This is a genomic window from Gilliamella sp. B2911 (assembly GCF_026536965.1).
In the GTDB taxonomy this organism is placed as follows: Bacteria; Pseudomonadota; Gammaproteobacteria; order Enterobacterales; family Orbaceae; genus Gilliamella; species Gilliamella apicola_E.
In genome coordinates, this window is record NZ_JAFNNA010000012.1 from 1 (window position 1) to 57,671 (window position 57,671).

General features: G+C 35.9%; 49 protein-coding genes (1 of these 49 running past the window's edge). 32 read left to right on the forward strand and 17 right to left on the reverse strand.

The annotated features are described in order from the left end of the window. Positions 1 to 197: 197 nt before the first annotated feature. From J3U27_RS09600 to J3U27_RS09625, 6 genes are all read left to right on the forward strand, one after another. Positions 198 to 1,526 carry a hypothetical protein gene (locus J3U27_RS09600; protein ID WP_267377344.1) on the forward strand — a complete coding sequence of 443 codons (1,329 nt, stop codon included), beginning with the start codon at positions 198 to 200 and terminating at the stop codon, positions 1,524 to 1,526. A gap of 813 nt (positions 1,527 to 2,339) precedes the next feature. Continuing rightward, entirely contained in the window at positions 2,340 to 3,665 is a 1,326-nt protein-coding gene (locus J3U27_RS09605) for a hypothetical protein (protein WP_267377345.1), read from the forward strand. A gap of 1,358 nt (positions 3,666 to 5,023) precedes the next feature. After that, the gene (locus J3U27_RS09610) at positions 5,024 to 6,355 is read left to right on the forward strand and encodes a hypothetical protein (protein ID WP_267377346.1); all 1,332 of its coding nucleotides are present in this window, start codon (positions 5,024 to 5,026) and stop codon (positions 6,353 to 6,355) included. 911 nt (positions 6,356 to 7,266) lie between these two features. Then, entirely contained in the window at positions 7,267 to 8,622 is a 1,356-nt protein-coding gene (locus J3U27_RS09615) for a hypothetical protein (RefSeq protein WP_267377347.1), read from the forward strand. A gap of 816 nt (positions 8,623 to 9,438) precedes the next feature. Then, on the forward strand, positions 9,439 to 10,773 hold the full coding sequence (locus tag J3U27_RS09620; RefSeq protein WP_267377348.1) for a hypothetical protein: 1,335 nt from the start codon (positions 9,439 to 9,441) through the stop codon (positions 10,771 to 10,773). A gap of 195 nt (positions 10,774 to 10,968) precedes the next feature. Continuing rightward, positions 10,969 to 11,469, forward strand: coding sequence for a hypothetical protein (locus tag J3U27_RS09625; protein ID WP_267377349.1), 501 nt, complete (start codon positions 10,969 to 10,971; stop codon positions 11,467 to 11,469). A 350-nt stretch (positions 11,470 to 11,819) separates the two neighbouring features. On the opposite strand, the gene J3U27_RS09630 is transcribed toward J3U27_RS09625, so the two are convergent. Further along, positions 11,820 to 12,674 (reverse strand): helix-turn-helix domain-containing protein, encoded by an 855-nt coding sequence (locus tag J3U27_RS09630; protein WP_267337517.1) that lies wholly within the window; start codon positions 12,672 to 12,674, stop codon positions 11,820 to 11,822. Positions 12,675 to 12,906: 232 nt separating this feature from the next. On the opposite strand from J3U27_RS09630, the gene fsa reads away from it, so the two are divergent. The 3 genes from fsa (at position 12,907) to J3U27_RS09645 (ending at position 15,077) form a co-directional block, all read left to right on the forward strand. After that, on the forward strand, positions 12,907 to 13,569 hold the full coding sequence (fsa, locus tag J3U27_RS09635) for a fructose-6-phosphate aldolase (RefSeq protein WP_065734577.1): 663 nt from the start codon (positions 12,907 to 12,909) through the stop codon (positions 13,567 to 13,569). Positions 13,570 to 13,704: 135 nt separating this feature from the next. Beyond that, positions 13,705 to 14,487 (forward strand): siderophore-interacting protein, encoded by a 783-nt coding sequence (locus J3U27_RS09640; RefSeq protein ID WP_267377350.1) that lies wholly within the window; start codon positions 13,705 to 13,707, stop codon positions 14,485 to 14,487. A gap of 2 nt (positions 14,488 to 14,489) precedes the next feature. Then, a complete protein-coding gene (locus J3U27_RS09645; protein WP_267377351.1) occupies positions 14,490 to 15,077 on the forward strand; it encodes an ACP phosphodiesterase in 588 nt (195 codons plus the stop codon). Positions 15,078 to 15,129: 52 nt separating this feature from the next. On the opposite strand, the gene J3U27_RS09650 is transcribed toward J3U27_RS09645, so the two are convergent. Continuing rightward, a complete protein-coding gene (locus tag J3U27_RS09650) occupies positions 15,130 to 17,163 on the reverse strand; it encodes a 3-hydroxybutyrate oligomer hydrolase family protein (protein ID WP_267377352.1) in 2,034 nt (677 codons plus the stop codon). A 67-nt stretch (positions 17,164 to 17,230) separates the two neighbouring features. After that, a complete protein-coding gene (gene ilvY, locus J3U27_RS09655) occupies positions 17,231 to 18,130 on the reverse strand; it encodes an HTH-type transcriptional activator IlvY (RefSeq protein ID WP_065734573.1) in 900 nt (299 codons plus the stop codon). A 193-nt stretch (positions 18,131 to 18,323) separates the two neighbouring features. Here ilvY and prfC point away from each other — a divergent pair, with 193 nt between their 5' ends. Beyond that, complete coding sequence (gene prfC, locus J3U27_RS09660; RefSeq protein ID WP_065561949.1) at positions 18,324 to 19,916, forward strand: peptide chain release factor 3; 1,593 nt, start codon at positions 18,324 to 18,326, stop codon at positions 19,914 to 19,916. Positions 19,917 to 19,948: 32 nt separating this feature from the next. Here the strand turns inward: prfC and J3U27_RS09665 are convergent, their stop codons facing one another. The 4 genes from J3U27_RS09665 to J3U27_RS09680 are packed head-to-tail and all read right to left on the reverse strand — an operon-like array spanning position 19,949 to position 24,562. Further along, positions 19,949 to 21,013, reverse strand: coding sequence for a hypothetical protein (locus J3U27_RS09665; protein ID WP_267377353.1), 1,065 nt, complete (start codon positions 21,011 to 21,013; stop codon positions 19,949 to 19,951). 37 nt (positions 21,014 to 21,050) lie between these two features. After that, the gene (locus tag J3U27_RS09670; protein WP_220224913.1) at positions 21,051 to 22,466 is read right to left on the reverse strand and encodes a glycosyltransferase family 2 protein; all 1,416 of its coding nucleotides are present in this window, start codon (positions 22,464 to 22,466) and stop codon (positions 21,051 to 21,053) included. Between the two features lie 33 nt (positions 22,467 to 22,499). After that, positions 22,500 to 23,384 (reverse strand): hypothetical protein, encoded by an 885-nt coding sequence (locus tag J3U27_RS09675; protein WP_267338354.1) that lies wholly within the window; start codon positions 23,382 to 23,384, stop codon positions 22,500 to 22,502. Then, the gene (locus tag J3U27_RS09680) at positions 23,372 to 24,562 is read right to left on the reverse strand and encodes a YaiO family outer membrane beta-barrel protein (protein WP_267337522.1); all 1,191 of its coding nucleotides are present in this window, start codon (positions 24,560 to 24,562) and stop codon (positions 23,372 to 23,374) included. Before J3U27_RS09680 ends, J3U27_RS09675 begins: the two co-directional genes overlap by 13 nt. Before the next feature lie 294 nt (positions 24,563 to 24,856). Here J3U27_RS09680 and ptrA point away from each other — a divergent pair, with 294 nt between their 5' ends. From ptrA to J3U27_RS09735, 11 genes are all read left to right on the forward strand, one after another. Further along, the gene (gene ptrA / locus J3U27_RS09685) at positions 24,857 to 27,736 is read left to right on the forward strand and encodes a pitrilysin (RefSeq protein ID WP_267377354.1); all 2,880 of its coding nucleotides are present in this window, start codon (positions 24,857 to 24,859) and stop codon (positions 27,734 to 27,736) included. A 100-nt stretch (positions 27,737 to 27,836) separates the two neighbouring features. Beyond that, on the forward strand, positions 27,837 to 28,709 hold the full coding sequence (locus tag J3U27_RS09690; protein WP_065734569.1) for a helix-turn-helix domain-containing protein: 873 nt from the start codon (positions 27,837 to 27,839) through the stop codon (positions 28,707 to 28,709). 30 nt (positions 28,710 to 28,739) lie between these two features. Next, entirely contained in the window at positions 28,740 to 30,020 is a 1,281-nt protein-coding gene (aroA, locus tag J3U27_RS09695; protein WP_267337525.1) for a 3-phosphoshikimate 1-carboxyvinyltransferase, read from the forward strand. 1 nt (position 30,021) lies between these two features. Next, positions 30,022 to 30,702, forward strand: coding sequence for a (d)CMP kinase (gene cmk, locus J3U27_RS09700; RefSeq protein WP_065734567.1), 681 nt, complete (start codon positions 30,022 to 30,024; stop codon positions 30,700 to 30,702). A 120-nt stretch (positions 30,703 to 30,822) separates the two neighbouring features. Then, positions 30,823 to 32,505, forward strand: a complete 1,683-nt coding sequence (gene rpsA / locus J3U27_RS09705; RefSeq protein ID WP_065561941.1) for a 30S ribosomal protein S1 — start codon at positions 30,823 to 30,825, stop codon at positions 32,503 to 32,505. Between the two features lie 99 nt (positions 32,506 to 32,604). Then, positions 32,605 to 32,895 (forward strand): integration host factor subunit beta, encoded by a 291-nt coding sequence (gene ihfB, locus J3U27_RS09710; RefSeq protein ID WP_065561940.1) that lies wholly within the window; start codon positions 32,605 to 32,607, stop codon positions 32,893 to 32,895. A 199-nt stretch (positions 32,896 to 33,094) separates the two neighbouring features. Beyond that, a complete protein-coding gene (locus J3U27_RS09715; protein WP_267377356.1) occupies positions 33,095 to 35,392 on the forward strand; it encodes a DNA internalization-related competence protein ComEC/Rec2 in 2,298 nt (765 codons plus the stop codon). Between the two features lie 67 nt (positions 35,393 to 35,459). Then, a complete protein-coding gene (gene lpxK, locus J3U27_RS09720) occupies positions 35,460 to 36,473 on the forward strand; it encodes a tetraacyldisaccharide 4'-kinase (RefSeq protein ID WP_267377357.1) in 1,014 nt (337 codons plus the stop codon). Then, entirely contained in the window at positions 36,470 to 36,649 is a 180-nt protein-coding gene (locus tag J3U27_RS09725) for a Trm112 family protein (RefSeq protein WP_220224904.1), read from the forward strand. Before lpxK ends, J3U27_RS09725 begins: the two co-directional genes overlap by 4 nt. Positions 36,650 to 36,669: 20 nt before the next feature. Continuing rightward, positions 36,670 to 37,434 carry a 3-deoxy-manno-octulosonate cytidylyltransferase gene (kdsB, locus tag J3U27_RS09730; RefSeq protein ID WP_065734564.1) on the forward strand — a complete coding sequence of 255 codons (765 nt, stop codon included), beginning with the start codon at positions 36,670 to 36,672 and terminating at the stop codon, positions 37,432 to 37,434. Further along, on the forward strand, positions 37,435 to 38,124 hold the full coding sequence (locus J3U27_RS09735) for a DUF2461 domain-containing protein (RefSeq protein WP_416379955.1): 690 nt from the start codon (positions 37,435 to 37,437) through the stop codon (positions 38,122 to 38,124). It abuts the gene before it with no gap. A gap of 25 nt (positions 38,125 to 38,149) precedes the next feature. Here J3U27_RS09735 and J3U27_RS09740 read toward each other — a convergent pair whose 3' ends face one another. Then, on the reverse strand, positions 38,150 to 38,746 hold the full coding sequence (locus J3U27_RS09740) for a MarC family NAAT transporter (RefSeq protein ID WP_416380562.1): 597 nt from the start codon (positions 38,744 to 38,746) through the stop codon (positions 38,150 to 38,152). 157 nt (positions 38,747 to 38,903) lie between these two features. Beyond that, positions 38,904 to 39,791, reverse strand: a complete 888-nt coding sequence (locus J3U27_RS09745) for a DMT family transporter (protein WP_267377359.1) — start codon at positions 39,789 to 39,791, stop codon at positions 38,904 to 38,906. Between the two features lie 124 nt (positions 39,792 to 39,915). Here J3U27_RS09745 and J3U27_RS09750 point away from each other — a divergent pair, with 124 nt between their 5' ends. Beyond that, positions 39,916 to 40,701 (forward strand): helix-turn-helix domain-containing protein, encoded by a 786-nt coding sequence (locus J3U27_RS09750; RefSeq protein ID WP_267377360.1) that lies wholly within the window; start codon positions 39,916 to 39,918, stop codon positions 40,699 to 40,701. Between the two features lie 100 nt (positions 40,702 to 40,801). Here J3U27_RS09750 and ssb read toward each other — a convergent pair whose 3' ends face one another. Further along, complete coding sequence (gene ssb, locus J3U27_RS09755) at positions 40,802 to 41,323, reverse strand: single-stranded DNA-binding protein (RefSeq protein ID WP_065734560.1); 522 nt, start codon at positions 41,321 to 41,323, stop codon at positions 40,802 to 40,804. A gap of 206 nt (positions 41,324 to 41,529) precedes the next feature. On the opposite strand from ssb, the gene corA reads away from it, so the two are divergent. The 4 genes from corA (at position 41,530) to J3U27_RS09775 (ending at position 44,308) form a co-directional block, all read left to right on the forward strand. Further along, positions 41,530 to 42,471, forward strand: a complete 942-nt coding sequence (corA, locus tag J3U27_RS09760; RefSeq protein WP_065734620.1) for a magnesium/cobalt transporter CorA — start codon at positions 41,530 to 41,532, stop codon at positions 42,469 to 42,471. Between the two features lie 187 nt (positions 42,472 to 42,658). Next, positions 42,659 to 43,618, forward strand: a complete 960-nt coding sequence (locus J3U27_RS09765) for a glucokinase (RefSeq protein WP_267377361.1) — start codon at positions 42,659 to 42,661, stop codon at positions 43,616 to 43,618. Between the two features lie 22 nt (positions 43,619 to 43,640). Then, positions 43,641 to 43,889, forward strand: coding sequence for a YcgL domain-containing protein (locus J3U27_RS09770; RefSeq protein WP_081299438.1), 249 nt, complete (start codon positions 43,641 to 43,643; stop codon positions 43,887 to 43,889). Beyond that, entirely contained in the window at positions 43,886 to 44,308 is a 423-nt protein-coding gene (locus J3U27_RS09775; RefSeq protein ID WP_065561932.1) for a YcgN family cysteine cluster protein, read from the forward strand. The genes J3U27_RS09770 and J3U27_RS09775 overlap by 4 nt, the downstream gene beginning before the upstream one ends. Before the next feature lie 27 nt (positions 44,309 to 44,335). Here J3U27_RS09775 and J3U27_RS09780 read toward each other — a convergent pair whose 3' ends face one another. Both J3U27_RS09780 and J3U27_RS09785 read right to left on the reverse strand, forming a co-directional pair. Then, positions 44,336 to 44,893 carry a YggT family protein gene (locus J3U27_RS09780; RefSeq protein WP_065734558.1) on the reverse strand — a complete coding sequence of 186 codons (558 nt, stop codon included), beginning with the start codon at positions 44,891 to 44,893 and terminating at the stop codon, positions 44,336 to 44,338. Positions 44,894 to 44,929: 36 nt separating this feature from the next. After that, positions 44,930 to 45,631 (reverse strand): YggS family pyridoxal phosphate-dependent enzyme, encoded by a 702-nt coding sequence (locus J3U27_RS09785; protein WP_267377362.1) that lies wholly within the window; start codon positions 45,629 to 45,631, stop codon positions 44,930 to 44,932. 36 nt (positions 45,632 to 45,667) lie between these two features. On the opposite strand from J3U27_RS09785, the gene J3U27_RS09790 reads away from it, so the two are divergent. From J3U27_RS09790 to J3U27_RS09805, 4 genes are all read left to right on the forward strand, one after another. Beyond that, positions 45,668 to 46,606, forward strand: a complete 939-nt coding sequence (locus tag J3U27_RS09790) for a type IV pilus twitching motility protein PilT (protein WP_267377376.1) — start codon at positions 45,668 to 45,670, stop codon at positions 46,604 to 46,606. Positions 46,607 to 46,714: 108 nt separating this feature from the next. Continuing rightward, positions 46,715 to 47,524, forward strand: a complete 810-nt coding sequence (proC, locus tag J3U27_RS09795; RefSeq protein WP_267377363.1) for a pyrroline-5-carboxylate reductase — start codon at positions 46,715 to 46,717, stop codon at positions 47,522 to 47,524. Between the two features lie 293 nt (positions 47,525 to 47,817). Then, positions 47,818 to 48,027, forward strand: a complete 210-nt coding sequence (locus J3U27_RS09800; RefSeq protein ID WP_034909833.1) for a cold shock domain-containing protein — start codon at positions 47,818 to 47,820, stop codon at positions 48,025 to 48,027. 202 nt (positions 48,028 to 48,229) lie between these two features. Further along, the gene (locus J3U27_RS09805; RefSeq protein WP_065561927.1) at positions 48,230 to 48,511 is read left to right on the forward strand and encodes a DUF5339 domain-containing protein; all 282 of its coding nucleotides are present in this window, start codon (positions 48,230 to 48,232) and stop codon (positions 48,509 to 48,511) included. A gap of 19 nt (positions 48,512 to 48,530) precedes the next feature. Here J3U27_RS09805 and J3U27_RS09810 read toward each other — a convergent pair whose 3' ends face one another. From J3U27_RS09810 to J3U27_RS09820, 3 genes are all read right to left on the reverse strand, one after another. Next, positions 48,531 to 49,001 carry a thermonuclease family protein gene (locus J3U27_RS09810; protein WP_065561926.1) on the reverse strand — a complete coding sequence of 157 codons (471 nt, stop codon included), beginning with the start codon at positions 48,999 to 49,001 and terminating at the stop codon, positions 48,531 to 48,533. Positions 49,002 to 49,099: 98 nt separating this feature from the next. Further along, positions 49,100 to 49,621 (reverse strand): bifunctional 3-hydroxydecanoyl-ACP dehydratase/trans-2-decenoyl-ACP isomerase, encoded by a 522-nt coding sequence (gene fabA, locus J3U27_RS09815; protein WP_065561925.1) that lies wholly within the window; start codon positions 49,619 to 49,621, stop codon positions 49,100 to 49,102. A 138-nt stretch (positions 49,622 to 49,759) separates the two neighbouring features. Beyond that, positions 49,760 to 51,535: a Lon protease family protein gene (locus J3U27_RS09820; protein WP_267330894.1), complete on the reverse strand. Its 1,776-nt coding sequence runs from the start codon at positions 51,533 to 51,535 to the stop codon at positions 49,760 to 49,762. Between the two features lie 178 nt (positions 51,536 to 51,713). Here J3U27_RS09820 and J3U27_RS09825 point away from each other — a divergent pair, with 178 nt between their 5' ends. Then, entirely contained in the window at positions 51,714 to 53,480 is a 1,767-nt protein-coding gene (locus J3U27_RS09825; protein WP_267377364.1) for a DUF3413 domain-containing protein, read from the forward strand. Positions 53,481 to 53,505: 25 nt separating this feature from the next. Here J3U27_RS09825 and lipA read toward each other — a convergent pair whose 3' ends face one another. Further along, entirely contained in the window at positions 53,506 to 54,459 is a 954-nt protein-coding gene (gene lipA, locus J3U27_RS09830; protein WP_267377365.1) for a lipoyl synthase, read from the reverse strand. A 10-nt stretch (positions 54,460 to 54,469) separates the two neighbouring features. Next, positions 54,470 to 55,090, reverse strand: coding sequence for a lipoyl(octanoyl) transferase LipB (lipB, locus tag J3U27_RS09835; RefSeq protein ID WP_267330897.1), 621 nt, complete (start codon positions 55,088 to 55,090; stop codon positions 54,470 to 54,472). 374 nt (positions 55,091 to 55,464) lie between these two features. Here lipB and aceE point away from each other — a divergent pair, with 374 nt between their 5' ends. After that, positions 55,465 to 57,671, forward strand: the 5' portion of a protein-coding gene (aceE, locus tag J3U27_RS09840) for a pyruvate dehydrogenase (acetyl-transferring), homodimeric type (RefSeq protein ID WP_220224888.1). Its footprint extends 460 nt past the window's final position; the window shows 2,207 of its 2,667 coding nt (coding positions 1-2,207); its start codon is at positions 55,465 to 55,467; its stop codon lies off the right edge, out of view.

The window sequence follows — 57,671 nt, forward strand, 5'->3', positions numbered from 1 at the left end:
AACAGGCAACCTGGCCAACCTATCTTTTAAATTCGTCTAAGTCCAGCACCCAGTTTAAATTTTTCACTAAAACTTATTTTTCCACTCAATCAAGTGAAATTATGCGAATTTTCGCGCGATCGCTTCCGCGATCCTTTTTCGGATCCTGTTTTCGATCCTTCCGTTTTTTCAAATTATCCCGGCAGACTGTTTTTTTCTTGGCCTTTTTCCTTCCTTTTTCGGGTCACGCATTAACTTCACAGACAACTGCAAATCAGATACAGGGTACTCCGCCTTATCTGACTTTCGACGGTGGTCGTACTCGTGTGGTTGATGCTAACGGTTTGCTTGGGATTACGCTATCTAACGGAGCTAATTACACGCCTTCTAACAATTCATCATCTACAACCCCAATCGTCTTGCCCGTTGTGGGTCAGAGTTTTGCTGATATTCGTATGTTCGTTCCTACTGATACTAATTCAGTCGCTTTGAGTTCTCTTATCGGTCCACCTAATAATTATTGGGGGGATGATGATGGAGATTCTGGCGTTAGTGCTACTGGTCGTTTAAGTTTATCTATCGTCGATAAAAACAATGAATCGGTATCACGTAGTACCGTTCCAACAATTTGTAAGGCACCTTATAAGGTTAAGTTATCCAGTACTGATGGTACATTATCTACTCGTTACGGATTTCCTAATCGTAGTACTTTCAGTGCAAGTAATGTGACTTATTACGTCAATCCTAAGGCTTCGCCAGTGGTTTGTTTTGCCAGACCGGATATGTACTATAGTACAGGTCAATATGCTGGCCCTGCTTTAATGTGGGCCCCAGCTAAGGGTTTTCTCACACAAAAAACAGACCCTCGCTATTACGGTCAAAACTTTCCTACAACTGGTGCTAATGGATTGTACTTTGATTTACTCATTAGTGGTAGTAGTCAGCCATTGTCTTGGTCTCCTGTTTCTCTGGGTGGTATTACAGTCACAATGTCTAATCCTACTGCTACAAGCGTTCGTGTTACTTTAACTGGTCCTTACGCTACCGAATCCCAGCATAATTCTAGAAATCCTGGTCCTATTTCTAAACCTACTTTGCCTCAGACCTTCGAGTTGGTCGGTCGTGATACTAATGGTACTCCAGTCGTCAAATATGGTTTTACTTTAAAGCAGTGGTTCGTGAACCGTGGTTCTAAGCGGGACTATTATTCTAGTACATTATCTTGGTGTAATAGTCTTGGTTATCGTCTTGTTAAGGTAAAGGATTTAACCAACGTATATTGTCCTAACAACGGTTCTGACTGTTACGGTTCAGTCGGCGCCACCCCTTCCTCGCCGGGTAATCATATAATGCGTCATATAGATGCAGGTTTTTTCACGGAGTGGGGTCGTATGGGTGATTACTCTAGCGTTGGCTTCGTCAACAATTGGTACTGGACTAGTGACCCGATTGGTATTTTCCAGTTTGCCGTGAGCACGAACAACGGTTGCGTGTTTGGTGACCACTTCTACAGCGGCTACGACTACGGGCTTTGTGCCTATCCTTAGTTCTTATTCCTTCGTCCTTAATCCTTAGGGCGGGGGTGGGGGGGATAAAAAATAGTATTAAGCAATTAAAAGCAAGCTACGAGTCAACGTCGTTTAGCCATAAAAAAAGCGATTTTGCGGCTAAGCGACGCTTCAATTACCCGCTTCGGCGGGTTTATTTTTGAGGTATTTTATCTCAAAAAAAATTTGAGAAGCGGGGTTTTTGGGGTTCAAAATTTCACTTAAAAAGTTTTAAATGATCAAACTTACTAAATTTCTAATTCTAAGCCCTAAAATAAAATTTCCGATGATCTTTAATCATATTTTCAATGATTTGTAATGATAATATATCCAATTAAAACAATAGTTAATCAATTATAATTTAGATCCTTTTTAGATCCTATTTACAAAAGTTAACATAAATGAGCGAAAAAAAGTGTTGCATCGTGTTTTTCCAATCACTATACTTTTTACACGGTTTTAGCTAATAGGCTAAAATTTGACAGAAAAGTATAAAATTGTAAATTAATCAAAAAATTACTTGACAGGATAGTCTAAAATGCAATATAATTTTCAACAGCCAACAGCCAACAGCCAACCTGCCAAACCTATCTTTTAAATTCGTCTAAGTCCAGCACCCAGTTTAATTTTTTCACTGAAACTTATTTTTCCACGCAATCAAGTGAAATTCTGCGAATTTTCGCGCGATCGCTTCCGCGATCGCTTCCGCGATCCTCTTCTCGATCTTTTTTCCGATCGTTTTCCGGATCCTGTTTCAGATCCGGTTTTCGATCCTTCCGTTTTTCTAAATTATCCCGGCAGATTGTTTTTTTCGTGGTCTTTTTCCTTCCTTTTTCGGGTCACGCATTGACATCACAGACAACAGCAAATCAGATACAGGGCACTCCTCCTTATCTGACTTTCGACGGTGGTCGTACACGTGCAGTTGATACTAATGGTCTGCTTGGGATTACACTATCTAACGGAGCTAATTACACGCCTTCTAACAATTCATCATCTACAACCCCAATCGTCTTGCCCGTTGAGGGTCAGAGTTTTGCTGATATTCGTATGTTCGTTCCTACTGATACTACTTCAGTCGCTTTGAGTACACTTATCGGTCCTCCTAATAATTATTGGGGGGATGATGATGGTGATTCTGGCGTTAGTGCTACAGGTTCTTTAAGTTTATCTATCGTCGATAAAAACAATCAGTCTGTATCACGTAATTCCGTGTTAACAATTTGTAACGCACCTTATAGGGTTACGTTATCCAGTACTAACGGCACATTATCAACTCGTTACGGATTTCCTAATCGTAATACTTTCAGTGCCCGTAGTGAGACTTATTACGTTAATCCTAAGGCTGAGCCGGTGGTTTGTTTCGCCAGACCTAATTTGACTTTTGGTAGAGATGATTTTGCTGGTCCGTCTTCAATGTGGGACCCTGCTAAGGGTTTTCTCACTCAAGAAACAGACCCGTCACTTTACGGTAGAAACTTTCCTACAACTGGTGCTAACAAACTGTACTTTGATTTACTCATTAGTGGTAGTAGTCAACCATTGTCTTGGTCTCCTGTTTCTCAGGGTGGTATCACAGTCACAATGTCTAATCCTACTGCTACAAGCGTACGCGTTACTTTAACTGGTCCTTACGCTACTCCATCCCAGATTAGTTCAGCCAATCCTGGTCCTCTTTCCACTATTTCTTTGCCTCAGACCTTCGAGTTGGTCGGTCGTGATAGTAATGGTACTCCAGTCGTCAAATATGGTTTTACTTTGAAGCAGTGGTTCGTCCACCGAGGTTCTAAGGATGACGCTTATTCTAATACCTTATCTTGGTGTAATAGTCTTGGTTATCGAATGCCTAGCGTAAAGGATTTAACCAACGCATCTTGTTCTGGTAACGGTTCAAACACTCACTGTCGTGGTTTAGTCGGCGCCACCCCTTCCGCACCCCATAATGGTTACATGCGTCATATAGGTTCAGGTTTTTTCACGGAGTGGGGCAAAATGGATGATTATTCAGGCGTTGGATTCAAATACTTTTATTACTGGACTAGTGACCTGGCTGGTAGTAGCTGGTTTATCGTCGCCGCGGACAGCGGGTCTGTGGATTGGTATTACCTCTACCACTCCGGGCTTTGTGCCTATCCTTAGTTCTTATTCCTTCGTCCTTAATCCTTAGGGCGGGGGTGAGGGGTGATAAAAAATAGTGTTGAGTCATTAAAAGTAAGCTGACTCAAGGAGTCAACGTCGTTTAGCCATAAAAAAAGCGATTTTGCGGCTAAGCGACGCTTCAATTACCCGCCTCGGCGGGTTTATTTTTGAGGCGATTTTATCGCAAAAAAAGTTGAGGAACGGGGTTTTTGGGGTTTTAAATTCTGCAATGTTGTCTCAAATAAATAATTCCGCTTTAAGCTGTGGCGTTTTTTAGTAGCTGTATTTTTCCATTAAAAAAAGTTGAGGAGCGGGGTTTTTAGGGGTTCAAAATTCGCTTTGAAATATTGTCTAAAATAAATAATTCCGCTTTAAGTTGTGACGTTTTTTAGTGGCCGTTTTTTACATCAAAAAAAGTTGAGGAGCGGGGTTTTTGGGGTTCAAAATTCGCTTTGAAATATTGTCTAAAATAAATAATTCCGCTTTAAGCTATGGAGTTTTTTAGTGGCCGTTTTTTGCATCCAAAAAAGTTGAGGAACGGGGTTTTTGGGGTTCAAAATTCGCTTTGAAATATTGTCTAAAATAAATAATTCCGCTTTAAGCTATGGCGTTTTTTAGTGGCCGTTTTTTGCATCCAAAAAAGTTGAGGAACGGGGTTTTTGGGGTTCAAAATTCGCTTTGAAATATTGTCTAAAATAAATAATTCCGCTTTAAGCTATGGCGTTTTTTAGTGGCCGTTTTTTGCATCCAAAAAAGTTGAGGAGCGGGGTTTTTGAGGTTTTAAATTTCACTTAAAAAGTTTTAAATGATCAAACTTACTAAATTTCTAATTCAAAGCCCTAAAATAAAATTTCGAGGATCTTTAATCATTTATTTAAAGATTTGTAATTGTGATATCTTTAATTAAAACAATAGCCAATCAATTATAATCTAGATCCTTTTTAGATCCTATTTACAAAAGTTAACGTAAATGAGCGAAAAAAAGTGTTGCATCGTGTTTTTCCAATCACTATACTTTTTACACGGTTTTAGCTACGAGGCTAAAATTTGATATAAAAGTATAAAATTACAAATAAATCAAAAAATTACTTGACAAGGTAGTCCAAAATGCATTATAATTTTCAACAGGCAACAGGCAACAGGCAACCTGGCCAACCTATCTTTTAAATTCGTCTAAGTCCAACTCCCAGCTTAATTTTTTCACTGACGCTTATTTTTCTACTCAATCAAGTGAAATTCTGCGAATTTTCGCGCGATCGCTTCCGCGATCCTCTTCTCGATCTTTCTTCCGGTCGTTTTTCGGATCCTCTTTCAGATTTCGATCCTTTTCCGAATTATCCCGGCAGATTGTTTTTTTCGTGGTCTTTTTCCTTCCTTTTTCGGGTCACGCATTGACATCACAGACAACTAGGAATGCGATACAGGGTAGTGCACCTTATCTGACTTTCGACGGTGGTCGTACTCGTGCAGTTGATGCTAACGGTCTGCTTGGGATTACGCTATCTAACGGAGCTAATTACACGCCTTCTACCAATCCTTCATCTTCTTCAAGACCAATCGTCTTGCCCGTTGAGGGTCAGAGTTTTGCTGATATTCGTATGTTCGTTCCTGCTGATACTAATTCAGTCGAATTAAGTACACTTATCGGTCCTCCTAATAATTATTGGGGTGATGATGATGGTGATGCTGACGTTACTGCTACAGGTTCTTTAAGTTTATCTATCGTCGATAAAAACAATCAGTCTGTATCACGTAATTCCGTGTTAACAATTTGTAACGCACCTTATAGAATTAAGTTATCTAGTACTAACGGTACATTATCAACTCGTTACGGCGTTCCTAATCGTAGCACTTTCAGTGCCCGTAATGAGACTTATTACGTCAATCCTAAGGCTGGGCCGGTGGTTTGTTTCGCCAAACCAAGTACGTATCAATATGATTCTAGCCAAAATGGTCCAGCTTCAATGTGGGACCCAGCTAAGGGTTTTCTCACTCAAGAAACAGACCCGTCACTTTACGGTAGAAACTTTCCTACTACTGGTGCTAACAAACTGTACTTTGATTTACTCATTAGTGGTAGTAGTCAGCCATTGTCTTGGTCTCCTGTTTCTCATGGTGGTATCACAGTCACAATGTCTAATTCTACTGCTACAAGCGTACGTGTTACTTTAACTGGTCCTTACGCTACCACATCCCAGCAAAGTTCATCCAATCCTGGTCCTATTTCGAAACCTACTTTGCCTCAGACCTTCGAGTTGGTCGGTCGTGATACTAATGGTGCTCCAGTCGTCAAATATGGTTTTACTTTGAAGCAGTGGTTCGTCTACCGTGGTTCTGTGAAGAAAAATTATTCTAATACTTTATCTTGGTGTAATAGTCTTGGTTATCGAATGCCTCGCGTAAGTGATTTAACCAATGCATCTTGTCCTAACTTCTCTTCTTATAACTGTCGTGGTTCTGTCGGCGCCACCCCTTCCTCGCTGTATAATTGGTCTATGCGTCATATAGGTTCAGGTTTTTTCACTGAGTGGGGTCGTATGATCGATTATTCAGGCGTTGGCTTCCGCAGCGATTGGCACTGGACTAGTGACCCGAATGGTAGTTACCGGTTTGTCATGGACACACTCAACGGTACCGTGGATTCGGACTACAACCACAGCCTCCGCTCCGGACTTTGCTCCCATCCTTAGTTTTTATTTCTTCGTCCTTAATCCTTAGGGCGGGGGTTGGAGTGATAAAAAATAGTATTAGGTGATTAAAAGCAAGCTGACTCAAGGAGTCAACGTCGTTTAGCTATAAAAAGCGATTTTACGGCTAAGCGACGTTTGAATTACCCGCCTCGGCGGGTTTATTTTTTAGGTATTTTATCTCAAAAAAATTGAGGAACGGGGTTTTTGGGGTTAAAAATTCTGTTTTGAAACATTTTCTCAAATAAATAATTCCGCTCTAAATTATGGCGTTTTTTAGTGGCCGTTTTTTCCATCAAAAAAAGTTGAGGAGCGGGGTTTTTGGGGTTTTGAATTTCACTTAAAAATTATTAAATGCTCAAAATCACTAAATTTCTAATCCAAAGCCCTAAAATAAAATTTTTGAGGATCAATCGCTCTAATTCTAAAGATTTGTAATTGCAATATCTATAATTAAAACATCAATTAACTAATTATAATTTAGATCCCTTTCAGATCTTATTTACAAAAGTTAACGTAAATGAGTGAAAAAAAGTGTTGCATCGTGTTTTTCCAATCACTATACTTTTTACACGGTTTTAGCTACAAGGCTAAAATTTGACAGAAAAGTATAAAATTGTAAATTAATCAAAAAATTACTTGACAGGATAGTCTAAAATGCATTATAATTTTCAACAGCCAACAGCCAACAGCCAACCTGCCAAACCTATCTTTTAAATTCGTCTAAGTCCAGCACCCAGTTTAAATTTTTCACTGAAGCTTATTTTTCTACTCAATCAAGTGAAATTCTGCGAATTTTCGCGCGATCGCTTCCGCGATCCTCTTCTCGATCTTTTTTCCGATCGTTTTCCGGATCCTGTTTCAGATCCTGTTTTCGATCCTTTTCCCAATTATCCCGGCAGATTGTTTTTTCCGTGGTCTTTTTCCTTCCTTTTTCGGGTCATGCATTGACATCACAGACAACTAGGAATGCGATACAGGGTAGTGCACCTTATCTGACTTTCGACGGTGGTCGTACACGTGCAGTTGATACTAATGGTCTGCTTGGGATTACACTATCTAACGGAGCTAATTACACACCTTCTACCAATCCTTCATCTTCTTCAAGACCAATCGTCTTGCCCGTTGAGGGTCAGAGTTTTGCTGATATTCGTATGTTCGTTCCTACTGATACAAATTCAGTCGCTTTGAGTTCTCTTATCGGCCCTCCTAATAATTATTGGGGTGATGATGATGGAGATTCTGGTGTTACTGCTACAGGTTCTTTAAGTTTATCTATCGTCGATAAAAACGGTCAATCGGTATCACGTAATACTGTGTTAACGACATGTAATGGTTCTGCACCTTATAGGGTTACGTTATCTACTACTGACGGTACATTATCTACTCGTTACGGATTTCCTAATCGTAGTACTTTCCGTGAAAGTAGTGTGACTTATTACGTCAATCCTAAGCCTGATTCATCAGTTTGTGTTAGATTTGCTCGGCCTAACTTAAGGTTTGGTAAGCTTGGTGCAGATAGGGATCACCCATCTTGGGATTATGCTGGTCCGTCTTGGATGTGGGACCCTTATAAAGGTTTTATCCCTCAGTCAACTGACCCGTCACGTTACGGTAGAAACTTTCCTACTACTGGTGCTAATGGATTGTACTTTGATTTAGATATTAGTGGTAGTAGTCAGCCATTGTCTTGGTCTCGTGTTTCTCAGGGAGGTATCACAGTCACAATGTCTAATCCTACTGCTACAAGCGTTCGTGTTACTTTAACTGGTCCTTACGCTACCGAATCCCAGATTAATTCATCCAGTCCTATTCCTATTTCTAAACCTACTTTGCCTCAGACATTCGAGTTGGTCGGTCGTGATAGTAATGGTACTCCAGTCGTCAAATATGGTTTTACATTGAAGCAGTGGTTCGTGAACACTGGTTCTGTGAAGAAAAATTATCCTAATACATTATCTTGGTGTAATAGTCTTGGTTATCGTCTTGTTAATGTAAAGGATTTAACCAACGCGGTTCGTACAGAATCTCCTGCTATCTCTGGCACCACCCCTTCCTCATCTGGTAATTATTACCAACGTAGAATTGGTTCAGGTTTTTTCACGGAGTGGGGTCGTATGTATGATTATTCAGGCGTTGGCTTCGGCGACACTTTTTACTGGACTAGTGCCCCGACTGGTAGTAGCCAGTTTATCGTGGGCACAGACTACGGTTTCGTGGGTTCGAACAACACCTTCTACAACGGCTTCGGACTTTGCTCCCATCCTTAGTTCTTATTTCTTCGTCCTTAATCCTTAGGGCGGGGGTGGGGGTGATAAAAAATAGTATTAGGTGATTAAAAGTAAGCTACGAGTCAACGTCGTTTAGCCATAAAAAGCGATTTTGTGGCTAGGCGACGTTTGAATTACCCGCCTAGGTGGGTTTATTTTTGAGGTGTTTTATCGCAAAAAAAGTTGAGGAGCTGGGTTTTTGAAGTTCTAAATTTCACTTAAAAATTATTAAATGATCCAAATCACTAAATTTCTAATCCAAAGCCTTAAAATAAAATTTTTAAGGATCAATCGCTATAATTTAAAAGATTTGTAATTGCAATATCTTTAATTAAAACATAAGTTAATCAAATACCGGTTAGATCCTTTTTAGATCCTATTTACAAAAGTTAACGTAAATGAGCGAAAAAAAGTGTTGCATCGTGTTTTTCCAATCACTATACTTTTTACACGGTTTTAGCTACTAGGCTAAAATTTGACAGAAAAGTATAAAATTGTAAATTAATCAAAAAATTACTTGACAGGATTGTCACATATGCATTATAATTTTCAACAGGCAACAGGCAACAGGCAACTTGGCCAACCTATCTTTTAAATTCGTCTAAGTCCAGATCCCAGTTTAATTTTTTCACTGAGGCTTATTTTTCTACTCAATCAAGTGAAATTCTGCGAGTTTTCGCGCGATCGCTTCCGCGATCCTCTTTTCGAACGTTTTTCCGATCGTTTTCCGGATCCATTTTCAGAGCCTTTTCGCGATCCTTTTTCGGATCCTGTTTTCGATCCTTTCCCAAATTATCCCGGCAGATTGTTTTTTCCGTGGTCTTTTTCCTTCCTTTTTCTGGTCACGCATTGACATCACAGACAACAGCAAATCAGATACAGGGTACTCCGCCTTATCTGACTTTCGACGGTGGTCGTACACGTGCAGTTGATACTAACGGTCTGCTTGGGATTACACTATCTAACGGAGCTAATTACACGCCTTCTACTAATTTATCATCTACAACTCCAATCGTCTTGCCGGTTGAGGGTCAGAGTTTTGCTGATATTCGTATGTTCGTTCCTACTGATACAAATTCAGTCGCTTTGAGTTCTCTTATCGGCCCTCCTAATAATTATTGGGGTGATGATGATGGTGATGCTAACGTTACTGCTACAGGTTCTTTAAGTTTATCTATCGTCGATAAAAGCGGTCAAACGGTATCACGTAGTACCGTGCCAGAGATTTGTAATTCACCTTATAAGGTTACGTTGTCCAGTACTGACGGTACATTATCTACTCGTTACGGTTTTCCTAATCATAGTACTTTCAGTGCAAGTAGTGAGACTTATTACGTCAATCCTAAGGCTGCGCCGGTGGTTTGTTTTGCTCGGCCTAGCTTGTTGTATGGTAAGCCTAATGAGAATGGTTGGGGTGTGGATTTCCAAGGCCCAGCTTCGATGTGGGCCCCTTATGATGGTTTTATCCCTCAGTCAACTGGTCCATCATCTTACGGTAGAAACTTTCCTACAACTGGTGCTAATGGATTGTACTTTGATTTAGATATTAGTGGTAGTAGTCAGCCATTGTTTTGGTCTCCTGTTTCTCAGGGTGGTATCACAGTTACAATGTCTAATTCTACTGCTACAAGCGTTCGTGTTACTTTAACTGGCCCTTACGCTACTCAATCCCAGCATAATTCATCCTATCCTGGTCGTATTTCTAAACCTACTTTGCCTCAGACTTTCGAGTTGGTCGGTCGTGATAGTAATGGTACTCCAGTTGTTAAATATGGTTTTACTTTGAAGCAGTGGTTCGTGAACCGTGGTTCTGTGGAGAAAAATTATTCTAATACCTTATCTTGGTGTAATAGTATTGGTTATCGCCTTCCTAGCGTAAGGGATTTAACCAACGCTGTTCGTACATACGATGGAGTTATCTCTGGCGCCACCCCTTCCTCACCTGGTAATTGGTACATGCGTCATATAGGTTCAGGTTTTTTCACTGAGTGGGGTCGTATGCCTGATTATTCAGGCGTTGGCTTCGTCAGCAGTTGGTACTGGACTAGTGACCCGTATGGTAGTAACCAGTTTCTCGTGAACACCCCCTACGGTGACGTGGATTGGCACCACACCTACATCGACCACTACGGCCTTTGCTCCCATCCTTAGTTTTTATTTCTTCGTCCTTAATCCTTAGGGCGGGGGTGGGGGTAATAAAAAATAGTATTAGGTGATTAAAAGCAAGCTGACTCAAGGAGTCAACGTCGTTTAGCCATAAAAAAAAGCGATTTTGCGGCTAAGCGGCAAAAATGCTGGGCACCGAGGTGGTGGTTAAAAATATTGATATTAAAGGAGTAATATAAAATGAATATTGAAGACAAAATAGCGTTAAGTAAAAGTCCGGTTCAGTTTATTGCCGAAGGTAATTTTTTAAAGCTTTATAATCAATCATTATATGTGGTTGAGCAATTATTGGGTTTTAGCTTAAAGGTAACGGCAAAGTATATAAAAAAAATTGATGAAATTATTATTTGCGGTGGATTTCCTACCCGTTCTATTACTAAACGCTACCCCAATGCCAGCCCTAATTTAACGGGGTATGAGTTATTAGGTGATTATGATTTAAGTGGTTATCAATTATGGTACCAAAAGCATTGCCAAATACCGAAGCAAAAAACACCACAATCCCTTCTCACAACATCCCAAGAGTTAAACGAACAGTTAAACGAATTCCACGATATGAATAAATCCTTAACGGTTCAGCATCTATTATTTTTACAATCATGGCAGGCAAATAAATATCCTGCTATGGTAGATAGTGCGTTTATTCAGGCGTTGAAGAATTATTTTAGTGAATTGCATTAATAGCAGAGCACACTGTGCCTGATGGCGCTATCGGATAGGATTTATCAAATCCGCTGATAGAAAAAGGCTATAAATAAGGTCAGTATTTTTTACGCAGAGCTTAATGTTAAAGGTAAATCATCCACCTCAACTAGGGTGGTTTTTTAGTTTTTATCGAAAAAAGTTGAGGAGCGGGGTTTTGGGGTTCAAAATTCTGTTATGAAATATTGTCCAAATAAATAATTCCGCTATAGCGGTGGTGCTTTTTAGAAACTCTGTTTTTCTAATCAAAAAAAGTTGAGGAACGGGGTTTTTGGGCTCCTTAATTGCTTGCAATTAGAAACTTCTGTTTTACTTTCAATTAACTGAGTTTACTTTTCCGATAATTTACTATGATATTGCCGTCGATATTCAGTGGGTGTTCGTTCGGTTTTTTTTCTAAAAATTCGACAAAAGTAGTTACTATCTTTAAAACCCGCTTCAAGCGAGATTTCTTTGACGTTTAAGTCGTAATCTTTAAGTAGTGATTTTGCGTACTCTATGCGGATATGGTTGAGATATTCATTTAAGCCAATTTTGCCTTCGTTTTTGAATAGATAGGATAAATAGTTGGGTGAGATATAAAACATTTTAGCTAGAAATTCACGGCTTATATCTTCCCGAAAATGAGTATCAATATATTGGCGTATTGCTTCGAATAAGCTGGTGGTTTTTGATGCGGTTTTTATGTCAGCATTGAGTAAATCTAGGGTGTTACTAAGCAGGCTTTGAATCAAGTAGTAGCCGGTTTGAGTTTGTGGTTGATTTTGCCAAGTCAATTCAGATAGCGCTTGAATAATAAAGGTGCCAACTCGTGGACCTCGCCTTGGTATGTTGGTTTGTGCTAGTGGAATTAATTGGTTGCCGTCCCAATAAACAATGCTGATGCCAATTTGCTGTTTGCCAAATAAGATGTTTAACCAGCTGATTGGGGTTGTGCGGATAGGTTTGTTCCAACTATTAGCGGTAATATAGAGCAGATCATTAACTTCAAGTTGTTGTGTCATTATTTTGCCATTGCTGTCAGCCCATTGCATAAGCTGTTGACCTTCTATAATCACTTCGATCCTCGGAAAATCAACTTGATAAGCATGTAGCGGTGCCGTTTGTTGGTTATTGGCAAAATAGAGGTGGTTGATTTGTTGGTTAGTGAGCTGAGTTAATACGTTTTTTAGGGTTGTGGTCATATTGTTAGTAAACCAAGTAATGTGCAGTTGGTTTAATTATAGCTTGTGGAGTTAAAGTTGAAAAATTTATTTAATTTAATGTGTTATTAATTATTATTAAAAGTGTGATCGAGATCGCATTTTGCTATTTATCGTACAAAAGTCCAGTAAATAGAAATTTTGTCTTCTAGGCTTGAGTTAAATTTTTTTTTACTATGCTACTCATCAATTAAGCATTTAATTAGGAGTGGGTATGGAATTATATTTAGATACAGCCGATGTTGCAGCGATTAAGCGTTTAGCTGCAATTTTGCCAATAAAGGGGGTTACCACTAATCCAAGTATTGTCGCTAAATCGGGTAAGCCAATTTTTGATTTGTTATCTGAATTACAAGATTTGCTGGGTTCTGATAAGTTGTTATTCGCGCAAGTGCTTTCTCATAATGCTAAAGAGATGATTAAGGAAGCTGAACAACTTCGTAAAGTCATTCCATCGATTGTGACTAAAATCCCGGTTAATGCCGAGGGGTTGATGGCGATTAAGGAGTTGACCAAGCAGGGTATTCCAACTTTAGGTACGGCCGTTTATGGTGCGGGTCAGGGCTTTTTGGCTGCGCTTGCTGGTGCAAAATATATTGCTCCTTATGTCAATCGTATTGATGCCCAAGGTGGTAATAGTAAAGATACGGTTTATGAGCTACAAGCGCTGTTAGATTTGCATTGTCCTGAATCGATGGTGTTAGCAGCCAGTTTTAGAACGCCAAGACAAGCTTTAGATTGTATGCTTGCCGGTTGTCAGTCAATTACGTTGCCGGTGGATGTGGCGGAGCTGTTTATTTCAGATCCAGCCGTCGATGCTGCTGTGGTTAAATTCGATCAGGATTGGTGTGGGGCGTTTGGGGCCTTACGCTTTTAATACTTGCTATTGATTTAGATTCCACCCATTTAGGGTGGTTTTTTTCTCTTTCCCGCGATTAAAAATTCCCCTTTTTTATACCAATTATGTTGTATGATAGTGATGCGATATTAGAGGAATAGAAGAGAACACCAAATGCACGAAAAATCAAAAAAATACATTATTAATGCTTTATTGACAGTGATTAAAGTTGAAAGGCCGTCAGAGAGTTACTTTCGGTTACATTTTAGTTGTGATAAGCCTTTAGAAGTTAATCCAAATTGGATTTGCCCTCATTTAAAGTTGTTATTTGCTGATCCTTTGACTGGCAAAATTACTTTTCCGATGTTAGATGAAAATAATAAAATTTTAGTGAGTGATAAAGTTCGACAATTTGCTCGCAGTTATAGTATTCGGGCTTATGATGAGTCGTCCAATCAAATTGTGATTGATTTTGCGATTCACGACAGCGGTTTAGCGACGGTTTGGGCTCAACAGGCAAAAGTGGGTGATCAAATCGGTATAGTTGGGACAGCAGGTAAGTTAGAATTTGATAATCAATTTTTGATTTTGATGGGTGATGTGTCTTCTTTGCCAACCATCTGTTATACCCTTGAACATTTACCTGCAAATCATAAAGCAGTTGCTTTTATTGAGGTTAATCATAAGAGCGATATCGTTGAACTGCCATCTGATTTATCTGTTCAATGGTTGATTAAAGATGCCAATCATCCTAATCAATTAGTTGATGCGGTGATGAGTTGGGATTTGGGTCAGCAGGATAATCTATTGTTTTGGGGCGGGTTAGAGTGTTCGCTTGCTCGGCAATTACGTCAGGCCATTAAAGATAAATATGTCGATTTGCAACCTAGTTCGGTCCACATTACTAGTTATTGGCGAGAAGGTTTTGCTGAAGGGGAGTTTAAACATCGAGATTAGCCATGAATATTCTTGCACATTTACATTTGGCAACGTTGGCGAATAGTTCGTTGATTGGTAATACAGTTGCTGATTTTGTTAAAGGTGATGCTTATCGACAATATCCTAAAGAGATTGCCGATGGGATTATGTTGCATCGTAGGATTGATCGTTTGATTGATAGTTTTGCTGAAGTTAAGCAAGCTAAATTGCTTTTTCGACAATCACATCAACGTGTTGCACCGATCACCTTGGATATTATTTGGGACCATTTTTTGTCAAAATATTGGGCGGAATTTAACGCTAAGCAATCTCTTTCATCATTCAATACCTTTACTAAGCGACAGATTCAGCCTTATATCGCAAATTATCCTGTTGATTATCAAGATTTTATGGGGGCAATGTGGCGTGGTGAATGGTTGGTAAATTATGCCTCGGTGGATTTTATTGGTAACGTTTTAAACGGTATGGCAAAGCGTCGACCTAAACTCTATCTATTAAGCGATACCTTTATTGATTTTGAACAAAACTATACGCCACTCAAAACATTGTTTTTCGAGCTTTATCCTAAAATGTGTTCACTTATTAAGGTATCGAATATAGTTGATTAAATGACTATCGAATCGTATTTGATTTGTTCGATAGTCATTTGTGAATTTGATTTTATTGCGGAAATATAATTTTGCCATTATCGACAGTGATTAGATTGTTACTATCTGGAGTTTGCGATATTGGGACTAGATTTTCAGCCGTTGCTTGCGGTGCTTGACCAATAATTCCACCTCTAGCTTTGGTGCGTATAACTTGACTTTCTGGTAAATTAACTTGGTTGGTTAGATTTGCCCATAACCATTCGATAGCTTCTTCACCATAATAGTCAATCGGTAATAAGGTGTTGTCAAAAGGCGCTTTGCCATCAAGATAACTCGCATTTTCAACTTCAATATAACGAAGTTGCGACTCTTTTCCTTCAACTTTACTATTTAATGCAACATAAGGTCGAGATGTGTGGTCGATAAGTTGTTTAGGGTTGTTTTTACCATGAACAATAAAGGTTTTGATTTTATTTAAATTACCTGTTGCTTGGACTTCTTCTAACCCTTTAATTACACGAGGCTCTTTTATTTTTTCTCTTAAGCAAATAGCTCCTTTAGTGCCATAATCTATTTGATGTTCAATGGTAGAACTTGAAAACCATTCACGTCGAGGCGATGTGACATCTTTATTTTCAACTAGGTCAATCGCTGTGGCATCATGGTTGGCCCAGATTGGTAATTGGCCATTAGATAATCCCCAAATTTCGGCAAAATTGACTTGTTTTAGTGGTTTTACTTCACCAGAATTAAAATAGGGGTCCTGTTGAGTACTTGCCACTGAAAAGTCACACATGTTTTCAGTTACATCATATCGACCATAGGCGCTAATATATTTATAAGGGTAGGCAATTGATTCATTAAGATAGAAATAAGGTAATTGGATGCTCATTTCAGGCTTCCAACCATAATCATACAGTTTGTTCAATGCCTCTTTCGGTGTGCCGGTTGGTAGTATGTTGGCTTGTTTTAATGCATCACAACGGTTTTGTGAAAAAAGGTATTTAGAGGCTTCAGGGACGTATTTGTCCTGCTTATTGGGTTCAATTGCCGGTATGGCACAAGGAATATAAAGTGCCCCATAGGTACTGTAATCCGGTAGTGAATGATAGGATTTGTTTTCAATAGCGCTATCTTGGCGTGGCTGAATTTGTGGATTAACAGCCACTACACCATTAATTTTTCCCATCGCATCTGATTCAGCCATTTTAAGCGCAGCTGTCGCACCATCCTCTGCTCCATAGATTAATATAAGGGTATTTGATTCGGAGAAGCTCAATTTACCAGGTTCAGGGAATAGCTCATTTAATTCATACATAGCGAAAATAATTGAGAAGAAGTTATATTTTGACCAACTTGCTTCTTGATTTTGCTTTGAATGGAGCTGTTTTACTGCATAACGGTGCGGATTATTTTTGATAAACTCTTTTTGATTTTGGATAGTTGGCTTGAAGAGTATGTTGTCCTTAGCAACTTGACCATCAACAGTAAAGCCTTGTTCGTTGGTAATATCATAAATACCAGTACCTAAACCTTTGTCGTTATAAACTACTGCGCAGTTATGTTTAAGACCCCACAATCCACGGATTTGTATATCTTTGGCGTTATATAGTCCATCAGAACCCGAAGCCGGTACGGCAACAATACAGGGTTTTTTCTTATTAAAATCAACCGGAACTTGTAATAACAAGCCAACATTTTCATCTTTTATGGTGGCTAAAATCTCTGTGCCGGCAATTTTTCCGTCAAATAAAGGCGACAAATCCTCACGTTTAAATCCAAATAGCGAGCCTTCTCCCGTTTTTGTATCAATAAATCGATTTAGTTTTGCACGGCGCAATTCTTGGGGAGTTGGGTTTGATGGATCGGCATAATAGACCTTTTGGATCATTTTCGATAATGCAGTAAACCCCATTCCAGCGGTAACAAGATCATCACTTTCGCCATCATAGTAGTTTGAACTATGAATAACTAGCCAATGCGGTTTATAATTAATTGGGTTTTGCTTTGCAATATCACCCAATTCAGCACCACTAGGATTTGAGAATATTGTTAAAAAGAGTAAGGTGGATAACGTGCTTATTTTTTTTAATTTTATTGGCATTACATTCGTTCCCTACATTTCAATTAACTGCTATATACTAATTAACTACAGTTTATTATATTATTTTTTATTGAGTTGGTAAATTTGGGTTACTAATAGACCAAAATGCTGAAATAATTTTTTCTGATAATCGTCTTTTTTGTACACATATGCCAACATCAAACGGTTCCATTAAATTGGTTGACCATTCGGTGATGCGTTCTCTTACTCTTTCTGGGCTATTTTCCATTACTACTTTAGGCAATAAAGCCACGCCACAACCCAAAGCCACCATGGAGACAATGGCTTCGTGCCCAGCTACCGTTGCATAAATTTTGGGGCTGGTGATTTTTTGTTGTTTGAACCATAAATCTATTCGATGTCGGCTTGGGCCGTGCTCAGGCAATATGAATGGGATATTATGCCAATCTGGTGCTTTTTGATGCAATTTGTCACTGAATGAACTATTAAGTTTAGGTATGAGTAATACCATTTCAATTTCGCCTAATTTAATAAATTCAACACCCGATGGTAGTTGTTTGGGTTTACCTGCAATAGCTAAATCAGCTTGATGAGATTGAATTTTTTCAACAGCATCGGCTGCATCTCCCGTGGATAGTTTAATTTCTACTAATGGGTAGTGTAAGCGAAAACGATCAAGTATTTCAGGTAGATGGCTGTAAGCCGCTGTGACCGAGCAAAATAAGGTTAATTCACCAACTAATCGTTGATCGGCTTGGTCTAATTCTTGTTTTAATTGTTGGTGTAGATTAATGACTTGTTGGGCAAAGTGTTTTACTTTTTCACCTTCGTGGGTAATTTGAACTTGTCGGTTGTCGCGAATAAATAATCGATGACCAAATTGTTCTTCAAGGCGCTGGATCTGCCTTGAAAGGGTGGAAGGGCTTACATGCATAGCATCGGCACTTATTCCAAAATGACATGTATCACATAGATGTAAAAACAATTTTAAGTCACGAATATTCATATCTATTTAATTATTGAGAAATATTTAGCTTAGACACCGTTATAATTGATTAATTATATCATCTTCGATTTTATTTGCTCTATTATGCATAGATATCAGGCAAATAGCAAAATAGCGTTCATCAATGGCAATATAGATAGAGACCTGCTAGAATACCGCATCATTTTTTTGCTTAGCTAAATTAATTAATTTTATGACAGAACAAGCTTATTTAGACGAAGTGAATGCTCGTCGTACTTTTGCAATTATCTCTCACCCCGATGCCGGTAAAACAACCATTACCGAAAAAGTTTTGCTTTTTGGACAAGCCATTCAAACTGCGGGCACAGTAAAAGGGCGTGGTGCTAATGCGCAGCACGCTAAGTCAGACTGGATGGAGATGGAAAAACAGCGTGGTATTTCAATTACGACCTCCGTTATGCAATTTCCTTATAATGACTGTTTGGTGAACTTGCTTGATACCCCCGGGCATGAGGATTTTTCGGAAGACACTTATCGAACTTTAACCGCAGTTGATAGTTGTTTGATGGTGATTGATGCAGCAAAAGGTGTCGAAGACAGAACGCGTAAATTAATGGAAGTTACACGTTTACGAAACACGCCTATTTTAACTTTTATGAATAAGCTCGACCGTGATATTCGTGATCCGATGGAGTTGTTAGATGAAGTTGAAAACGAGCTTAATATTATGTGCGCCCCAATTACTTGGCCAATTGGTTGTGGTAAGTTATTTAAAGGGGTCTATCATTTAGCTAAAAATGAAACTTATCTTTATCAAACCGGTAAAGGTCATACCATTCAAGAAGTTAGAATCATTAAAGGATTAGATAATCCTGAACTTGATAGCACCATTGGTGATGATTTGGCCCAACAACTTCGCGATGAATTAGAATTAGTGCAAGGTGCATCAAATGAGTTTGATTTAGATGCATTTTTGTCTGGTGATTTAACGCCTGTGTTTTTTGGTACTGCGTTGGGTAATTTTGGTGTAGATCATATGCTTGATGGTCTAACCGCTTGGGCGCCAGCACCACAGCCTCGGCAAACAGATAAACGAGAAGTTGAAGCAAGCGAAGAAAAATTTACCGGTTTTGTATTTAAGATCCAAGCAAATATGGATCCTAAACACCGAGACCGTGTTGCATTTATGCGCATTGTTTCAGGTAAATATGAAAAAGGTATGAAGTTACGCCATGTTCGTATTGCTAAAGATGTTAATATTTCTGATGCATTAACCTTTATGGCAGGCGATCGTGATCATGTTGAGCAAGCTTATGCTGGTGATATTATTGGTTTGCATAATCACGGTACGATTCAAATTGGTGATACGTTTACCCAAGGTGAAGATCTTAAATTTACTGGTATTCCTAACTTTGCACCGGAATTATTCCGTCGAATTCGTTTAAAAGATCCACTTAAACAAAAACAATTGTTAAAAGGTTTAGTTCAGCTTTCAGAAGAAGGGGCTGTTCAAGTATTCCGACCAATTGCCAATAATGATTTAATTGTTGGGGCAGTTGGGGTGTTACAGTTTGATGTGGTGGTTGCCCGTTTGAAATCTGAATATAACGTTGAAGCAATTTATGAGCCAGTAAACGTCACCACTGCGCGTTGGGTTGAGTGTAGCGATGCTAAGAAACTTGAAGACTTTAAACGTAAATGTGAACAGAATTTGGCTTTAGATGGTGGTGATAATCTTTCTTATATTGCACCAAGTATGGTTAATCTAAATTTAACCCAAGAACGTTATCCGGATGTTGAGTTCAGAAAAACTCGCGAACATTAATATGCTATATAATAAAAGAGACGCTGTCTCTTTTATTTACTTTCCAAACCATTCAAAGCAAATCGTTCAAATGATGACCATTGAGAAAAATAGGTTGATAGCTGGTTAATCGTGCTAAATAATTTTTTTTCTTCCCCCATAAAGCTAATAGATTGATTTAAGCTTGTGGTTTGTGATTCGTCACTTTGTGGATATTGATTGTAATTTTCTGATGTTTCATCTTCAATAATGCTGCTTTCAAGAGCGATAACAATTTTTTTATTGTTGAGCTCTCCCCAAGTTAGCCATTGAGAACTAATTGTATAAATTTGTGCTAACTTTGTGCGATAAGCCATAATAATTAATTTTGAGCTATATGGTAGTGTCTTTTCGACTATATTTTTTCCGTCTTCTATATCAAGTAACCAAAATGGCAAGACTATTTCAATTTTATCATGCCAAGTTTCGCTTAATGTTTTTATTGCATTATTCCATCTTTGCCAAATGTGGCTTTTATTTTGTGCATATTCAGCCAATAAGTATGGTTCAATATCATATTGAATTCCCGCAAGACAAGGATTGTGTATTTGGCATAACTTTTTAATGACTTTATTGCGTTCAATGGCATTTTTTAAACCCGAATCAGTAATCATATCAGGTGCCCCTTCAACAGCAATAATGCTCATTTTCTTTTTAGCTGCGATATCAAGTAGCTGAAATAGCTTATCTTGATTTTGAATATGCCCATTTACAATATTCAATTGGAGATAAACTTGATTAATACCTTTTTGTTTTAGTTTAGTCAGAAATTGACTTGGTGAATGAATCCAATTTTCAGTATGCCAATTCCACATCGAAATATTGATATCGGATCTATATTGATTGGGCAAAGAGGTATAATTTGACTTCATCTTATCCGCATTTAATTGATTAATATTTGAATAGACATTGGCATTTTTAAGCACCGAATTAGTGTTTATGAAATCTTTTTTTTCAGGTAGCTTTAATAGTAAGGTAGCACTTTTTTTGATTTCATGAGTACTTAAGTAATACCAATGTTTTAAATTGATGGAGCTAATATTTAATGCTAAATTTTCAGCAAATGTTGCAGGACTCATAAAACTTATCACAAATAATAAATAGATGATTTTAAGTTTATTTGTCAAATTTTACCCTCTCCATTTTTCCCCAAGATAAATTGCCTTTTATTAATCTAGCATAGCCTTTAAGCTTCCAATATAGGTATAACTGTCGATAACCAAAGTTATCTAGTAATGCAGTAATAAATAGTTTTAGTAGATATCTAGTTTTATCTAATCCTGATAATAACACACCATCAATCGCTATAGCAAAAGCACTTATAAGGCTATTGTAACCAAAAACAATTAAAAAATAAGATAACATTACGTTGCTATCTATCATGTCAAGAGACCAAATAAGCGGTATTAAAAAGTACCCTAGCAGTTCAGCAATTGGACCTAAAATATCGGTTAATATTGAAAAAGGTAATAGCATAAGGCTTAACTTTTTATATTTTAGTTTAAACGTTAACGACTTAAAATTTATAAAAGTTTGTAGTGCGCCAATATGCCATCGTATACGTTGGTTTTTTAATACCTTCCATTTTTCAGGCACTTGGGTCCAACATATGGCGGTTGGTACATAATCAATTTTGTAATCAACATTAGAGTCATAAATATATTTGTGCAATTTTAGAGTAATATCATAGTCTTCACCAACAGAACCGACACAAAAACCACCGACCTTTATTGCAAAATCTCGTCTAAATAAACCAAATGCACCTGAAATTATCGGTAAAGTATTAAAATGATTCCAAGCAATTTTTGCCAAGAGAAATACTCTCATATATTCAAGAATTTGAATTTGTACGATGAATCTTTTAGATAAATTGATTTTAGATATTATTCCATTTCTAATAGAACAACTATTAGCAACTCGCACAGCTCCACCTACTGCAACTGTTTTTGGGTCGTCAATTAGAGGGACTACAGCTTTGTTAATGGCGTCAGGTGCTAAAATTGAATCAGCATCTATAAGACAGATAATTGGGGAATTACTTAAATTAATTGCTGCATTATGTGCGTCAGCTTTGCCACCATTTTCTTTATCGATAACTCGAAGCCGGCTATCTTTTTTTGATACATAAACATCTCTTATTTTAGCATGAGAGAGTTGATTACGTTCATTTAAGTGATGCGCAATAGGTTGTAAATCAAAGTATTCTTTCACTTTTGAAAAAGTGTTGTCTGTTGAGCCATCATTTACAACTATCATTTCAACATTAGGGTAATGAGTCGCTAATGTTGATTCGATACTATCAATTATAGTTACACTTTCATTATAAGCTGGTAAAATGATTGTAATTGGATGTGAAATACCATCATTTTCGGTCTGGATCTTTCTCTCTTTGTTCGGATTTTTGAGTAACACATAAATTGTTACTAGTAGCTGCACAAAATAGATGAATATTTGCACTAATCCAATTAGCATTATCGTTATAACTAAGAATTTAACACCAAACATCATTATGTTGTTTATATAATCACTCATTGTTTTACCCACATCTCTTGCTTTAAGAATTATTTAATTTTTATCGATAAATAGTTTGCTTTTTAAATCAAAATGTTCTGTTATTAGTTTTTCAATGCTTAATGATTTCTTTATGTAACATTCTTCATTAATGAAATTAAGAAGATAACAACTGTGTATAATCCCTTGTGGTGTTGTTTGAAGTTCCAGTAAATTTTCAAAAAAAGTTTGCATATAAGTACGCTCATCTTCTTTTGCAAGAATAAGATAGGGGATAATGTAGTTCTTAGAAATTTTTTTTAAGATAGTAAAAAATTGGTGATTGCTAAAATCTTCACAATTGATTAGCGATTCAAGCTCTAGAAATTTATTAGAAGGTAAAAGCCTAAAAAAGCAAAATACGCCTTTTTGCGGTATCTTGTTAAATAGCGTAATCATTATCTGAATTATCGAAATACCTGAAGCGTTTTTAACTAGACTCAATGCTGCAGCAATGGCGACTTCTTGGCGAGAACTGTTACAAGCCTGAATTAACGCTTGATTCGTTTTTTCGCAAGGATAATATGCTAACATGTTAGCTGCATCAATTTTCTGTTTTATTGTGCCTTTTTTTAATAGTAACCTAAGTTTATTTTGGAATGGTTCCAGATCAAAATAAGTTAAAATATGTTTTTCGCGATGTTTCTCGAAAAAATAGGCAGCAATTATTGCTACGCAATTTAGCGATAATTTTTTTGTTATCTCTTGCTTAAAATAAGATTCATCACCTGTTTTCAATGCTTTTTTGTAAATTTTTAGCAATTGCAATTTTAATTTCTTGTGTCTTCTAAATTGAATTTCACGTTTGATGTAAATTGCAATGGTTACTATCAATACAATAAAGCTAATAAAAATGAAACAGGCATTATATAAATTTAGGTATCGAGTTAGAATGTCCATTTTATTCCACATCCTAGTGTTTTTTTAGTATATAACTTACGGCTGTGGTTGGTTTGAACTCTTTCTTCATTATTATAGTTTACAAACCCAGTTATTGAATTAGATATGTCATATGACAATCCAATAAAATGAGATTTGACTTTAATTAATGAACGATTAAATTTTATCGAACGGTCGGATGTTTCTTGACTATTTGCATATCCTGCAAATAGATGTAATTCTTCTGTAGGTGATATGGTGGTTTTAAATAAATAACCACTCATATGATGGTTGTCTTGATCAAATGTGTTGAACCATTTACCTGCTATGGATAAACGATCATTAAAGAAAAATTGTTCAATACCCGGTGAAATAGTTTTAATGTTGCCATCGTTATAGTGGTCCAACTTTGCATCGAGGGTGATATGGAATGAATTTATTTGATCATTATACGGGGAAAATAATTGATAATCCCCACCGGTTGTTATTGTATATGTTGCGTAAAATTTTTTAGATGTGGCGACAGAACCTGATAGATAACCATACGCTTTATTGTTGAATGTGTGCCAATAAGTGAGGCCTATTTTTTGGTCGTTGCTATGAAAACGGTTTGCTTGGGTAAAATGGCCGGTTAGGGTATTTTGCGGTGATAGCCGATAAGATAGTGCTAAATCCACTTCATTCCAATTCGGCAAAGATTTAGATAATCGACTATGTGTGCCAGATAGAACAATATTCCAGTAATGTGTATTTTTTTTTATGTTATCAATGTTTGCCTGTAGGGACAGTAATTGTTCGTCATTAGGTGTTAGATTTAAGTACTTATCAAGTAACAATTTGGCTTTTTCGGGATGGTTAGGATCTTTAGCTAAAACAACACTAACTAAACCATATTGCGCATCTACGTAATTGGGGGCGATAACAAGTGCGGATTCAAACGATTTTTTTGCTTGTTCTAACTGAGTTAGTGCGTAATAATTGAAACCTAGTTGGACAAGAATATCGGAATTATTTGGCTGTAGTTGATTCGCTTTTATTAATTTTGATATTGCTAATTCAAAATTTTGTGATTTTTTCGCATCAATACTTTCTTTTAATAATTGATCTGCTTTTATTGCATCATTATCTCTATTTGTGGTTGCGACTGTTTGATAACTGCAAAACAAAATACTGACAATTAAGACAAACTTATAGTACATATAATTACCTTAATCCATTAAATTATTTCTAAATATCAAAAACTAATGTGTATCTTTATGCGTCGATAAAATCGACAAATTTGGGAAAGTTTGGGACTGAGTAGCGTCTAACGTATTTTTACTAGATTAATACGATAAACGTATTGGGCCGAATTATATATGAAACAGATAATAAAATACATATAAAAATTAAGTATGTTTTTTGAAATTTGACATATGTCCTTTTATTGTTGGTTTTTAATCGTTTTATTTATTAATTCGGAATATAATGAACGCTTATTTGGAAAGAATTCTATGAATAATATGAAAACAAGAACACTATTTTTTACTGCATTAACTCTTTTTTCTTTTAACAATTCATTTGCTATTGAAAATAAGCATGATCATTCTGTTTTATTAGATAAAGTTCACCAAAGCGAACGAGATGATCGTCAATATGAAGTGATTGAACTTGATAATAAAATGCGTGTGTTATTAGTTTCCGATCCTAAGGCAACCAAATCACTCGGCTCTATCGCATTGCCTGTTGGTTCATTATATGATCCAGCCCTTCAACAAGGCTTAGCCCATTACACAGAACATATGGTGTTAATGGGTTCGAAAAAATATCCTCAACCATCAAGTTTTACAGAATTTTTGGCTCGACATGCTGGTAACTACAATGCGACAACTAGCGGTAATCGCACTGCATTTTTCTTTGAAGTTGAAAATAGTGTAATTGATAAGGCGTTAGATTATTTAGCCGATGCCATTGCCGAGCCAATTTTTGATCCTAAATTTGCTGATAAAGAACGTAATGCTGTTAATGCTGAGATGACGTTATACCGCTCTAGTGATGGTTTTCGAATTCAGCAGGTTGATGCTGAGACGATTAATCCGGATCATCCAGCATCACAATTTTCTGGTGGGAATTTAGAAACTTTACGTGATAAAGATAATAGTAAATTGCAAGATGCATTGGTTAATTTTCATGATAAATATTATTCAGCTAATATTATGGTTGGGGTTATTTATAGTAATCAACCGATCAAAAATTTAGAGGCGTTGGCTGAATCTACTTATGGTCAAATTCCTAATAAAAATATAACTGTTTCGCCAATTACTCAACAAGCTGTTACTCAGGAGTTTACTGGTAAAGAAATTACTATGATACCAGCCCAACCTAGAAAAATGTTGTCGTTAAAATTTCCGATTGAAAATGATATCGACAAATTTTCTGATAAGACCAATGAGTACCTTATTTATCTCATCAGTAATAATAGTAAAAATACTTTAGCTGATCAGCTACAAAAACAGGGCTTGGTTGAAGCTATTCAAGCTACTAGTGATAGTAAATATTATGGTAATAGTGGCACATTTAATATTAATGTTATTTTAACCGATGAAGGCTTAGCTCAGAAAGATAAGGTTATTGCAGCCATTTTTAATTATTTACAATTAATTGAAAAGCAGGGTGTTTCAGACGCGTATTATGATGAGATAAAAAAAGTCTTTGCTTTGTCTTTTAAGTATAAAGATGTTAACCGTGATATGTCTTATGTAGAATGGCTATCCGATCAGATGCTTCTTTACCCGGTTAAAAATGTATTAGATTCTGATTATGTTGCTGAACATTTGAATAAAGATGCTATCATCAATCGACTCAAAAGTTTTACGCCTGAAAATGTTCGAGTTTGGTTAATTGCGCCAAATCAAACTACTGACAAAACGGCTTATTTCCTTAATGCACCTTATAAAGTTGATAATATCACTGATGAATTAAAAACAAGTTGGGCTGATTTAGGTAGAGCGTTTTCGTTTAGTTTGCCTGAGCTAAATCCATATATTCCTGACAATTTTAATATTGTCAGACAAAATAATGATCAGATTCAACCCGCGACATTTAGTAAACGTGGTAATCATATCCATTTTGTTAGTCGTCATTTTAGTCACGATCCTAAGGCTGTAATTGCTGTTTCTTTACGCAATAATCAGGCGTTTAATGATGCAAAATCGTCAGTTTCTTTTGAGTTACTTGATTACATTGTAAGTCGAGATTTGACGCAATTACAATTTCAAGCAGGTAATGCTGGAATGTCACTATCAACGGGTCTTGATAATGGTTTAATGATAACCGCTAATGGTTTTAATCAACATTTACCAGATATGGTTTTAGCCATTCTTAATAGTTATCGACAAGTGACCATTGATGAGCAAAATTTACAATTAGCTAAATCATGGTATCTTCAACGACTTGATGGGGCTGACCATTTTGAAAGTGTACGTTTAGCGTCAGAGCCAGTTCTCGCTTTATCTAAAATGCCTCACTATTATGAACGAGGTGAAAGACGACAAATTACCAATAATATCACTGTAAGTGATGTTCAAGCTTATCGCGATAGTTTGATGACTCAATCAGTTCCTTATATGATTAGTTTGGGTAATATCTCAAATGAAGAATCATTAGATCTTTATCATGCCATTCAAAAGACTTTAAAGCGTGATGTTGAATTTACACCATTAGATGATATTAAAATTAAAACTGCCTTTACAGCTAGAATAACCCAACAAGCAAAAAGCACAGATAATGCGTTGTTAATGACCTATTTTCCAATCAATTATGATTCCACTAAGAGTCAAATAGTTGGATATACTTTAGCTAACATTATGTATTCTTGGTTTTTTGATCAACTGCGTAGCAATGAACAATTAGGTTATCTGGTTGGTGTTTTTCCATCATACATAAGTGAATCAGTAGGACTTGGGTTTGCTGTTCAAAGTAATCAATATGATCCTGCTTATTTATTAAAACGTTACCAAGCGTTTTATCCAACAATGTTAACTAAACTAGAAGCATTATCTAATGATGATGTTGAGGAGTATAAGAGAAGTATCATCGAAGAGCAGACAATGCCACCACAATCTTTAGATGAAGAGTTTGATCGTTTGAGATCAGACTATCGCTTATCTCGTTTCCAATTCGATTCACGTGATAAAAAAATAGAGTTACTTAAGAAACTCACTAAAGAGGATTTAATTGAATTTTATAAAAGTGCAGTTATTGAACAAAAAGGATTGGTAATAGCATCGCAAGTATTAGGTCAACCTGAGGATGGTAAAAAACAACCTGAAGCGATTACCAATTATACTGAGTTCAAAAATGCATCATCGTTACAAGACGAATTGTTAAAATAATATTCTTAAACATAGATTCGATCTGAAATATCATTACATTAAATTGGCATTGTACTTATCATATGGTACACTGCCGAAATCCCAATAGTTTGAGTAAATTATGATTACTGGATCGACTGATTATTTTGCTATCGGACAGCGATTACGAGCTTATCGTATCGCTGCCTCTCTTAGGGCTGAAGAGGTTGCTGAAAGTCTTAGGATCTCAAGAGCTGCGGTTTACCGTTTAGAAAAAGGCGAAATCGTTAAAATAGAAACGCTTGAACGATTAGCTTCTTTGTTAGATACGTCATTTGCTAGTTTACTTGGCATTGATACAGAATATTATTCAAGTGGTGATGGTTTTTTTGAGCGTATGCGTCAACTCGAAGAGCAGTCCACTCATATCTTTTCTCATTTCGATCCCTTTTCTTTTCTTTTAACTTCGCCTGATTATTTGTCTCATTTAGGGATGATGTTAAGAGAATCGAGTGATAATATTGAGGCAGAAAGATATGCGACTTCTTTATCTATTTTACATGATCGCAAAACTCAGTTTTATCAATCTGTCCCTAAAGTAATTAATTTAATTAGCTTACGTAATGTTGAACGGTTTTTGCATATCGGCTTAGTTGGCAATCTGACTATTTCGCCGGGTAAAAAGTCTGAAAGAATGTTGTTGGCGCGCAAGGAGGTCTATCATTTAATCGAATTAATTGAAGATCAAGCTTATGCACCAACAATTGCTATTACTGAGCAAGCTATTCCATCTATTGCTTTCCAAATATTTTATCAAAATGATAATGCGTTAGCTTTAGCTATGAGCCCGTTTAGATTAGGTGAGTTACCTAATATTACAACGGGTATCGCCTCAATAACTTCATCAGAAGATGCGATTAAGCGTTATCGTCATTTATTTGATAAATTGTGGCAAGATAGTGCCAAAGATCAGCAAGCGATAAATTTATTGAAAGCCACCTTAGATAAATTCTAAAGAATATTGAAATTATTAAAGAGAGTTACTATGTTATCTTTAACATTACAACCGATAAAAAAATTTAGTGGTACGATTAACCTACCTGGTTCTAAAAGTGTTTCAAATCGTGCCTTACTTTTGTCTGCACTTAGCAATGGTAAAACACGATTAACTAATTTACTTGATAGTGACGATGTGCGCTATATGCTTGATGCTTTAAAAGCTTTGGATATTAAATATCAATTATCAAGTGATCGAACAATTTGTGATATTGAAGGAGTAGGTGGCAAATTACACTCTACTCATCCATTAGAGCTATTTTTAGGTAATGCTGGGACCGCTATGCGTCCATTAGCCGCTGCGTTGTGTTTAGCTGATAACAATATTGTATTAACCGGCGAACCTCGTATGAAAGAGCGTCCAATTGGCCATTTGGTTGATGCTTTGCGTCAAGGTGGGGCTAAGATTGATTATCTTGAAAACGAAGGTTATCCTCCATTACATATCCATGGTGGTTTTACCGGTGGAAAGATTGAGGTAAATGGTTCGGTATCAAGTCAGTTCTTAACCGCACTTTTAATGGCTGCACCGCTAGCTGCCAACGATACTGAAATTACTATTATTGGTGATCTGGTTTCTAAACCTTATATTGATATCACGATAAAAATGATGGAGATGTTTGGTGTTTCGGTTATTAATGAAAAATATCAAAAATTTATCATTAAAGCTAATCAAACTTATCAATCACCAGGCCATTATTTGGTTGAGGGTGATGCCTCTTCAGCCTCTTATTTTTTAGCTGCTGCAGCAATCAAAGGTGGCACCGTTCGCGTAACAGGTATTGGTAAAAAGAGTTTACAAGGCGATACCCAGTTTGCACATGTGCTTGAAAAGATGGGCGCTAAAATCACTTGGGCTGATGATTATATTGAATGTACTCGCAATGAATTAAATGGCATTGATATGGATATGAACCATATACCTGATGCAGCAATGACCATTGCAACTACTGCGTTATTCGCTAAAGGTCCAACGACTATTCGAAATATTTACAATTGGCGTGTTAAAGAAACGGATCGCTTATCAGCAATGGCAACCGAGCTACGTAAAGTAGGTGCGACCGTTGAGGAAGGGGATGACTATATTACAATTATTCCTCCAATTAAATTAAATCATGCTGATATTAAAACTTACAATGACCATCGTATGGCAATGTGTTTTTCATTAGTTGCACTGTCTGATACTCCAGTCACAATTTTAGACCCCAAATGCACAATGAAAACCTTTCCTGATTATTTTGAACAATTTAAACGATTAAGCGAAATATAACATGACTAAAAATATTCCGGTTATTGCTGTTGATGGACCAAGTGGAGTTGGCAAGGGCACTTTGTGTCAAGCATTAGCGAATCATTTTAAGTGGCACCTTTTAGATTCTGGTGCAATTTATCGTGTGCTTGCACTTGCTGCTTTGAAACAAAATATTGCTTTAGATGATGCTAAACAATTAGCAACATTGGCTCTTAACCTGCCGCTTACGTTTGATACCAGTAGTGATGATGTGAAAGTTTTGTTAGATGATGTGGATGTTTCTCGCGAGATAAGAACAGAAGAGACTGGTGGAGCCGCTTCAAAAGTTGCGTCAATAAATGAAGTTAGAGTTGCTTTATTACAGCGACAACGTGACTTTAGACAGATGCCTGGGCTAGTTGCTGATGGTCGTGATATGGGGACAGTGGTATTTACTGATGCCCCAGTTAAACTATTTCTTGATGCTAGTGCACAATCAAGGGCAGAAAGAAGAATGAAACAGTTGCAAGATAAGCAAATTCATGCTAAATTCGCCGAAATTTTGCAGGAGATAACCGCGCGAGATGAACGAGATCGTAATCGAGTTGTTGCGCCATTAAAGCCTGCGGTTGATGCACTAATAATTGATACAACATCGCTTTCAATTCAAGATGTTTTTAATCAATCTGTTATGTATATTAAAGAAAAACTTGCGCTGTAAGTTTATATTTAAACTTTGGCGTGAACCAAGCTCCATTACAAGGATGAGTGGAGTATCGTAAACAACCCCACAAGACATGAAGTAATGTGGACGTTAAATTAAACTTAAAGTAAATAAAATATGACTGAATCTTTTGCTCAACTCTTTGAAGAGTCTTTAAATCAACTAGACACTCGTTCTGGTAATATGATCCGTGGTACTGTCGTTGCAATCGACAAAGATGTTGTTTTAGTTGATGCTGGTTTAAAATCTGAATCAGCAATTCCAGTAGAGCAGTTTAAAAATGCCCAAGGCGAATTAGAAGTTCAAGTTGGCGACGTTGTTGACGTTGTTCTTGACTCAATTGAAGATGGCTTTGGTGAAACAATTTTATCTCGTGAAAAAGCTAAACGTCATGAAGCGTGGCTAACATTAGAGAAAGCAGTTGAAGATGCTGCAACCGTTTTAGGTGTTATCAATGGTAAAGTTAAAGGTGGCTTTACGGTTGATCTTAATGGCGTTCGTGCGTTCCTACCTGGTTCGCTTGTTGATGTTCGTCCATTACGCGATACTTCTCATATTGAAAATAGAGAAATCGAATTAAAAGTTATTAAATTAGATCAAAAACGCAACAACGTAGTTGTTTCTCGTCGTGCAGTAATTGAATCTGAAAATAGCGCAGAAAGAGAACAACTTCTTGAAAATCTACAAGAAGGTTCTGAAGTTAAAGGTATCATCAAAAATCTTACTGATTACGGTGCATTCGTTGATCTTGGTGGGGTTGATGGTTTACTTCATATCACTGATATGGCTTGGAAACGTGTTAAACACCCAAGTGAAGTGGTTGAAGTTGGTCAAGAATTACTTGTTAAAGTTCTTAAATTCGATAAAGATCGTTCACGTGTTTCTCTTGGCTTAAAACAATTAGGCGAAGATCCATGGGTTTCAATCGCTAAACGTTACCCAGAAGGTACTAAAGTAACTGGTAAAGTAACTAACTTAACTGATTACGGTTGTTTCGTAGAAATCGAAACTGGCGTTGAAGGTTTAGTTCACGTTTCTGAAATGGATTGGACTAACAAAAACATTCACCCATCTAAAGTGGTTAGCTTAGGTGATGAAGTTGAAGTTGTTGTTCTTGAAATTGATGAAGAACGTCGTCGTATTTCTCTTGGTCTTAAACAATGTAAACCAAATCCATGGTTACAATTTGCTGAAGCACACAATAAAGGTGATAAAGTTAGCGGTAAGATCAAATCAATCACTGACTTTGGTATCTTCATTGGTTTAGACGGTGGTATTGATGGTTTAGTTCATCTTTCTGATATTTCTTGGAATATGCCAGGTGAAGAAGCAGTTAAAGCTTATAAGAAAGGTGATGATATTGAAGCCGTTGTTTTACAAGTTGATGCTGAGCGTGAACGTATCTCATTAGGTATCAAACAACTTGAAGACGATCCATTCAGCAGTTTTGCATCTAACTTCAAAAAAGGATCAATTGTTAAAGGTAAAGTTACCGCTGTTGATGCTAAAGGTGCAACAATCGAAATTGCTGAAGGTATCGAAGGTTACTTAAAAGCACAAGATATTGCTCGTGAACGTGTTGAAGATGCAACTACTGCATTGAACGTTGGTGATGAAGTTGAAGCGAAGATTGTAAATATCGATCGTAAAACTCGTGCAATTTCTTTATCTATCCGTGCTAAAGATGAAGCTGATGAGAAAGAAGCACTTGCTGCTGTAAATAATACTGCACCTCAAGAAGATGCGTCATTTACTAACGCAATGGCTGAAGCATTCAAAGCTGCGTCAAAAACTGAGTAAAAAATATCTATTGAAAGAGTAAAGAGGGCTTGCCCTCTTTTTCTTTTGTGGTATAAAATGAATAAATTATATACTACATAAATTAAATTAGGAGTGACCATGAACAGATCCGATTTAGCTGAAAAAATAGTCAACTGGCGGGCACACCTTCCTGTGCAACTGGTTGATGATGCTGTTAGAGATATTATTGAGCAAATCGCATTAGCGATGGAGACTAACGATCGTGTGGAAATCCGCGGTTTTGGTAGTTTCAGCTTAAATTATCGTGCTCCACGTAAAGCAAGAAATCCTAGAACAGGTGGAAATGTTGAAGTTAAACACAAATATATTCCTCATTTCAAACCAGGGAAAGAGCTACGTGAACGCGTAAATAATGCAGCTAAAGCATAATTAAATTTCGTTAATTAAAAAAAGCCTTTGAGTAAAATCAAAGGCTTTTTTGTTATTGAATAAATCATTTTCTTTAATATAAAAAGTGAAAGAGTTATCTGTAAATTGGAATAGAGATCTAATATTAATTATAAATTAACTTCAAAAAAGTCTGAGCATGTTAGATTAGCTGTTTAGTCAATATAAGAAGTAGAAGTTGATGCGGTGTTCAATAGATTTAATGGCAATAGCAATTTCATTAGGTAGTATTCCATTAATTTTTTTACCATCGTTACCCAATGATCAAGATTGGTATATTTTAGCTTTTATACTGATTCTTTTAGCGGCTAAATTTCAACGTTATTTTACTTTTATCATCATCCTTGGATTAAGCTTTCTCTGGTCGACCGCTATAGCAAAGCAATATCTCAGTTCAATTGAACCTTATATTGACCAAACATTAGCAATAACGGCAAAAGTTGAAAGTATTAATACACAGGCTCCTGCTAAAATTCAAACAATGACTCCCCATTATGTAAAATTTTCAATTACCAATATTTCCGATCAACCTTTGCCTTTACCCATACCCATTATTATCTATTGGGAACAACCCGAATTAATAAAAGCTGGACAAATTTGGCAATTAACCATAAAGACTAAAGTAGCCCATAGTTATTTAAATGAAGGAGGATTTGATAAACAACGATTTGCGATAGCCAATAAATCTTTATTAAAAGCCAAAGTCATTAAATCAGTTTTACTCGAGGATAAATCTAATTTTCGACAAATCGTTGCAGATAAATGCCTACCTTATATTAATTTATTTAGTTATCGAGATATTTTATTAGCACTTGGTTTTGGTGATCGCTCACAACTTGAAACTCATAATCGAATAACAATGATGCAAACAGGTGTTGCTCACTTAATGGCTATTTCTGGAATGCATATTCTATTAGTCTTTTATATTTGCTTTGGGATAACTAAAGGATTCGTTTTTTGCTTACCACAACGTTATATTTATTTCTTCCTACCGATTATAGTAGGTTGGCTGTGCAGTATTGGTTATACGTGGTTAACCGGCTTTAATCCACCAGCATTACGAGCGATTTTTGCTTTATCGATTTGGATATATTTGCGTTATAAGAATAATCAAATAAGTGCATGGCAAAAAGTTAATCGTATTATTGCATTACTATTAATTATTGATCCGTTAATGATATTGTCCGAAAGTTTTTGGTTGTCTTGTTATGCTGTGGTTAGTTTAATTTTTTTGTTTGATTGGTTACCACTACCTAACGCGATGAAAAATAAAAAACGGTGGTATTTATTTAGATTATTACATTTACAATTTGGTTTGACACTATTACTTCTACCAATCCAATTGTATGTTTTTCATGGTATAAGCGTTGTTTCACTGGTTGCTAACTTGATTGCTATTCCTATTATCTCTCTAATTACTTTCCCAGCAATTTTATTGGGACTAGTATTTAGTTTAATCAACTGTTTTTATCTTGCTTTATGGTTTTGGTTTGTTGCCCAATATTCGCTTGAATGGTTATTTCATTGTTTAGATTATCTAAATTATATGTGGTTAACTATCTCAATGGATTTTTACTTTCTAAGCTTTATTGGTTGGTTAGCCTTTATAATAATAAGAGCAGCAGTTTGGCGAAGGTTTACTTTTACACTTTTCATTATTTTGACGCTGGCTTTTTCTCCATTCTATAAACAACCAGATTATCTTTGGCGAATGGATATGCTAGATGTTGGGCATGGTCTTGCTATTGTAATTCACAATGGTGAATCAGCTATTTTATATGATACGGGTGCAAAATGGGAAAACAGCTCAGCAGCAGAGCAAATTATTACTCCTTTTCTGCAATGGCATAACCTCCAGCTTGAAGGAATTATTATTAGCCATAGTCACAATGATCATATTGGAGGATTATCCTATTTACAACAACGTTATCCCAATGCCTGGCTTATGAGTTCATCTTTAAATTTACGCAATGATTATAATTGCTTAGCCAAGCATAATTTTTATTGGAAACACTTAAATCTTAAAGTGCTATGGCCGACTAAATTAGTTGATAACACGGAAAATGCTGATTCGTGTGTAATACAACTTACTGATGGTCGATTTTCAGTGCTGTTAACCGGTGATTTAGAACGAAGGCAAGAGTATGATTTAGTTATGCAACATAAGAAAAATCTATCTTCAACAATATTACAGACTCCACATCATGGTAGTAATACTTCGTCAAGTTACCCATTTTTAAACTACGTTAATCCAGTTAATGCATTAACTTCAACCTCACGTTATAACCCTTGGCAACTCCCTTCAAATAAAATCACTGCTCGTTATAAAGAGTTAAATATTAATTATTTTGTTACAGGAAGAGAAGGGCAAATAAGTCTGTTTTTTTATCCTACTTCATGGCAGCAAAAAACGTTGCGACATGACATTAATCCAAGATGGTATCATGATTGGTTTGGTAGTTTACCGTTTTATGAGTAAAATAAGGGAAGTACTTTAAATTGGGTTACTAAAGGTTTAAAAATGATTGAAAATAGCGGGCGATATGATGATTGAAAAACTGTGGTATGGTAAAAATAAATCATTTTGGTTGCTACTGCCATTTTCATTATTATATGGATTTATTGCTTCCGTTCGTCGTCAACTATACAAACTTGGTGTATTAAAATCATGGCAGTCTCCTGTTCCAATTATTGTTATTGGAAATTTATCGGCGGGTGGTAATGGTAAAACGCCACTTGCCATTAGTTTAATTGAGGCGTTGAAATCTAAAGGGCTAAAAGTAGGATTAGTTTCGCGAGGTTATGGTGGAAAATCTGATCACTATCCATTAGTCTTAGATGAACATACTGGAACTGAACAAGCCGGTGACGAGCCTGTATTAATTTTTCAGCGAACCCATATACCGGTAGCAGTCGCGCCAAAACGAGTTGACGCAGTTAAAGCGTTATTAGAATCTTATCAATTGGATGTGATTTTAACCGATGATGGTCTACAGCATTATGCTTTAGCTCGTGATATTGAAATTGTTGTGGTCGATGGGAAACGCCAATTTGGTAATGGGTGGTGGATACCTGCTGGACCTATGCGAGAAAGAAGAGAAAGATTAAAATCGGTTGATTTAATTATTATCAATGGCGATAGTACAGGTGATATAGTAAATCAATTTCCAGATAAAACCTTCATCATGCAATTATTACCTGGTCATGTAGTAAATCTCTTAACTAACCAACAATGTGAATTGTCATCACTTCATCATATTTGTGCAATTGCAGGTATCAGTAATCCAAAGCGTTTTTTTGATATGCTAATTAAAATGAAAGCTGATTTAGTTCATACAGAATCTTTTGCTGATCACCAAAATTTTACGCTTCCGTTATTAGAGAAAGTAGTGGAAAATAATCAAACACTTTTAATGACTGAAAAAGATGCAGTAAAATGTCGTCAATTTGCATTACCTAACTGGTGGTATTTACCCATTGATGCAGTAATACCAAATCAAGCTATTGAAAAGATTTATTCACTGTTTGTAGAAAAAAAATCACTAAGAGAAAAAAAATGATTCTATTAAGCGCTATTGCTTGTCCTATATGCCATGGTCAATTGGAGTATGATAAGCAAAATCAACAATTAATTTGCCAAAAAGATCGGCTGGTTTACCCGATTAAAGATGGTATTCCAGTTTTATTAGCAAGCGAAGCAAAGCAATTAGTTCCATCTCATTGTGATAAAGAATAAAAAAGTTTAGAGGTAATTTTATGAGTTTTACGGTAATTATTCCTGCAAGATATGCTTCAAGTCGTTTGCCAGGAAAACCGCTTGCAGATATTCATGGCAAACCAATGATAATTCGAGTTATGGAGCAGGCTAAAAAATCGTCAGCTAATCGAGTAATCATTGCAACGGATAACCAACAAGTATTTGATGTAGTCAAAAGCTATAATGGTGAAGTAATTCTCACTAGCGATAAGCATAATTCCGGTACAGAACGGTTAGCGGAAGTAATTGATAGTTACAAATTTGCTGATGATGAAGTTATCGTTAATGTTCAAGGTGATGAGCCTTTGATTCCCCCAGTTATTATTGATCAGGTAGCCGAAAATCTAGTGAAATTCAAAACTGGCATGGCGACGTTAGCTGTTCCTATTGATAGCGTTGAAGAGGCGTTCAATACGGGAGCAGTAAAAGTCGTGACAGATAAAGATGGTTATGCACTTTATTTTTCAAGAGCGACTATTCCTTGGGAGCGAGACCGTTTTGCTAATTTAAATGAGCAAGGTAAGGTAGATCAAATTGGCGATTTTTATTTACGTCATATAGGAATTTATGCTTATCGAGCTGGTTTTATTAGGCAGTATATAAAATGGGCACCTTCGGCATTAGAGTCAATTGAAATGTTAGAACAACTGCGTGTACTTTGGTATGGTGAAAAAATTCATGTCGCTGTAGCTAAACAACCTCCAGCAATTGGTGTCGATACTCAAGAAGATTTAGAAAAAGTAAGAACATTATTTAAGGAGTAGATGATGGCAACGTTTACAGGTTTTACTCAGGCAGGATTAAACTTTTTACAAGATGCATGGATTAATAATAGTAAGGCTTGGTTTGATGAGCACCGAGCTATTTATGATAATGATTTAGTAAAACCTTTTAGATTATTAGTTGAGCAGTTAACGCCAGCTATGCTAAAAATCGATGAGTGGTTTGAAACGCGTCCCGCTATTGGTAAAACCATATCTCGTATTCATCGTGATACTCGATTCTCAAAAGACAAATCGTTATATCGTAGCCGACTATGGTTAACTTTCAAACGCCCAAATCGTGATTGGAAAGAGGCGCCAGCCTATTTTTTTGAAATCAGTCCAGATTGTTATCGTTACGGATTAGGTTATTATTGTGCATCGAAACAGACTATGGATATATTTCGTGAAGAAATTTTAAATGATACCGAAAAATTTCTAAAAGTTATTCGATGTGTTAAAAAGCCATTTGAATTAGTTGGTGAGTCTTACAAAAGACCTTTAATCAAAGATGAAAAAATATCGACATGGTATAACCGAAAAAATCTTGCCGTGATGGTAACTAATAATCATATTGAAGATGTATTAGATGGTAACTTAGCGGATAAACTTGCTAAAGGTTTTAAACAACTATTACCACTATATGATTATTTAATGCGGGTTGAAATGATTAAAAACATTCCAAATCTGTAAAATAGATATTAAAAAATAGCGCTCCTCAAATATTTTGAAAGCTTAAAATTAATTCTTTAACACCATTTATAATAAACTGTGTACCCACACAAACTAATAAAAAACCCATAATTTTTGAAGTGGCTTCAATGCCACTTTTTCCCATAAACCGCATTATGCTGCCTGCGTTACGCATACAGAACCATAAAATAATACATAATAGTAATAATGGAATAGATGATGCATAAACTACCCAAGTTGATACGTTATACCCACCACTTTTCACAGTTGAAGACATACTGATAATCATCGCAATGGTTCCTGGGCCAGCGGTGCTTGGCATAGCTAGGGGAACAAATGCAATATTATTTGAAATTTCTTTTTTCTTCTCATCAGCTTCTAACGTTTTGTGAGAGGGTTGTTGAGGAAATAGCATTCTAAAACCAATGATACCAACAATCATTCCGCCAGCGATACGTAATCCAAAAATAGAGATGCCGAATCTACTCATTACTAATTGGCCACAATAAAACGACACACTCATAATGATAAAGACATAAATACAAGTCATTTTTGATTGGTAATCTTCATTGGTCATATCACCTGATAGACCTAATAGTAATACAACGGTAGTCAATGGAATGGTATAAACTGAATCAAACCAACAGGTTGTATAAGTTCCAGCATAAAATGAATCTAAATCATAATAATAGTTTTAATTAGGTATATATGAAATATAAAAAAAAGATACATCAACCAGCAGTTAATAATTGATATCATCGTTGCTAAACACGGCTTAATTAATCACTTTCATTAGATGCTTTTTTAAATAATGGTGATTTTAGGTTTTGAGCTAATATCACGCCAATTATTGACATACCTCCACCAATTATATGGTAGCTATAAAGTGTTTCATGCAAAAATATTATTGAGATTATAGCGGTAATAAATGGAGTTAAATTTAAGAAGAGGGCAGTTTTATTTGCGCCAAGTTTTTTTATACCCATTATCCAAACAAATGGTGCAATTATAGAAGCTGGAATGCCTGCGTAAAGGACCAACCAAACATTATCCGAATTTATAGTTATATTATCGCTTAATAAAAAACCGGGTAATAAAGCTAATGTACCAAAAATAATCTGGACATAAACTGACTGCCAATTGGTTATAGGCATAGCCCATTTTTTAGTTAACACACCATAAAGTGCATAAGATAGTGCCGCCAATAACATCATTATCTCGCCTTTACCAATACCAAGTTTGAGCAACGGATGACCTCCACTAATCAGCCAAATTAATCCCATGAAAGATAAAATACTACCAATTAGCACGCCTTGGGTGGGTATTACTTTTAAAATAAATAGGCTTAATATAATGGTTAATAATGGAATTATTGACATAATAATTCCCATAGTTAATACACTAATAGTTACAGCAGCATAATAAGCCAAGCATTGATATGAAGCCATACCAAGTAGACCTAGCACCATTAATTTAAAAACATGTGGGTAGATTTGCTGTAAATTTTTAGTAATACCTTTTAGCAAAAATGGGGTTAATAAAATGAGAGCGAGAAGCCAGCGATAAAATGAGATAACTGCCGGATCAATCACGCCAACAGATAATTTATTGATAGCGGCATTGCCTGCCCAAATAAATACTGCAATAAATGGGTATAAATAAGCCATATATTTTTTGATAAATCAACGAGTAGAAAAATAAATCTAGTTTATCTTGTCTTATTTAATAAATATTTCTTTAATCAGACAAAATGATCTAATATAAGACAAAATTTATTCTATTTAACTATTTATGAATGTCAAAAAACAATCAATTTTAACTACTTCTAATCTAAAACCATTACTCTTTTTCCATCATGAATCGTTCAATGCTGATACTGAATATTCATCACATCATCATCCTTGGGGACAGGTTATTTGTGTAAAGTCAGGAATTTTTGTTTTAACGGTTAAAGATCAACGTTATTTGGCGCCATCGGGTTTCGCATTATGGATTCCACCCTATACCGAACATGCTTGTTTTAATAAAAAATCTGCATGGTTTCGTACAATTAATATTAATAGTTATCAAGCGATGCCTAAAAATACTTGTTTGCTTAACTTGAGTAAGCTTAGCCAAGCTATTATTGATTCCTTTTTTGACCGAAATATTGTACAACCAGAAAGTGAGCAAGATTTGAGGTTAGGGCAAGTATTGATTGATCAGATTTCAGCAGAACCTTACCATAATATGTATCTACCCAATACTAAAGATAAATACTTAGCCCCGATTTTAAATGAGTTGGAACGTAATCCTGCTGATAATAAGACACTGGCACAATGGGCTAAAAAAGTTTTTAGTACAGAACGAACTCTTGCAAGGCGTTGCCAGCAAGAATTAGGTATGTCATTTAGTATGTGGCGACAGCGACTACGGTTTTTATATAGCATTTCGCTTTTAGAACAAGGAAAATCGATACAAGACATCGCGTTTTCTGTTGGTTATAGTTCAGTATCGGCTTTTATTACTATGTTTAAAAATATTTCAGGTGTTACGCCAGAGCTTTATCGTTCTAATACCGGCTATAAGAAAAACTAGTCACAATAGGTGGGTGTTATTTTAAAAGACGATGTAAAAATGCAATTTGAAAAAGGCGTAATTTATACGCCTATATAATAATGAATTGAATAAATAACGATTAAAATGGAATATCGTCATCGAAATCCATTGGTGGTTCTGGCATAGCTGGTTGACTTGCTGGTGCAGTTGATGAAGCACGAGATGCTGCAGGAGTAGTTGGCGCAGAGGATGTATTATTTGCACTTTGTCCCCAACTTTTTGAACCTTCATTGTAAGAGTCATTATTAGGGCGGTTACCTAAAATTTGCAATACGCCACCAATAGGGTTGATAACAACTTCTGTAGTGTAACGATCTTGACCTGATTGGTCTTGCCATTTACGAGTTTGTAGTTGCCCTTCAATATAAACGAGTGTTCCTTTTTTAATGTATTCACCCGTAATTTCAGCTAATTTACCAAATACGACAATTCGATGCCATTCTGTTTTTTCTCGATTTTCGCCAGTTTGCTTGTCTTTCCAAGTTTCTGATGTAGCAACATTAAAATTTGCGACAGTATTACCAGTTGACATGACACGTACTTCTGGATCTTGACCTAAATTACCAACTAAAATGACTTTATTAATTCCTCGGGTTGCCATTATAAACTCCTAACAATTGCATAGATATATAATTGCGCTATTGTAACATGAGACTGAAATAACATCACCGAATTTAATTTAAATTTGGAAGTTTGTATCCAAATTTTAAAAATTCAGAAAGATTGGCTTAGACATAGGAATTTTTGGCTATAACGAGTATAATGCCACCCATTTCATATCTTAAACATTTTTCTGCTGGAGGCCTTATGATTAATGCGTTTGGATTAAAAAACAAACAATTAGTAAAAATTAATGAAGGCGATATAAAGAATGCGACTTGGATTGACTTGATCGAGCCGGAAGAAGCTGATCGTGAATTCATCTTGACCAATTTAGGTCAAAATTTAGCAACAAGTATCGAATTAGACGATATTGAAGCATCAGCTCGTTTTTTCGAAGATAATGAAGGACTACATGTTCACTCCTTCTTTTTTTATGAAGATGCAGAAGATCGCGCCGGTAACTCTACCGTCGCTTTTACAGTGCATAATGGACGTTTATTTACATTGCGTGAACGCGATTTACCTGCGTTTCGACTATACCGAATGCGTTCTCGTTATCAGGGAATGAATGATGGAAATCCGTATGAAGTTTTATTAGATTTATTTGAAGTTAAAGTTGAACAATTAGCCGATCAAATTGAAAATATCTATAGTGAGCTAGAAGAATTGAGCTTAATTATTATGGATCGTTCCGCTCAAGAGCATTATGATGAAGCGATTACTTCCTTAGCTGAGCTCGAAGATACGGCGTGGAAAGTACGCCTCTGTTTAATGGATAGTCAGCGTGCGGTTAACTATTTAGTTCGTCGTGCTAAGATGCCTGTTGAACAGTTAGAACAAGCGAGAGAAGTTATTCGAGATATTGAATCATTGGTACCCCATAATGAGTCATTATTCCAAAAGGTTAACTTTTTAATGCAAGCAGCTACTAGCTTTATAAATATTGAACAAAGCAGAATAATTAAGATTTTCTCGGTTGTTTCTGTGGTATTTTTACCGCCAACAGTAGTTGCATCAGCATATGGTATGAACTTTGAAAATATGCCTGAGTTAAAATGGGAATATGGATATCCATTATCTTTATTGTTGATGTTAATAGCAGGGGTCGCTCCTTACATTTACTTTAAACTCAAAAAATGGCTTTAGTGGTTATTTTCCTTTCAACTTTTTAAAAATTACCCGCTAACAATTTTGTTAGCGGTAATAGTAAATTCTGTTAAAGCAATCTAGTTAAATCATTATAAATAGTCCATAATATTGCCAGTTTTATTTTTAATATTTATTGAACTATTGTTCATATAGAAAGATTTTATTTTTAGAAAAAGGGAATAACATGAGTCAATATGCACTAGTTACCGACATTGGTGGAACCAACGCTCGTTTTGCACTTTATGATTTAGCAACTAATGAATTATCTGCAATAACTAAAATCCTCATTTCAAAAGATGATGTACTACTTGAATTAATTAAAAACTATTTGAAATCCCAAGCGGTAACAGTGGATATGGCTTGCATTGCCATAGCTTGCCCAATCAATGAAAGTGATTTGATTGAAATGACTAATAATAATTTGTCGTTTTCTCGTTCAGAACTTATCAAAGAACTTAAACTAACTAAGTTAGAAGTAATTAATGACTTTACTGCAGTTTCAACATCTATTCCTCAATTATCCGCGCAAGATGTGGTTAAAATTGGTGGTGAGGAGCCGAATCTTGATTATCCAATAGCAATCTATGGTGCCGGAACGGGGTTAGGGGTTTCTCATTTAGTTAAAGTTAGTGGTCATTGGATTAGCCTATCAGGCGAGGGTGGTCATACAGAATTACCTATGGTTAATGAACAAGAAGATCGAATTTTAGCTCAGTTAAGAAAAAAATTTGGTCGAGTTTCTTCAGAGCGTTTTTTATCGGGTAATGGTATTGTTAATATCTATCAAGCTTTGTTACAGATCAATAATCAACCAGTTGAAGATATCACCCCAGATATTATTGTGAATAAAGCATTATCAAATAGTTGCCCAATTTGCTCAGAAACATTAACTCATTTTTGTACTTTTATGGGGCGATTTGGGGGTAATTTAGCTTTAACACTTAATACTCAAGGCGGTGTGTATATTGCTGGCGGTATTGTGCCTAGATTTATAGAATTTTTTAAATCATCACCATTTAGAGAAGCATTTGAACATAAAGGTCGTATGTCTTATTTAGTTAAAAAAATTCCTGTTTATGTGATTACTCATAAAGATCCGGGATTATTTGGTGCAGGTGTCTATTTGCAAAATAGCCTGAGATAATTGAGAAATAGGATTTTAGTTTATGATGTGGTGTTATATTTATAGAAGCACAAAAAAAGAAAATTGTTATCTCTATATGGAAAAAGAGAACGATTTCTCTCCAATTCCTGAAAAAATTATGTCAATTTTTGGCACGCCAGCTTTTGTCATGAAAGTCTTACTCGATGGTAAACGGCGTTTTGTGGTAGGAACAGCACAGGAAATTGAGGAAAAAATTAAAGCGGATGGATTTTTCTTACAAATGTTAAATGAAGACGATTTTAAAGTATGATTGAACCATTTTGGGAATATAAAACTTTAGATCAAATGAGTGATGACGAGTGGGAACAACTATGCGATGGTTGTGGCCAATGTTGCCTAAATAAATTACAGGACGAGGATACTGACGAAATACTGTATACCAATGTTGCATGTAATTTGCTTGATTCAAATACCTGCCAGTGCAGACATTACCACAACCGTTTTAAATATGAGCCTGATTGCATCAAGCTAACAAGAGAAAATTTACTGACAATTGAGTGGTTACCAGCAACTTGCGCTTATCGTTATTTTTCAGAAACAGGGCAGTTACCGCAATGGCATCCATTAATTGTTGGAAATAAAAAGTTAATGCACAAATTAAAAATATCAGTCAAAAATCGAATTGTGTATGAAAAAGATGTGATTTGTTGGGAAGATCATATTATTTAAAAAGAGAGCCTAGGCTCTCTTTTATTTTTATAGTATAAGCCATAAATTTCCAAGAAAATCGACAGCTAATAAGTTTAAAAACATTAATATAAAAACAAATATCATAAATGAAATATCAATCATACCTAATGGCGGTATAATGCGCCGAATAGGTGCAATAAGTGGTTCTGTTAATTGAGCAAGTAATTCATCAGTATAAGATTGTCCACGACTAACCCAACTTAAAATAGCTCTAAATAATAATAACCAAAAAATGAGGTGTCCAATCGCATGAGCCATTGCAGCCAAGGCGAATAATAGGTAATAAGGGCTAAACAACGGTGCGTTATATCCCTCAAAACGGAAAATAAACATAATTTTTAGTAATGCAACTGCATAAAAAAGAATCCATGTCGCCGTGTCGATACGACCAATAGATGGAATAAGTTTTCGCATTGGACCAATAATCGGTTGGGTAATACGAACAATAAATTGAGTAAAGGGATTATGAAAATTTACTCGCGCATACTGCATCCACAAACGTAGAATAAGTATGTATAAGCAAATAGTGAAAATAGCCCTTCCTAAGAAGATTAACGAAATCATTTAATACTCCTAAAATCTAAAATGATCTGCAATATATCACACATATTGCCGTGCACCAAAGATTGCACTACCAATGCGAACCATTGTACTGCCTGCAACAATAGCTGCTTTCATATCGCCTGACATGCCCATTGATAATGTATCTAAAAAAGGATAATCCGTTTTCAATGATTCTAAAAGCAGAGTCATCTGTTCAAATACCTCAAGCTGTTTTGCATAATCATTTTCTATCTCGGGGATGGCCATAAGGCCACGTAACCTTAAATTAGGTAATGTAATTATCTGCTTAACTAAATCGGCGACTTCATCTACTGCAATTCCAGATTTACTCTCTTCATTACTAATATTTACCTGAATAAGAACATTTAGCTTATCCATATCTGTAGGTCGCTGATCATTTAAACGCTGAGCAATTTTGAAACGTTCAATGGTGTGCATCCAATCAAAATTTTCAGCTACTAGCTTAGTTTTATTTGATTGCAATGGCCCGATAAAATGCCAAGTAATCGGGGTATTCGGCATATTTTTATTAAAGTAAGCAATCTTTTCAACACCTTCTTGAACATAATTTTCACCAAAGGCTAATTGGCCTGCATCAATTGCTTGAGCGATTAATGTGACCGGCTTGGTTTTACTTACTGCAATAAGTTCAATTGTATTGGGATTTCGATCGCAATCTAAGGCAATTTTATGTATTTCATTTTTAATCTTGATTAAATTGTCATGTACTGTATTCATATTAATTCCCAATAAACTAATGGATAGTGAGTGAAAATGATAAATTCAATGTTGGCTTTTAGTGTAACGCAAAAAGCTTCTGATTTGCATCTTTCTAGTGGTGAAAAACCGTGGATTCGTATTAATGGTGAGCTAAAACCTATTGCGCAAGATAAATTATCGCCACACAAACTTGAAATTGATTTATTTAATCTATTAAATGACGATCAAAAGGGGCTATTACAACAGCATCAACAAATTGATTTTGGTTATCATCTTGAAGATATAGGCCGTTTTAGGGTAAATATTTTTTATCAAAAACGTGGTATTTCAGCCGTATTTCGAATTATTAAGCAAAAAATACCAAGCTTAACTGATATTCAGGCACCTGATGTACTAAATGAATTAGCAAAAGCAGAATCTGGAATTATCTTAGTTACTGGCGCAACAGGTAGCGGAAAATCAACAACTTTAGCTGCATTAATTGATCATATAAATCAGACGTTAGCTAAACATATTATCACATTAGAAGACCCTATTGAGTTCATTTATCAAAGTGATAAATCACTTATCCAACAACGCGAAATTAACCATTTTGGTGATGCAATTGATAGTTTATTAAGGCAAGATCCAGATATCATTTTATTGGGTGAATTACGCAATAAACAGACCATTCAAGCTGCATTAACTATTGCTGAAACCGGCCATTTAGTTCTTGCAACATTGCACACTCGTACCGCAATACAGACAATCAACCGTATTATTGATGTCTTTGAAGAGGGGACACGTGCATTAATTCGCACTCAGCTATCAAATAGTTTAAAAGCGATAGTCTGTCAAAAATTAATACCTTATAAACAAAGTCGAAAAGCTATTTTTGAAGTTCTGATCAACACCCCAGCCGTCAGCAATTTGATCAACGAAGGTAAAACAAGGCAGATATTATCATTAATGCAAACTGGTCAACAATTTGGTATGCAATTAATGATTGATTAAGTTAAATAGTAAAAATTTCGTCTTCTTTTTATTCGTAAATTTTATAAGTTTTATTCAAAAATTTATTTTATAATCTTTATAGTATTTCATTCATAAAGGTATAAAAAAATGGAACAGCGTATAGGTCTTATCGGTATTGGGAATATGGGTAATGCCATTTTACAAGGTATTTTAGCAAGTAATATTGTGCCGGGAACGCAAATTTACGTTTATGATCCTCATCCCGAAAAGGGCCAAGCACTTAATCAAGCTCATTCAATAAATAATTTAGGATCGGCAAAAGATGTTGCACGAGAATCAGATATTGTTTTCATAGCAGTTAAACCCAATGTTATTGTGGATGTATTAAATGATATTCAAAAGGAGTTAAAAAAGGATACCATTGTCATCTCGATTGCTGCTGGTGTAACAATTAAAACTATTGCGCAATGTGTAGGCTATGAACAAAAAATTGTTAGGGTTATGCCAAATACTCCAGCTTTAGTTAATGCCGCTATGTGTTCTATCACACCTAATACAGAAATTACTGATCAAGAATTAACAATTGTTGAAACTTTATTAAATTGTATTGGTGAAACAGAAGTTGTACCTGAATACTTAATTGATGCCGTAGTTGGGGCAAGTGGCTCTTCTCCTGCATTTGTATTTATGTTCATTGAAGCATTGGCTGATGGTGCAGTTAAAGGTGGTTTATCTAGAAAACAAGCTTACAAATTTGCGGCACAAACAGTGATGGGTTCAGCTAAATTATTGCTGGAGACAGGAAAACATCCAGGTGAATTAAAAGATATGGTTTGTTCACCAGCGGGTACTACAATTGAAGGCGTGCAAGTACTTGAGGAAAAAGGCTTTCGAGCAGCTATCATTGACGCAGTAGAGGCTTCAATTCAAAAATCCAAAGATTTGTCAAAAAATTAAAGATTGTTAACATGAACAATAACAAATAGTTATTGTTCATTTCATTTTTAATTGTAAATAATAGCAAATCATTGCTTGTATTAGTCATCTATTTATGAGTTAATAGTCACCAGCATATTACATGCAGATATATTTTGTAACATTTAGATTTATGCAGTTTGTAGTTTACTTTAATCACATTTGTATTAGTTCTCTTCAGTCTTCTCTTCTGTTTGTTAATAAGTAGTCTAGGTTTTATGTTCTAATGTTTCGCCTTTGATGGCTGTAATTAATTTATTTATAGGAAGATTTTTATGTCTAAAAAAACTGGTCAAGTTAAATGGTTCAATGAAAGTAAAGGTTTTGGTTTTATTTCACCTGCTGATGGAAGTAAAGATGTGTTTGTTCATTTTTCTGCAATCTCTGGCGATGGATTTAAAACTTTAGGCGAAGGTCAACAAGTTGAGTTCTCTATCCAAGATAGTCCTCGTGGCCCTGCTGCTGCTGATGTTACAATTATCTAATTTGTAATTTTTAAATTATCTTATCGATATTGATTATTGATAAGATTTTTCATATTATCTTATCAGTATTAATTATTGATAAGATTTTTTACATTTAATTAATAGACTTTCCTTACCAATTCTTATATTATCCCTTCAAAGTAATTCAGTAATAAACATACTTTTATGTTCTAAATATTTATAATTTTAAGGAAAAGAAACAATGAAAAAATTAGTATTATCTGTTGCATTATTAGGTTTATCTTCTGTTGCTATGGCTGAGTTATCAGAATCTTGCAAAACTTACTTTGAAAAAGTTGATAGCTTTGTTAAATCTATTCCTGATGATGCTGCTACTAAACAACAAACAGACATGATCAAACAAAACTTAGAAACAGCTAAACAACAAATTTCTGCAATGCCTACTGCAAATCAAGAAGAAGGCTGTAAACAAGCAACTGAAGTATTAAAACAACTAGAAGCTTCAATCCCAGCTAAAAAATAAAGTCATTGTTTAGACGCTATTATTTCTTACGATAGCGAAAATCCCAAGGGGCTATTGGATGTTTATCTTTCCATAGTCCTTTTTTGTTTTGTTTAGCTTTTAATTCGAGCTTTACCATATTCTTATTACTAGCAACGCCTTTGAAGCGGTAAGCCCACGCAAAGCCATTTTCCACCATCTTAGCATTAATGTTGACTTGTTTTAGATAGATGACGCCTAATGTCCGTTGATAAATATCCTTTTTATTTTCTTTAACATAAACAGTTTTACCCGCAATCAACGATGCTAAGTATTTTCTTGATGCATTACCATATGCTTGGTGTCTTTCTGGAGCATCAATATCGAGCAACCGGACGCGAATTTTTTTATTTGTTAATATATCAACGGTATCACCATCAATTACTTTTACAACTTTACCATTAAAGTCTGCTTGTGCTTGACCGATTACAACAAATAAGAGGATTAGGAGAGATTTTCTTAAAAAATACATTACGGATTGTTTCTTAAAATAGTAGCGTAAAAAAAGCTACTCCTTGCTAATTATCAGTAATTAATAATAGTGAGCAAGGAGTGTAAGATTATATTGAATTAAAATTCAGACGTGTCTTTAAATAAACCAACTTTAAGATCAGTTGCTTCATAAATTAATTTACCATCAACGTAAACTTCACCATCGCCGATTCCCATGATTAATTTACGATTAATAACACGTTTAAAATTAATTTTATAAGTCACTTTTTTGTTATTAGGTAATATTTGACCTTTTAATTTTAATTCACCAACACCAAGCGCTCGGCCTTTACCTTTACCGCCAATCCAGCCTAAATAAAAACCGACTAATTGCCATAAAGCATCAAGACCAAGACAACCAGGCATTACCGGATCGTTTTTGAAATGACATTTAAAAAACCATAAATCAGGATTAATATCAAACTCAGCTTCAACATAACCTTTACCGAAACTACCACCGTCTTCATTCATTTCAATAACGCGATCCATCATTAGCATCAAATCAGACGGTAATGGCGGCCCATCATGACCAAATAATTCACTATTACCTGATTTAATTAGATCTGCTTTATCATACGAAGATTTACGTTCAAATGTCATAAAAAAACCTTTTATTTTGTTGTCATTACATAATTGCTTATAGAATCATTATTGATTAAAAAACTAATAATTAACCTAAGCTGTAAAGTTTTACATGATTATTTCATTAATCGCATCAATGAAATTTTGGTCTCAAGTTTATTGTGTATTGTTACTTTTTGCAATTTTTTTCCAGCGACTGAGCCAACCATCACGTCTTCTATCTTGAATCAGCATTGATTGCATACGAGCATGAATCAACTTATAAAGACTAATATTATTCTCATCTTTGTAAGGAATACCAGTTAATAAATAGAGCGCATCGGCGACATGTTCGACAGTCCAAATAGAGAATTTATCATTATTAATTGCCTCAATAATATCATCGCTTAAGCTTAAATGGCGCTGATTACTAGCAGGAATAATAACACCTTGTTGGCCCGTCAAACCTTGGTGCTGACAAACAGCAAAAAAGCCTTCTATTTTCTCATTAACGCCACCAATAGATTGAACATGGCCAAATTGGTCAACAGATCCTGTCACAGCTAATTGCTGATCGATAGGTTGATTAGATAGCGCACTAATCAGCGCGCAAAGCCCCGCTAGTGAAGCGCTATCGCCATCAATCTCATTATAGGATTGTTCAAATACTAATGACGTAGAAAATGGAAGTTGATGATTGATTGCAAACTCAGACATAATAAACGCTTGCATAATCATCATCCCTTTAGAATGAATATTGCCAGCAAGATCGGTTTTACGTTCAATATCAATTAATTCACCGTCACCAAAATGGACAAGACAGCTTAACCGTGTTGGCTCACCAATCGCTTTTGGATAACCGGGGTATTCAATAACTGACAACCCATTAATCTGCCCAACCACTTGTGACTGAGTATCAATCAAAATTTGATTGGTAAAAATCTCATCATGGAACCGCTCAGCTAAATAATTTTCTCGCCATGCTTTTTGTTCTAAAGCCTTTGTGACGGCTAAAGCATCAATATTCTGATTTTCTATAAAATAAGATGAATTTAGCAGAATCGATTGCACCCATTCAACGCTAAGTGGTAAATAATATTGATCACCCGTATATCTTGTTGCGTGTTTATAAATTTTAGCAAAAGCAGATTGCTCAATTTTAGGTAGCGCTAAGTGGTGACTTATAAATTGTAAATAATTCATCCAATCATTAATTCGCTGAGGTTCAGTTATATGCATTTCACTTTCAAATTCAGCATAAATAGATGATGAATAAAATTCTGGTTCAAATTCCTGCAATTCAGCTAGAGAGAGTCTATCTCCGACTAAAATAATGCGTAAATCCAACGGCATGGCAGGAATAGATAATGGTAATGGATGAGAATCATCAGCTGAAAACCATTCAAAAGTTTGTGACAGAACCATCTGTTTTAACTTAGCCCAAACTACTGGTTGCGCAAGCAGTGAACGCAATCCTAAAATTAAAACACCACCATTAGCATCATGAACTAAACCAGCTTGTAATTTGATTGGACTATTTTCAGGTTGCCTAACACAACCAAATAGTTTTTCCATATCAACGATTGTTGCTGATAGACAATTATCTTGGGATGCAAAATTATCTTGCTTACTTTTCGCTTCAGTTAAGGTAATTTTATTATCACTAAAGTAATAGCTATAACCTAAATGGGTCGTTGTGAGATTACGCTTTACCGACTGCTTTAATAAATCAAAAAAAAGCTCGCTTTCAGATGCTTTTAAAAGCACAAAGCGAGAACGATACTGCGTATTATGATTTTTGCACAATAAGGATACAGCAGCAGCAACGCGAGGTTGCCACGATAACAAATTGGTTAATCCATCACTGCATAAATTTGTTTTAATATCGCTATTATTTACAATGTCATTTACGTTAGGTTGGACTTCTTGAGAGTTGAGTTGTTTGATTGCCAAAGTTAGTATCTTTTTAATTAGCTATATTATTAAAGCAAATTATAACAAGTATCGATAGCAACGCCAACAAATAACCAAAGGCTTTATGCTAAAAAAATTACGGAAAGATTTTAAAAAATCAGTTAAACTGTGACGTAAATTTCAATTAAGTTTTTCTTGGTAATTACTACAATTAAATATGCTCAAACTCAAAAACAATCATATCAAAGACGATAAAACCTCGCAGATAGTTAGTTGGGGGCATTGGTTTACGCTATTTAATATTCTGGTAGTCATTTTACTTGGTAGTCAATATTTGCTCATTGCTGATTGGCCCCGAACATTCATGGGGCGTTTTTATGCAATTATCAGTGCGATTGGGCATTTTAGTTTTCTTACTTTCATTGTTTATTTGATATTGCTTTTTCCGTTAAGTTTTCTTATTCACTCTTCACGATGGCAAAGGATTATTGCAACTATCGTTGCAACGATAGGAATTAGTTTACTGCTTATTGATGTTGAAGTTTTCTCGCATTTTAGGATGCATCTAAATTTATCTATCTGGCAACTATTTACCTCGGATAAAGCATCTTTTCTCAATAGTGCATTTATATTAATACCCTTTATTCTTTTGGTTGAAATATTATTCTCGATTTGGAGTTGGAAAAAACAACGCAGTTTAAGTAAACGCAAACGTTTTGCTAGACCTGTAGTAATAGGTTTTATTCTATGCTTTGTCTCATCACATTTGATTCATATTTGGGCCGATGCTAACTTCTATCGTCCAATTACGATGCAACGATCAAGCTTACCGCTGTCGTATCCGTTAACGGCGCGTCATTTTCTTGAGCGCTATGGATTTATTGAAGAGAATGGTTATCGTAATCGCGCAATTCAAGAAGGTAACCCATTTGCGATCGCTATTGAATACCCACTCGATAAAATTTCATTTAATGAAAATCAAGATAAACCGAATATCTTGATTATTGATATTAATGGTTGGAATGATCGACTATTAGCCAATAATATGCCTTGGCTGAAAGAATTTGCTAGCCAAAATATACAATTTACTAATCATTATGGCGCAAGTAGCCAAGCCTACTTAAATAACTTCTCATTATTCTATGGCCTTGACCCGAATTATTATAATAGTATCTTGGCCGGGCATAAGCCATCGGTATTATTCGAAACTGTAACGAAACAACATTATAACGTTGGTCTATTCTCGGCTGATGGTTTTTCTGAACCACTTTATCGTTATGCATTATTGTCTAATTTCACCACCCCAGATGGTAAAAAGCAGTCTAACAAGCAAACCACTGATAATTGGATGGCATGGCATGATGAACAAAATCAACTCGAAAACCACGCTCCTCTATTTTCTGTCATCCAATATTCACTGAGTGCCAAAAATAAAAAAATGCCAATAACCGAACTAGAAACAGATGCAAAAAAACTCGACCAATATTTAGAATCTTTAATTGCATATTTAACATTATCTAATGCATACGAAAACACCATAATTATTATTACCGGTTCTAATGACATAAAAATAGATGATGCTAAAAAATCTGCTTTACGTAATGATGAAGTTAGCTTTAATCGAAATACCTTAAAAGTACCATTAATTATTTCATGGCCAGGTAAAGAGGCAAAAGAAGTTAATAATATAACTTCTGAAACGGATATATTAAGAACATTAATGCAAGATGCTCTCAACGTCACTACACCTGCAAAACAGTATAGCCAAGGTCAAAATCTATTTCAAGAGCGTGAATGGATTCTAGCTGGAAGTGAAAATCAGGTTGCAGCGCTTTATGGTAATAAAACCGTGGTAATTGATGCGTATGGACGATCTAAAATCTATGATCTAAACGGTAATCAATTGAAAGATGAAAAGATAAACTTACCTACATTCTTACAAATTGTCACCGAAAATCGTCATTTTATTGTGGTAGATAATTAAACAATGTTTTCCAAAGAGGTGAATATTACTTCACCTCTTTTCCCATTGCTTGTAGATCAGCATGATAAGATGAACGCACAAATGGTCCGCAAGCTGCATGGGTAAATCCCATAGCCAGCGCCATCTGTTTTAATTCATCAAATTCCTCAGGTGAAACATAGCGTTCCACTGGCAAATGATACTTACTTGGTTGTAGATACTGACCTAAAGTTAGCATGGTAACACCATGGCTACGCAAATCTTTTAAAACCTGAATAAGTTCTTCATTGGTTTCGCCTAAACCAACCATCAATCCTGATTTTGTGGGAATTTCGGGGTGTTTTTGTTTAAACGTTTCAAGTAATTGTAACGATCCCTCATAACTTGCTCCTGGACGTATTTTTTTATACAAACGAGGAATATTTTCCAAATTATGATTAAACACATCCGGAGGGTTTTCACTTAAAACCGCAACGGCTTCATTAACACAACCACGAAAATCAGGAGTTAAAGTTTCAATTTTTATATTCGGGCTTAATGAACGAATCTCTTGAGTACATGAAGCAAAGTGACTCGCTCCGCCATCTTTCAAATCATCACGATCAACAGAGGTGATCACAACATAACGCAATTTCATCTCTTGAATTGTTTGCGCAAGCTTATTCGGTTCCTCACGGTCTGGTGGCAAAGGGCGACCATGAGCAACATCACAGAAAGGACACCGACGAGTACAAATATCCCCTAAAATCATAAAAGTCGCGGTCCCATGATTAAAGCACTCCGCCAAGTTAGGGCATGAAGCCTCTTCACAAACCGAATGTAACCCATGTTTACGCATCGTATTTTTAATATGCGTAATATTTTCTGTATTTGCCGACAACTTAATTCTCATCCAATCAGGTTTTTTTAAAGGAGCTGTATCCTCTATAGTGATTGAGGGAATTAGACGCGTTTTTTCGGCATCACGATATTTTGAACTGCGGATTTCAGTATTTTGCATAATTCACATCTTAATAGTTTGGTAGCTGATTAATAAAATAATCAGTCAATAAATGGTTAATCTCTTGGCGATCAATTTTTGAAACATATTGTTTCAACTGCGTCATTTCTAATCCAGCATAACCACATGGATTAATATAATTAAAAGGAGTGAGATCCATATCGATATTAAGGGCTAATCCATGTAAGGTACAGCCACGCTTAATATGTAATCCAAGAGAACAGATCTTCTGTTGATTGACATAAACGCCCGGAGCGTCTTGTTTTGAATAGGCGACTATCTCATAGTGTTTTAATGTTTGAATAACACTATTTTCTAAATAATTGACGACATCACGAATACCTATTTTACGCCTTTTTAAATCCAATAAGATATACATAATTTGTTGTCCAGGCGCATGGTATGTAATTTGACCACCACGATCAGTTTGCACAACAGGAATATCCGTTTTAGTAAGCAGGTGCTCAGGTTTTCCAACCTTACCTTGAGTAAAAACCGGAGGATGTTCAACTAGCCAAATCTCGTCTTGAGTTTGCTTATCACGCTGCTGAGTAAAATCATGCATAGCTTGATAAGTATGCCAATAAGGCATAGTGTTTAACTCTTTAATAATGACGTTTTTACTTGGCATATTATCTGTCAATTCAGTCTTAATTTAACAATAAATTAACAACTATATAGCAGATTTTACTATAACTTGACAACCGCTAACTATTCAAGGTATAACTCAAAACGCAGTATTCTTTCCAATCTCATGAGTTAAATTTGACTTATATCAAATAATTATCTTTTTATTTATATTAATAATTGAAATAGTTGATTAATTTAATAGGAATTAACATTCTTTTCAGAGCGGTGGTTTGCTTTACTTTTTAATGGAAACTGGCAGACTGATATCAATTAAGCATCCGTAATGCAAAGTTGAAGCTTATAATTTTAGTTATGGCGTCTGTTATAGCTAAGGATAGCAAAAACTGCATTTTTTAAACAAAAAAGAGGTTTTATATGTCGGACATGCAAATGAATGATATCGATCCAGTCGAAACAAAGGATTGGCTGGAAAGTTTAGATTCTATTATTCGAGAAGAAGGCGTCGAACGTGCTCAATATATTATTGAACAGATTGTCAATAAAGCTAGAGATGGTGGTGTACCTTTACTATTTGGTTCTTCAACCAGTAACTATATAAACACAATCCCTGTCGAAGAACAACCAGCATATCCAGGTGATTGGGAAATTGAAAGACGAATCCGTTCAATTGTTCGTTGGAATGCAATTATGATGGTCTTACGAGCTTCTAAAAAAGATTTAGAGCTTGGTGGTCATATGGCATCATTCCAATCTGCTGCTACATTTTATGAAGTATGTTTTAACCATTTCTTCCGTGCTCGCAATGAAAAAGATGGTGGGGATTTAATCTATTTCCAAGGTCATATCTCACCGGGTATCTACTCACGCGCTTTTATTGAAGGTCGTTTAACTGAAGAACAGCTTGATAACTTTAGACAAGAAGTTCACGGTAAAGGTTTATCATCTTATCCTCATCCAAAATTAATGCCGGAATTCTGGCAATTCCCAACCGTATCAATGGGGTTAGGACCAATTAGTGCAATCTTCCAAGCTCGCTTTTTAAAATACTTAAACCATCGTGGTTTAAAAGATACCACTGAACAAACGGTTTACGCGTTCTTAGGTGATGGTGAAATGGATGAGCCAGAAGCAAAAGGTGCAATCACGGTTGCAACACGTGAAAAACTTGATAATTTAGTCTTTGTTATCAATTGTAACTTGCAACGTCTTGATGGCCCGGTAACCGGTAATGGCAAAATAGTGAACGAACTAGAAGGTGTGTTTGCTGGCGCTGGTTGGAATGTGATTAAAGTACTTTGGGGCGATCGTTGGGATAAATTATTGCAAAAAGATAAATCAGGGAAATTAATTCGTTTAATGAATGAAACTCTTGATGGCGATTATCAAACTTTCAAATCAAAAGACGGCGCTTATGTACGTGAACACTTCTTTGGAAAATATCCTGAAACGGCTGAATTAGTCAAAGATATGTCTGATGAAGAGATCTTCAGACTAAACCGTGGTGGTCAAGACCCCGAAAAAATGTTTGCTGCATTTGCAAGAGCAAAAGAGACAAAAGATCGCCCAACAGTTATTTTAGCCCACACCATTAAAGGTTATGGAATGGGTGAAGCCGCAGAAGCGAAAAACATTGCACACCAAGTCAAAAAAATGAATATGGATGGCGTTCGCCATGTTCGTGACTTCTTCAACATTCCGGTTACTGATGAAGCACTCGAAAAATTACCTTATATCAAATTCGAAGAACATAGCCCGGAATACAAATATATTCATGAACGACGTCAAGCATTACATGGTTATGTGCCTTCACGGCTAACTAAATTCTCAGGAACGGTTTCTATCCCTCCTTTAAGCGAATTTGCGCCGTTACTTGAAGCACAATCTAAAGAAATCTCAACCACTATCGCTTTTGTGCGTGCGCTTAACATCATGCTAAAAGATAAAGACTTAGCACCGCGACTAGTACCAATTCTCGCTGACGAAGCGCGTACGTTTGGTATGGAAGGTCTCTTCCGTCAAATTGGTATATATAACCCACATGGTCAACAATATACCCCACAAGATAAAGAGCAAGTTGCTTACTATCGTGAAGATGAAAAAGGTCAAATTCTCCAAGAGGGTATTAACGAATGTGGCGCGACTGCATCATGGTTAGCGGCTGCTACTTCTTATAGTAATAACGATTTACCGATGATTCCTTTCTACATCTATTACTCAATGTTTGGCTTCCAACGCATTGGTGATTTAATGTGGGCGGCGGGTGACCAACAAGCTCGAGGCTTCATGATTGGAGGAACTTCTGGTCGCACTACATTAAATGGTGAAGGCTTACAACACCAAGATGGTCACAGCCATATTCAAGCATTAACCATCCCTAACTGCTTATCATACGATCCAGCCTACGCTTATGAGGTCGCGGTTATTATGCAAGATGGCTTACGTCGTATGTATGGTGAACAAGAAAATGTTTACTACTACATCACCACACTAAATGAAAACTATGCCCAACCTGCAATGCCTGAAGGTGCAGAAGAGGGGATTCGTCGTGGTATTTATAAGTTAGATACCGTTGAAGGCCAACAAGGCAAACCAACAGTTCAATTATTAGGTTCTGGATCAAT

Excerpts from the sequence above, each read along its gene's own strand:
- prfC (WP_065561949.1), top strand. The coding sequence starts at position 18,324 with ATGACAGAACAAGCTTATTTAGACGAAGTGAATGCTCGTCGTACTTTT.
- proC (WP_267377363.1), top strand. The coding sequence starts at position 46,715 with ATGGAACAGCGTATAGGTCTTATCGGTATTGGGAATATGGGTAATGCC.
- rpsA (WP_065561941.1), top strand. The coding sequence starts at position 30,823 with ATGACTGAATCTTTTGCTCAACTCTTTGAAGAGTCTTTAAATCAACTA.
- kdsB (WP_065734564.1), top strand. The coding sequence starts at position 36,670 with ATGAGTTTTACGGTAATTATTCCTGCAAGATATGCTTCAAGTCGTTTG.
- J3U27_RS09825 (WP_267377364.1), top strand. The coding sequence starts at position 51,714 with ATGCTCAAACTCAAAAACAATCATATCAAAGACGATAAAACCTCGCAG.
- J3U27_RS09690 (WP_065734569.1), top strand. The coding sequence starts at position 27,837 with ATGATTACTGGATCGACTGATTATTTTGCTATCGGACAGCGATTACGA.
- J3U27_RS09735 (WP_416379955.1), top strand. The coding sequence starts at position 37,435 with ATGATGGCAACGTTTACAGGTTTTACTCAGGCAGGATTAAACTTTTTA.
- ssb (WP_065734560.1), bottom strand. The coding sequence starts at position 41,323 with ATGGCAACCCGAGGAATTAATAAAGTCATTTTAGTTGGTAATTTAGGT.
- J3U27_RS09775 (WP_065561932.1), top strand. The coding sequence starts at position 43,886 with ATGATTGAACCATTTTGGGAATATAAAACTTTAGATCAAATGAGTGAT.
- J3U27_RS09750 (WP_267377360.1), top strand. The coding sequence starts at position 39,916 with ATGAATGTCAAAAAACAATCAATTTTAACTACTTCTAATCTAAAACCA.
- J3U27_RS09630 (WP_267337517.1), bottom strand. The coding sequence starts at position 12,674 with ATGACCACAACCCTAAAAAACGTATTAACTCAGCTCACTAACCAACAA.
- J3U27_RS09625 (WP_267377349.1), top strand. The coding sequence starts at position 10,969 with ATGAATATTGAAGACAAAATAGCGTTAAGTAAAAGTCCGGTTCAGTTT.
- aroA (WP_267337525.1), top strand. The coding sequence starts at position 28,740 with ATGTTATCTTTAACATTACAACCGATAAAAAAATTTAGTGGTACGATT.
- J3U27_RS09725 (WP_220224904.1), top strand. The coding sequence starts at position 36,470 with ATGATTCTATTAAGCGCTATTGCTTGTCCTATATGCCATGGTCAATTG.
- ihfB (WP_065561940.1), top strand. The coding sequence starts at position 32,605 with ATGAACAGATCCGATTTAGCTGAAAAAATAGTCAACTGGCGGGCACAC.
- J3U27_RS09790 (WP_267377376.1), top strand. The coding sequence starts at position 45,668 with ATGATAAATTCAATGTTGGCTTTTAGTGTAACGCAAAAAGCTTCTGAT.
- J3U27_RS09785 (WP_267377362.1), bottom strand. The coding sequence starts at position 45,631 with ATGAATACAGTACATGACAATTTAATCAAGATTAAAAATGAAATACAT.
- lipB (WP_267330897.1), bottom strand. The coding sequence starts at position 55,090 with ATGCCAAGTAAAAACGTCATTATTAAAGAGTTAAACACTATGCCTTAT.
- lpxK (WP_267377357.1), top strand. The coding sequence starts at position 35,460 with ATGATTGAAAAACTGTGGTATGGTAAAAATAAATCATTTTGGTTGCTA.
- J3U27_RS09765 (WP_267377361.1), top strand. The coding sequence starts at position 42,659 with ATGAGTCAATATGCACTAGTTACCGACATTGGTGGAACCAACGCTCGT.
- J3U27_RS09805 (WP_065561927.1), top strand. The coding sequence starts at position 48,230 with ATGAAAAAATTAGTATTATCTGTTGCATTATTAGGTTTATCTTCTGTT.
- fsa (WP_065734577.1), top strand. The coding sequence starts at position 12,907 with ATGGAATTATATTTAGATACAGCCGATGTTGCAGCGATTAAGCGTTTA.
- J3U27_RS09800 (WP_034909833.1), top strand. The coding sequence starts at position 47,818 with ATGTCTAAAAAAACTGGTCAAGTTAAATGGTTCAATGAAAGTAAAGGT.
- J3U27_RS09810 (WP_065561926.1), bottom strand. The coding sequence starts at position 49,001 with ATGTATTTTTTAAGAAAATCTCTCCTAATCCTCTTATTTGTTGTAATC.
- J3U27_RS09640 (WP_267377350.1), top strand. The coding sequence starts at position 13,705 with ATGCACGAAAAATCAAAAAAATACATTATTAATGCTTTATTGACAGTG.
- J3U27_RS09670 (WP_220224913.1), bottom strand. The coding sequence starts at position 22,466 with ATGAGTGATTATATAAACAACATAATGATGTTTGGTGTTAAATTCTTA.
- lipA (WP_267377365.1), bottom strand. The coding sequence starts at position 54,459 with ATGCAAAATACTGAAATCCGCAGTTCAAAATATCGTGATGCCGAAAAA.
- ilvY (WP_065734573.1), bottom strand. The coding sequence starts at position 18,130 with ATGAATATTCGTGACTTAAAATTGTTTTTACATCTATGTGATACATGT.
- J3U27_RS09745 (WP_267377359.1), bottom strand. The coding sequence starts at position 39,791 with ATGGCTTATTTATACCCATTTATTGCAGTATTTATTTGGGCAGGCAAT.
- J3U27_RS09675 (WP_267338354.1), bottom strand. The coding sequence starts at position 23,384 with ATGGACATTCTAACTCGATACCTAAATTTATATAATGCCTGTTTCATT.
- J3U27_RS09770 (WP_081299438.1), top strand. The coding sequence starts at position 43,641 with ATGATGTGGTGTTATATTTATAGAAGCACAAAAAAAGAAAATTGTTAT.
- J3U27_RS09715 (WP_267377356.1), top strand. The coding sequence starts at position 33,095 with ATGCGGTGTTCAATAGATTTAATGGCAATAGCAATTTCATTAGGTAGT.
- corA (WP_065734620.1), top strand. The coding sequence starts at position 41,530 with ATGATTAATGCGTTTGGATTAAAAAACAAACAATTAGTAAAAATTAAT.
- J3U27_RS09665 (WP_267377353.1), bottom strand. The coding sequence starts at position 21,013 with ATGAGTCCTGCAACATTTGCTGAAAATTTAGCATTAAATATTAGCTCC.
- J3U27_RS09780 (WP_065734558.1), bottom strand. The coding sequence starts at position 44,893 with ATGATTTCGTTAATCTTCTTAGGAAGGGCTATTTTCACTATTTGCTTA.
- J3U27_RS09650 (WP_267377352.1), bottom strand. The coding sequence starts at position 17,163 with ATGCCAATAAAATTAAAAAAAATAAGCACGTTATCCACCTTACTCTTT.
- ptrA (WP_267377354.1), top strand. The coding sequence starts at position 24,857 with ATGAATAATATGAAAACAAGAACACTATTTTTTACTGCATTAACTCTT.
- J3U27_RS09680 (WP_267337522.1), bottom strand. The coding sequence starts at position 24,562 with ATGTACTATAAGTTTGTCTTAATTGTCAGTATTTTGTTTTGCAGTTAT.
- cmk (WP_065734567.1), top strand. The coding sequence starts at position 30,022 with ATGACTAAAAATATTCCGGTTATTGCTGTTGATGGACCAAGTGGAGTT.
- J3U27_RS09645 (WP_267377351.1), top strand. The coding sequence starts at position 14,490 with ATGAATATTCTTGCACATTTACATTTGGCAACGTTGGCGAATAGTTCG.
- fabA (WP_065561925.1), bottom strand. The coding sequence starts at position 49,621 with ATGACATTTGAACGTAAATCTTCGTATGATAAAGCAGATCTAATTAAA.